The organism is Streptomyces sp. NPDC025784, from assembly GCF_055558435.1.
In genome coordinates this window covers 57,672-112,615 of sequence record NZ_JBVHMN010000003.1, presented here as the reverse complement: position 1 = coordinate 112,615, position 54,944 = coordinate 57,672, and the positions used below count along the sequence as shown (strand labels likewise).

54 protein-coding genes, 5 tRNA genes, 1 other RNA gene and 1 pseudogene (2 of these 61 cut by a window edge) are annotated in these 54,944 nt (G+C 70.6%); 30 read left to right on the top strand and 31 right to left on the bottom strand.

The genetic code is table 11. The annotated features are described in order from the left end of the window. Together ACZ4IF_RS10055 and ACZ4IF_RS10050 are read left to right on the top strand one after the other, a co-directional pair. Positions 1–616 (top strand): annotated as a pseudogene (locus ACZ4IF_RS10055) (MFS transporter); its annotated part reaches 104 nt to the left of the window's first position; the annotation flags it as partial. 154 nt (positions 617–770) lie between these two features. Continuing rightward, positions 771–1,544, top strand: a complete 774-nt coding sequence (locus tag ACZ4IF_RS10050; protein ID WP_467561283.1) for a TetR/AcrR family transcriptional regulator — start codon at positions 771–773, stop codon at positions 1,542–1,544. 332 nt (positions 1,545–1,876) lie between these two features. Here ACZ4IF_RS10050 and ACZ4IF_RS10045 read toward each other — a convergent pair whose 3' ends face one another. Beyond that, a complete protein-coding gene (locus ACZ4IF_RS10045; protein ID WP_467561281.1) occupies positions 1,877–2,344 on the bottom strand; it encodes a PPOX class F420-dependent oxidoreductase in 468 nt (155 codons plus the stop codon). Between the two features lie 155 nt (positions 2,345–2,499). On the opposite strand from ACZ4IF_RS10045, the gene ACZ4IF_RS10040 reads away from it, so the two are divergent. Further along, positions 2,500–3,222 carry a GAF and ANTAR domain-containing protein gene (locus ACZ4IF_RS10040; RefSeq protein WP_467561279.1) on the top strand — a complete coding sequence of 241 codons (723 nt, stop codon included), beginning with the start codon at positions 2,500–2,502 and terminating at the stop codon, positions 3,220–3,222. 15 nt (positions 3,223–3,237) lie between these two features. Here ACZ4IF_RS10040 and ACZ4IF_RS10035 read toward each other — a convergent pair whose 3' ends face one another. The 3 genes from ACZ4IF_RS10035 to ACZ4IF_RS10025 form a co-directional block, all read right to left on the bottom strand. Further along, positions 3,238–4,059 carry a YceI family protein gene (locus tag ACZ4IF_RS10035; protein WP_467561277.1) on the bottom strand — a complete coding sequence of 274 codons (822 nt, stop codon included), beginning with the start codon at positions 4,057–4,059 and terminating at the stop codon, positions 3,238–3,240. Between the two features lie 91 nt (positions 4,060–4,150). Continuing rightward, entirely contained in the window at positions 4,151–6,622 is a 2,472-nt protein-coding gene (locus tag ACZ4IF_RS10030; RefSeq protein ID WP_467561768.1) for an MFS transporter, read from the bottom strand. Positions 6,623–6,715: 93 nt separating this feature from the next. Beyond that, complete coding sequence (locus tag ACZ4IF_RS10025; RefSeq protein ID WP_028804494.1) at positions 6,716–7,213, bottom strand: MarR family winged helix-turn-helix transcriptional regulator; 498 nt, start codon at positions 7,211–7,213, stop codon at positions 6,716–6,718. Positions 7,214–7,514: 301 nt separating this feature from the next. On the opposite strand from ACZ4IF_RS10025, the gene ACZ4IF_RS10020 reads away from it, so the two are divergent. After that, positions 7,515–7,712: a hypothetical protein gene (locus tag ACZ4IF_RS10020; protein WP_028804495.1), complete on the top strand. Its 198-nt coding sequence runs from the start codon at positions 7,515–7,517 to the stop codon at positions 7,710–7,712. A 100-nt stretch (positions 7,713–7,812) separates the two neighbouring features. On the opposite strand, the gene ACZ4IF_RS10015 is transcribed toward ACZ4IF_RS10020, so the two are convergent. The 9 genes from ACZ4IF_RS10015 to ACZ4IF_RS09975 form a co-directional block, all read right to left on the bottom strand. Next, a complete protein-coding gene (locus tag ACZ4IF_RS10015) occupies positions 7,813–8,589 on the bottom strand; it encodes a hypothetical protein (protein WP_467561275.1) in 777 nt (258 codons plus the stop codon). Positions 8,590–8,639: 50 nt separating this feature from the next. Further along, positions 8,640–9,527, bottom strand: a complete 888-nt coding sequence (locus ACZ4IF_RS10010) for an RNA polymerase sigma factor SigF (RefSeq protein WP_467561273.1) — start codon at positions 9,525–9,527, stop codon at positions 8,640–8,642. Between the two features lie 244 nt (positions 9,528–9,771). Then, on the bottom strand, positions 9,772–10,677 hold the full coding sequence (locus tag ACZ4IF_RS10005; RefSeq protein ID WP_467561271.1) for an RNA polymerase sigma factor SigF: 906 nt from the start codon (positions 10,675–10,677) through the stop codon (positions 9,772–9,774). A 185-nt stretch (positions 10,678–10,862) separates the two neighbouring features. Continuing rightward, on the bottom strand, positions 10,863–11,156 hold the full coding sequence (locus ACZ4IF_RS10000; RefSeq protein ID WP_095935328.1) for a Dabb family protein: 294 nt from the start codon (positions 11,154–11,156) through the stop codon (positions 10,863–10,865). Between the two features lie 52 nt (positions 11,157–11,208). Then, positions 11,209–11,388 (bottom strand): hypothetical protein, encoded by a 180-nt coding sequence (locus ACZ4IF_RS09995; RefSeq protein WP_028804500.1) that lies wholly within the window; start codon positions 11,386–11,388, stop codon positions 11,209–11,211. A gap of 497 nt (positions 11,389–11,885) precedes the next feature. Continuing rightward, positions 11,886–11,970, bottom strand: a tRNA-Ser gene (locus tag ACZ4IF_RS09990). A 67-nt stretch (positions 11,971–12,037) separates the two neighbouring features. Then, positions 12,038–12,469: a tRNA adenosine(34) deaminase TadA gene (gene tadA / locus ACZ4IF_RS09985; RefSeq protein ID WP_359495016.1), complete on the bottom strand. Its 432-nt coding sequence runs from the start codon at positions 12,467–12,469 to the stop codon at positions 12,038–12,040. Positions 12,470–12,539: 70 nt separating this feature from the next. Further along, a complete protein-coding gene (locus tag ACZ4IF_RS09980) occupies positions 12,540–13,073 on the bottom strand; it encodes a tRNA adenosine deaminase-associated protein (RefSeq protein WP_467561765.1) in 534 nt (177 codons plus the stop codon). Between the two features lie 260 nt (positions 13,074–13,333). Further along, positions 13,334–13,516 (bottom strand): hypothetical protein, encoded by a 183-nt coding sequence (locus ACZ4IF_RS09975; protein ID WP_095935326.1) that lies wholly within the window; start codon positions 13,514–13,516, stop codon positions 13,334–13,336. A 138-nt stretch (positions 13,517–13,654) separates the two neighbouring features. Between ACZ4IF_RS09975 and upp the strand changes: the two genes are divergently transcribed. Continuing rightward, positions 13,655–14,290 carry a uracil phosphoribosyltransferase gene (gene upp, locus ACZ4IF_RS09970; RefSeq protein WP_028804504.1) on the top strand — a complete coding sequence of 212 codons (636 nt, stop codon included), beginning with the start codon at positions 13,655–13,657 and terminating at the stop codon, positions 14,288–14,290. Between the two features lie 54 nt (positions 14,291–14,344). Here the strand turns inward: upp and ACZ4IF_RS09965 are convergent, their stop codons facing one another. Together ACZ4IF_RS09965 and ACZ4IF_RS09960 are read right to left on the bottom strand one after the other, a co-directional pair. Continuing rightward, positions 14,345–14,989, bottom strand: coding sequence for a LytR C-terminal domain-containing protein (locus ACZ4IF_RS09965; protein WP_095935325.1), 645 nt, complete (start codon positions 14,987–14,989; stop codon positions 14,345–14,347). A gap of 287 nt (positions 14,990–15,276) precedes the next feature. Beyond that, positions 15,277–15,573, bottom strand: a complete 297-nt coding sequence (locus ACZ4IF_RS09960; RefSeq protein WP_003999914.1) for a type II toxin-antitoxin system VapB family antitoxin — start codon at positions 15,571–15,573, stop codon at positions 15,277–15,279. 105 nt (positions 15,574–15,678) lie between these two features. Here ACZ4IF_RS09960 and ACZ4IF_RS09955 point away from each other — a divergent pair, with 105 nt between their 5' ends. Continuing rightward, the gene (locus ACZ4IF_RS09955) at positions 15,679–17,376 is read left to right on the top strand and encodes a helicase HerA-like domain-containing protein (RefSeq protein ID WP_467561268.1); all 1,698 of its coding nucleotides are present in this window, start codon (positions 15,679–15,681) and stop codon (positions 17,374–17,376) included. 36 nt (positions 17,377–17,412) lie between these two features. Here ACZ4IF_RS09955 and ACZ4IF_RS09950 read toward each other — a convergent pair whose 3' ends face one another. From ACZ4IF_RS09950 to ACZ4IF_RS09940, 3 genes are all read right to left on the bottom strand, one after another. Then, positions 17,413–17,565 carry a hypothetical protein gene (locus ACZ4IF_RS09950; RefSeq protein ID WP_179332488.1) on the bottom strand — a complete coding sequence of 51 codons (153 nt, stop codon included), beginning with the start codon at positions 17,563–17,565 and terminating at the stop codon, positions 17,413–17,415. Positions 17,566–17,635: 70 nt separating this feature from the next. Next, positions 17,636–18,010, bottom strand: coding sequence for a hypothetical protein (locus ACZ4IF_RS09945; protein WP_467561266.1), 375 nt, complete (start codon positions 18,008–18,010; stop codon positions 17,636–17,638). 388 nt (positions 18,011–18,398) lie between these two features. Beyond that, positions 18,399–18,992, bottom strand: a complete 594-nt coding sequence (locus ACZ4IF_RS09940; RefSeq protein ID WP_467561264.1) for an HhH-GPD-type base excision DNA repair protein — start codon at positions 18,990–18,992, stop codon at positions 18,399–18,401. Between the two features lie 130 nt (positions 18,993–19,122). On the opposite strand from ACZ4IF_RS09940, the gene ACZ4IF_RS09935 reads away from it, so the two are divergent. The 3 genes from ACZ4IF_RS09935 to ACZ4IF_RS09925 all read left to right on the top strand — a co-directional run bounded on the left by ACZ4IF_RS09935 (position 19,123) and on the right by ACZ4IF_RS09925 (position 23,866). Next, positions 19,123–21,258: a penicillin acylase family protein gene (locus ACZ4IF_RS09935; RefSeq protein WP_467561262.1), complete on the top strand. Its 2,136-nt coding sequence runs from the start codon at positions 19,123–19,125 to the stop codon at positions 21,256–21,258. After that, positions 21,251–21,880, top strand: coding sequence for a GNAT family N-acetyltransferase (locus tag ACZ4IF_RS09930; RefSeq protein ID WP_467561260.1), 630 nt, complete (start codon positions 21,251–21,253; stop codon positions 21,878–21,880). Before ACZ4IF_RS09935 ends, ACZ4IF_RS09930 begins: the two co-directional genes overlap by 8 nt. Positions 21,881–21,943: 63 nt before the next feature. Continuing rightward, positions 21,944–23,866, top strand: coding sequence for a copper resistance CopC family protein (locus ACZ4IF_RS09925; RefSeq protein WP_467561259.1), 1,923 nt, complete (start codon positions 21,944–21,946; stop codon positions 23,864–23,866). A 567-nt stretch (positions 23,867–24,433) separates the two neighbouring features. Here ACZ4IF_RS09925 and ACZ4IF_RS09920 read toward each other — a convergent pair. After that, positions 24,434–24,976, bottom strand: coding sequence for a DUF4231 domain-containing protein (locus ACZ4IF_RS09920; protein WP_467561257.1), 543 nt, complete (start codon positions 24,974–24,976; stop codon positions 24,434–24,436). A gap of 783 nt (positions 24,977–25,759) precedes the next feature. On the opposite strand from ACZ4IF_RS09920, the gene ACZ4IF_RS09915 reads away from it, so the two are divergent. Continuing rightward, the gene (locus ACZ4IF_RS09915; protein ID WP_467561255.1) at positions 25,760–27,166 is read left to right on the top strand and encodes a hypothetical protein; all 1,407 of its coding nucleotides are present in this window, start codon (positions 25,760–25,762) and stop codon (positions 27,164–27,166) included. Positions 27,167–27,257: 91 nt separating this feature from the next. Here the strand turns inward: ACZ4IF_RS09915 and ACZ4IF_RS09910 are convergent, their stop codons facing one another. Together ACZ4IF_RS09910 and ACZ4IF_RS09905 are read right to left on the bottom strand one after the other, a co-directional pair. Next, positions 27,258–27,908, bottom strand: coding sequence for a GNAT family N-acetyltransferase (locus ACZ4IF_RS09910; protein WP_467561253.1), 651 nt, complete (start codon positions 27,906–27,908; stop codon positions 27,258–27,260). Continuing rightward, positions 27,889–28,647: a GntR family transcriptional regulator gene (locus ACZ4IF_RS09905; protein WP_467561251.1), complete on the bottom strand. Its 759-nt coding sequence runs from the start codon at positions 28,645–28,647 to the stop codon at positions 27,889–27,891. Before ACZ4IF_RS09905 ends, ACZ4IF_RS09910 begins: the two co-directional genes overlap by 20 nt. 475 nt (positions 28,648–29,122) lie before the next feature. Here ACZ4IF_RS09905 and ACZ4IF_RS09900 point away from each other — a divergent pair, with 475 nt between their 5' ends. From ACZ4IF_RS09900 to ACZ4IF_RS09860, 9 genes are all read left to right on the top strand, one after another. Then, the gene (locus ACZ4IF_RS09900) at positions 29,123–29,386 is read left to right on the top strand and encodes a DUF6284 family protein (protein WP_467561249.1); all 264 of its coding nucleotides are present in this window, start codon (positions 29,123–29,125) and stop codon (positions 29,384–29,386) included. Beyond that, positions 29,383–30,285, top strand: a complete 903-nt coding sequence (locus tag ACZ4IF_RS09895) for a DUF2637 domain-containing protein (RefSeq protein ID WP_467561247.1) — start codon at positions 29,383–29,385, stop codon at positions 30,283–30,285. Before ACZ4IF_RS09900 ends, ACZ4IF_RS09895 begins: the two co-directional genes overlap by 4 nt. Next, complete coding sequence (locus ACZ4IF_RS09890; RefSeq protein ID WP_467561245.1) at positions 30,285–30,671, top strand: RRQRL motif-containing zinc-binding protein; 387 nt, start codon at positions 30,285–30,287, stop codon at positions 30,669–30,671. The genes ACZ4IF_RS09895 and ACZ4IF_RS09890 overlap by 1 nt, the downstream gene beginning before the upstream one ends. Before the next feature lie 29 nt (positions 30,672–30,700). Continuing rightward, positions 30,701–30,913, top strand: a complete 213-nt coding sequence (locus ACZ4IF_RS09885) for a hypothetical protein (protein ID WP_467561243.1) — start codon at positions 30,701–30,703, stop codon at positions 30,911–30,913. 11 nt (positions 30,914–30,924) lie between these two features. Beyond that, positions 30,925–31,239, top strand: a complete 315-nt coding sequence (locus ACZ4IF_RS09880) for a hypothetical protein (protein ID WP_467561241.1) — start codon at positions 30,925–30,927, stop codon at positions 31,237–31,239. 83 nt (positions 31,240–31,322) lie between these two features. Then, positions 31,323–33,437 (top strand): FtsK/SpoIIIE domain-containing protein, encoded by a 2,115-nt coding sequence (locus ACZ4IF_RS09875; RefSeq protein WP_467561240.1) that lies wholly within the window; start codon positions 31,323–31,325, stop codon positions 33,435–33,437. 204 nt (positions 33,438–33,641) lie between these two features. After that, positions 33,642–34,106 carry a hypothetical protein gene (locus ACZ4IF_RS09870; RefSeq protein ID WP_467561238.1) on the top strand — a complete coding sequence of 155 codons (465 nt, stop codon included), beginning with the start codon at positions 33,642–33,644 and terminating at the stop codon, positions 34,104–34,106. Positions 34,107–34,194: 88 nt separating this feature from the next. Next, positions 34,195–35,064, top strand: a complete 870-nt coding sequence (locus ACZ4IF_RS09865) for a bifunctional DNA primase/polymerase (RefSeq protein WP_467561236.1) — start codon at positions 34,195–34,197, stop codon at positions 35,062–35,064. Then, complete coding sequence (locus ACZ4IF_RS09860; protein ID WP_467561234.1) at positions 35,057–36,538, top strand: ATP-binding protein; 1,482 nt, start codon at positions 35,057–35,059, stop codon at positions 36,536–36,538. The genes ACZ4IF_RS09865 and ACZ4IF_RS09860 overlap by 8 nt, the downstream gene beginning before the upstream one ends. A gap of 244 nt (positions 36,539–36,782) precedes the next feature. On the opposite strand, the gene ACZ4IF_RS09855 is transcribed toward ACZ4IF_RS09860, so the two are convergent. Next, entirely contained in the window at positions 36,783–37,016 is a 234-nt protein-coding gene (locus tag ACZ4IF_RS09855; RefSeq protein WP_467561232.1) for a YozE family protein, read from the bottom strand. 587 nt (positions 37,017–37,603) lie between these two features. Between ACZ4IF_RS09855 and ACZ4IF_RS09850 the strand changes: the two genes are divergently transcribed. After that, the gene (locus ACZ4IF_RS09850; RefSeq protein WP_205069121.1) at positions 37,604–37,822 is read left to right on the top strand and encodes an excisionase family DNA-binding protein; all 219 of its coding nucleotides are present in this window, start codon (positions 37,604–37,606) and stop codon (positions 37,820–37,822) included. Between the two features lie 78 nt (positions 37,823–37,900). Continuing rightward, positions 37,901–39,178: a tyrosine-type recombinase/integrase gene (locus ACZ4IF_RS09845; protein WP_467561230.1), complete on the top strand. Its 1,278-nt coding sequence runs from the start codon at positions 37,901–37,903 to the stop codon at positions 39,176–39,178. 62 nt (positions 39,179–39,240) lie between these two features. Here ACZ4IF_RS09845 and ACZ4IF_RS09840 read toward each other — a convergent pair. After that, positions 39,241–39,328: transfer RNA gene (locus ACZ4IF_RS09840), tRNA-Ser, on the bottom strand. A 71-nt stretch (positions 39,329–39,399) separates the two neighbouring features. Between ACZ4IF_RS09840 and ffs the strand changes: the two genes are divergently transcribed. The 6 genes from ffs to ACZ4IF_RS09810 all read left to right on the top strand — a co-directional run bounded on the left by ffs (position 39,400) and on the right by ACZ4IF_RS09810 (position 48,542). Next, an RNA gene (ffs, locus tag ACZ4IF_RS09835) (signal recognition particle sRNA small type) lies at positions 39,400–39,498 on the top strand. A gap of 226 nt (positions 39,499–39,724) precedes the next feature. Beyond that, positions 39,725–41,953, top strand: a complete 2,229-nt coding sequence (locus ACZ4IF_RS09830) for a DNA polymerase III subunit gamma and tau (RefSeq protein WP_467561228.1) — start codon at positions 39,725–39,727, stop codon at positions 41,951–41,953. A gap of 115 nt (positions 41,954–42,068) precedes the next feature. Beyond that, the gene (gene purD / locus ACZ4IF_RS09825) at positions 42,069–43,322 is read left to right on the top strand and encodes a phosphoribosylamine--glycine ligase (RefSeq protein ID WP_467561226.1); all 1,254 of its coding nucleotides are present in this window, start codon (positions 42,069–42,071) and stop codon (positions 43,320–43,322) included. A gap of 378 nt (positions 43,323–43,700) precedes the next feature. Continuing rightward, positions 43,701–45,533, top strand: coding sequence for a hypothetical protein (locus tag ACZ4IF_RS09820; RefSeq protein ID WP_467561763.1), 1,833 nt, complete (start codon positions 43,701–43,703; stop codon positions 45,531–45,533). A 462-nt stretch (positions 45,534–45,995) separates the two neighbouring features. Then, entirely contained in the window at positions 45,996–47,531 is a 1,536-nt protein-coding gene (locus ACZ4IF_RS09815) for a N,N-dimethylformamidase beta subunit family domain-containing protein (RefSeq protein ID WP_467561224.1), read from the top strand. A 111-nt stretch (positions 47,532–47,642) separates the two neighbouring features. Continuing rightward, positions 47,643–48,542: a phosphoribosylaminoimidazolesuccinocarboxamide synthase gene (locus tag ACZ4IF_RS09810; RefSeq protein ID WP_467561222.1), complete on the top strand. Its 900-nt coding sequence runs from the start codon at positions 47,643–47,645 to the stop codon at positions 48,540–48,542. A 209-nt stretch (positions 48,543–48,751) separates the two neighbouring features. Here the strand turns inward: ACZ4IF_RS09810 and ACZ4IF_RS09805 are convergent. From ACZ4IF_RS09805 to ACZ4IF_RS09770, 8 genes are all read right to left on the bottom strand, one after another. Beyond that, positions 48,752–48,824 (bottom strand) — tRNA-Gly (locus tag ACZ4IF_RS09805). A gap of 23 nt (positions 48,825–48,847) precedes the next feature. Beyond that, a complete protein-coding gene (locus ACZ4IF_RS09800; protein WP_359494817.1) occupies positions 48,848–49,504 on the bottom strand; it encodes a response regulator transcription factor in 657 nt (218 codons plus the stop codon). After that, complete coding sequence (locus tag ACZ4IF_RS09795) at positions 49,501–50,796, bottom strand: sensor histidine kinase (protein WP_467561220.1); 1,296 nt, start codon at positions 50,794–50,796, stop codon at positions 49,501–49,503. The genes ACZ4IF_RS09800 and ACZ4IF_RS09795 overlap by 4 nt, the downstream gene beginning before the upstream one ends. A gap of 112 nt (positions 50,797–50,908) precedes the next feature. After that, the gene (locus ACZ4IF_RS09790; RefSeq protein ID WP_467561218.1) at positions 50,909–51,712 is read right to left on the bottom strand and encodes an ABC transporter permease; all 804 of its coding nucleotides are present in this window, start codon (positions 51,710–51,712) and stop codon (positions 50,909–50,911) included. After that, positions 51,709–52,695 (bottom strand): ABC transporter ATP-binding protein, encoded by a 987-nt coding sequence (locus tag ACZ4IF_RS09785; protein WP_467561216.1) that lies wholly within the window; start codon positions 52,693–52,695, stop codon positions 51,709–51,711. Before ACZ4IF_RS09785 ends, ACZ4IF_RS09790 begins: the two co-directional genes overlap by 4 nt. 128 nt (positions 52,696–52,823) lie before the next feature. Continuing rightward, positions 52,824–52,899, bottom strand: a tRNA-Gly gene (locus ACZ4IF_RS09780). A gap of 79 nt (positions 52,900–52,978) precedes the next feature. Next, positions 52,979–53,050: transfer RNA gene (locus tag ACZ4IF_RS09775), tRNA-Gly, on the bottom strand. 141 nt (positions 53,051–53,191) lie between these two features. Then, positions 53,192–53,509 carry a histone-like nucleoid-structuring protein Lsr2 gene (locus ACZ4IF_RS09770; protein WP_467561214.1) on the bottom strand — a complete coding sequence of 106 codons (318 nt, stop codon included), beginning with the start codon at positions 53,507–53,509 and terminating at the stop codon, positions 53,192–53,194. Positions 53,510–53,870: 361 nt separating this feature from the next. Here ACZ4IF_RS09770 and purS point away from each other — a divergent pair, with 361 nt between their 5' ends. The 3 genes in view from purS to purL are tightly spaced (each overlapping or abutting the next) and all read left to right on the top strand, a layout consistent with a single transcriptional unit that may run on beyond the window. Then, positions 53,871–54,137 (top strand): phosphoribosylformylglycinamidine synthase subunit PurS, encoded by a 267-nt coding sequence (gene purS, locus ACZ4IF_RS09765; protein WP_028804522.1) that lies wholly within the window; start codon positions 53,871–53,873, stop codon positions 54,135–54,137. Then, complete coding sequence (gene purQ / locus ACZ4IF_RS09760) at positions 54,134–54,814, top strand: phosphoribosylformylglycinamidine synthase subunit PurQ (RefSeq protein ID WP_345657460.1); 681 nt, start codon at positions 54,134–54,136, stop codon at positions 54,812–54,814. Before purS ends, purQ begins: the two co-directional genes overlap by 4 nt. Next, positions 54,811–54,944, top strand: partial view of a phosphoribosylformylglycinamidine synthase subunit PurL gene (gene purL / locus ACZ4IF_RS09755; protein ID WP_345657457.1) — the 5' end (the start) only. It continues 2,125 nt past the right edge of the window; only the first 134 of its 2,259 coding nucleotides appear in the window; it begins with the start codon at positions 54,811–54,813; the stop codon falls past the right edge of the window. The genes purQ and purL overlap by 4 nt, the downstream gene beginning before the upstream one ends.

Here is a 54,944-nt window from a genome sequence, read left to right as displayed (position 1 = left end):
GCAGCACCTCCAGTTCGTCCTCGGGTACGGGCCGTTGGAGGCCGGACTGCGGACGGCTCCGCTCGCGCTGTCCGTCGTCGCGCTGAACTTCACCGGGCTCTCCGCGAAGTGGACGGCCCGGCTCGGCACGCCCCTGTCCATCGCGCTCGGCATGGTGCTGATGTCGGGCGGACTCGTGTCCATCGCGACGCTCGCCGGGCACGGCTACGGCGGCACGCTGCTCGGGCTGCTGCTCATCGGCGCGGGCTGTGCGGTGGCCAACCCCGCCATGGCGCACGCGATCATGAGCGCGATCCCGCGGGAGAAGGCGGGCGTCGGCGCCGGGATCAACGGCACGCTCGCCGAGTTCGGCAACGGGCTGGGGGTGGCGGTGCTCGGCGCGATCCTCAACTCGCGGTTCGCGGCGCTGATTCCGGTCGCGGCCACGTCGCTGCCGGCCGCGCTGGCCTCGGCGGGCTCGGGGGACGAGCGGGAGCGGATCACGGACGCGTTCTCGTCGGGTCTGGAGACCAGCCAGTTGGTCGGTGCGGTGGCGGTGCTTCTCGGCGGACTCCTCGCGGCCGCGTTGCTGCGGCGGGCGGAGAGGGCAGACTCCGCGGTGGCGGTCTCCGCGTAGCGTCTTCACGCGCTGCTGTTCGCGAGGTGCTCTTCGCGTGGCGCTGCCCGGTCTCCGTAGCGGTTTCTCCGAAACACGCGCTTAGCATCATGTGGGAGGGCGGACCGGGGAATTCCGGACCGTCCCGCGGTACGAGCTCCGAGGAAGGTGCGCCATGGTGAGGGCAGCCGACCGGGCCAAGCGTCCGGCGCGGACCAGTGTCTGGCTGGAGGGCAAGGCGTCCCGGGGCGGGTCGGCCCGCGGCGGTGGCCAGCCGTCGGGGCTCGACCGGCAGCGGATCACCGAGGCCACGGTGCGGCTGCTGGACGCGGAGGGGCTGGCGAAGTTCTCCATGCGGCGGCTGGCGGCGGAGCTGAACGTCACCGCGATGTCCGTGTACTGGTACGTCGACACCAAGGACGACCTGCTCGAACTCGCCCTCGACGCCGTCTTCGGTGAACTGGGGCTGCCGGACCCGGAGTCGGGCGAGGACTGGCGGGAGCAACTGCGCGCGCTCGCGGTCGGGTACCGGGCGCTGCTGGTACGCCATCCCTGGGTGTCGCCGCTCATCGGAAACTTCCTGAACATCGGGCCGTGCTCGATGTCCTTCTCGCTCTGTGTGCAGCAGGTGGTCCGCAACACCGGGCTGCCGCCGCACGGGCAGATGGGGGCGCTCTCGGCCGTCTTCCAGTTCGTCTACGGCTTCGGCACGATCGAGGGGCACTTCGTCCAGCGCTGCGCCTCGGCGGGGATGTCGCAGGACGAGTACTTCCGGCAGGCCATGAGCACGATCAGCGAACAGCCGCAGTTCGCCGCCAACCTCGCGAGCGCCGCCGATCTCATGGAGGCGCGGGGCGGTGACACGGTCGAGGAGATGCGCGAGCGGGACTTCACGTTCGCGCTGGAGATGCTGGTCGCCGGGATCGAGACGATGGTCGCCCGGGGCTGACCGGGTCGTTGCGCTGTCCGTCCGGTGGGTGGGTCGGGTCCGTGCCGGTGATCCGCCCGTTGCAGCCCCTGTGCGGAGCGGCGCTGGTAGGACCTCGGTGGGTGCGTGGCGTCGTCCGCAACGGGCATGTGATTCACCGGCACGGACCCTTCGGTGGGACAGCGGCTGCGGGTGCGTTCGTCGCGGGTTCCCGCACACCTCCGGGGCCGGGGGGCACTGTTCAGCCCGTCCGGCGTTTGAGGACGAGGCCGTTCCGGCCGATCGGGGGTCCGGGGGCGGAGCCCCCGGGGTGCTGGGTCGGGTAGGGGCGGAGGGGGCGAAGGAACCCGGGGTCAGTCCTGGGACAGGCGTGCGGGGAAACCGCCCGTCGCCACCGGCCCCCAGCGCGTGGGGGTGACGCGAATGATCGACTTGCCCTGCTTCCGCATCGCCGCGCGGTACTCGTCCCAGTCCGGATGCTCCCCCGCGATGTTGCGGTAGTACTCGACGAGAGGCTCGACGGAGTCGGGGGAGTCGATCACCTCGGCCGTACCGTCGACCTGGACCCAGGGACCGTTCCAGTCGTCGCTCAGAATGATCAGGCTGACGCGCTCGTCGCGCTTGGCGTTGCGGGTCTTGGCCCGCTCCGGGTAGGTCGACACGACGATACGGCCCGAGTCGTCGACACCACAGGTCAGCGGCGAGCCCTGCGGGCTTCCGTCGGCACGGCGGGTGAGCAGGATGGCGCGGTGCCGGGGACGCACGAAGTCCAGCAAGTCGTCCCGGGAGACAGCGGTGTTCGTCGCGATGTTGGGAGCCATGCGGACAGCCTACGGCGCGGACGCGGACGGCGGCCGTGGCGGCCTCCCGGCGGGTCGCGCCCAGCCGCGTCGGAACGGCTAAAGTGCTGCTCGTCCTGTGCTCGCAGTCAGGAATGTGCTGCGGAGCTCTCCTGCGCACGGCCGTTCGGCCGTGCATGCCGAAGAGGTTCGTGGTGACTGCGTCCGAGTTTTCTGAATTGTCCCGTTTTGCGGCGGGTGTTGAGCTGGCCGAAGCCCTGACGGCGGCCGCTCAGCGACTGCACGAGACGCCGAGCCCCCACGGCACCCTGCGCACCGCGGCCCGGCTCGCCGTGCACCTGCTGCCCGGCGCCGAGCACGCCGGGATCTCGGTCATCGAACGCGACACGCACCGGACCCTCGTGTGGACCGACGAGGTCGTGCGTCTGGCCGACTCCCTGAACACGGGCCGGCAGGACCATCCGTACTGGAGCCGACTGTGGACCGCGCCCGTCGCCAGCATCGAGGACAGCGCGTCCGCGGACGGCGAGCTCGGGCTGTCCGGTCTCGGGCTGCGCTCGGTGCTGTCGCTGCGGCTGCGCGCCGACCGGCGCCGGATCACCGTACTGACGGCGTACGCGCGCAAGCCGCGGGCCTTCGACGACTCGGCCACCCGGATCGGCCGGCTGTTCACCGCACACGTCAGCATCGCCCTGGAGTCGGCGACGGTGCGCGAACAGCTCACCGAGGCCATGCGTACCCGCGACCTGATCGGGCAGGCCACGGGCATCCTCATGGAGCGCCTCGACACCGACGCGGCGGAGGCCTTCGACAGTCTGGTGCGGATATCCCAGCGGGAGAACGTCAAGCTGCGCGAACTGGCCCGGCGGATCGTCGACGCGGGCCGGGGCGACGCGTGAGCCGGGCCCGGCGGCTCACGCGGCCGGCAGCGACTCGCCCTGGACCGCCTGGATGTCCAGCTCCACCTTGAGCGTCGTACCGATCGCCGAGATGCCCGCCTGGACCACCTGGTTGTAGTTCATGGCGAAGTCCTCCCGGTGGAGCTCGGCGGTGGCCCGGAAGGCGGCGCGTGTGCCGCCCCACGGGTCGGCTCCCGTTCCGAGGTAGGCGAGGTCGAGGTCGACCGGGCGGACGACGCCGTGCATGGTGAGCCGGCCGTGCACCGTCCAGTGGTCGGAGCCGGCGGGGCTCACCCCCACCGACCGGTAGGTGATCACCGGGTACTGCTCGACGTCGAGGAAGTCCGGCGACCTGAGGTGCCCGTCGCGCATGCCGTTGCCGGTGTCGATCGAGGCGGCGGAGATCGTCGCCTCGACCCGGGACTTGGCCACGTGGTCGGGCGCGATCTCGATCGTTCCGGAGAAGTCGGTGAAGCGGCCGTGGACGCTGGAGATCCCGAGGTGCTGGGCCACCGCGCCGACGGAGGAGTGGGCCGGGTCGATGGTCCAGGGGCCGGGCGGCGGGAGTTCGGTGCCGCCCTGCCGGGCGAGGGTGACCTGACCGATCTCGGCACGGCCGCTCGCCGTGACGATGGCGCTGGACGCGGCGGGCGCGTATCCGACCGCGGTGACGATCACCGTGTAGGCGCCGGGGGCCAGGGCGGTGGTGTCCTGAACGGCCCCGTCCGCGTCGGCCTCGGCCCGCACCACCTGGCTGCCCGTCGTGTCGGTCACCGTGACGACCGCGTGCGACACGGCCCATCCGTCCCGCGTACGGATCTTCGCGGTCAGTCCCATGGTCAAACTCCTTGCGATGCAGCAATGAGACCGGCCCGTGGGGGCGCACCTCCGCTCAGAGTGCGCGCGTCCCCACGGGCCGGGGTTCGAACTACTCGCCGGGGTGGGCGAGTTCGATGGTGTGGTCGTCGACGCCGGAGCCGTTGACGGTCAGCGCCGTGGCCACCGGCGGGTAGCCCGTGGCGATGACGGTGTACTCGCCGCCGTCCAGGTCGGTGAAGGCGTACGCGCCGTCCGCACCGGTCCTGGCCGTGCCGACCACGTTGCCCGCCGCGTCCACCAGGGTCACGCGGGCGTCCGCGAGGGGACCGAACGGCGCCCGTACGACGCCCTGGACCTGGGCACCCGCGCTGAGCTCGACCTCGACCCGGGTGACCCCGGTGCCGCCGACCTCGACGGGCAGGGCCTGCGGACGGTGGCCCGCCGCGTTCACCGCGATGGTCACCGGACCCGGGACCAGCTCGGCGAAGGTGAACTCGCCCTGCTGACCGGTGGTGCCGGTGGCCAGCACGTCACCGCGCACGTCGGTCACGATGACCATGGCGTCCTTGACCGGGGTGCCGCTGTCGGCGGCCCGCACGACACCGCTCAGCCCGCTCGTGCCGCTCAGCAGGATGTCGTAGGCGACCGGCTCGTCGTTCACGACGACCGTCGAGGCCTGCGGCTGGAAGCCGTCGGCGGACGCGATCAGGACGTAGGAGCCGACACCGGGGGCGTCGAGCGCGTAGGAGCCGTCGAGCTGTGCGACCGAGCGGCCCAGCTGGCGTCCCGCGAGCGAGATCAGCGTGACGGCGGCCTGCGGGACGGGCGAGCTCTCCGCGCCGCGGACGTAGCCGCGGACCGGGATGCCGCCGGACGCGGGCAGCGGGGTGGACCCCTGCGTCGCGGTGGCGACGGCGGCGAGCCGCTGGGTGCCCTCGGGGGCGGTCTCCGCATCCGACCCGGCGACGGCCGCCGCCCAGCTCGGGATCTTCTCTGCGGGGGCCTCCGCGGCGGGCGCCGCAGCGGCGGCCGGGGCCTCGGAGGCCGGGGTGCCGGTCTGCTCGGCCGCGGCCTGGGCCAGTGCGCCCGAGGTCCGCAGCGGGACCTCCTTGATGAACAGCACGATCAGGAAGGCGATCAGCGCCATGCCCGCGGCGATCATGAAGACGTCCGCGATGCCGTGGCCGTACGCGCTCTCCATCACGGTGCGCAGCGGCCGGGGCAGCTTGTCCATGTCCGGGATGCTCGCGTCGGAGCCGGAACCGGCCAGGGAGGCGTACTTCGGGCCGAGGTCGGTCAGGCCGTCCTTGACGTAGTCGGTGATCCGGTGGGCCATGATCGCGCCGAGCGCGGACACGCCGATCGCACCGCCGAGGGAACGGAAGAACGTCACCGTGGAGCTGGCCGCGCCGAGGTCGGCCGGCGTCACCTGGTTCTGCGTGGACAGCACCAGGTTCTGCATCATCATGCCGATGCCGAGACCCAGCAGCGCCATGAAGATCGCGATGTGCCAGTAGGTCGTGTCGTAGCGGATGGTGCCGAGCAGGCCGAGGCCCGCCGTGACCAGGAGGCCGCCGGAGACCAGCCAGACCTTCCACTTGCCGGTCTTGGTGATGATCTGGCCGGAGACCGTGGAGGAGACGAACAGGCCGCCGATCATCGGGATGGTCATGACGCCCGACATCGTCGGGGACTTGTCGCGGGCCAGCTGGAAGTACTGGCTGAAGAAGACCGTGCCGGTGAACATCGCGACACCCACGAAGAGGGACGCGAGGGAGGACAGGGTGATGGTGCGGTTGCGGAACAGCCGCAGCGGGATGATCGGCTCGCTGGCCTTCGACTCGACCAGGATGAACAGCAGGCCGAGGACGACCGCGCCGCCGACCATCGCGTAGGTCTGCCACGAGATCCAGTCGTACTTGTCACCGGCGAAGGTGACCCAGACCAGCAGCAGCGAGACCGCGGCGGAGATGAAGAACGCGCCGCTCCAGTCGACCTTGACCTCGCGCTTCACGACGGGCAGGTGCAGGGTCTTCTGGAGCACGATCAGCGCGATGACGGCGAAGGGCACACCGACGTAGAAGCACCAGCGCCAGCCGAGCCAGCTGGTGTCGGTGATGACACCGCCCAGCAGCGGGCCGCCGACGGTTGCGACGGCGAACGTGGCGCCGAGGTAGCCGGAGTAGCGGCCGCGCTCACGCGGGGAGATCATCGCGGCCATCACGATCTGCGCGAGGGCGGACAGACCGCCGACGCCGATGCCCTGGACGACACGGCAGGCGATGAGCATGCCGGCGTTCTGGGAGAGACCGGCCGCGGCCGAGCCCAGCACGTAGATGATCAGCGCTATCTGGACGAGCGCCTTCTTGCTGTACAGGTCGGCGAGCTTGCCCCACAGGGGTGTCGCCGCGGTCATGGACAGCAGGGCGGCCGTGACGACCCAGGTGTAGGCGGACTGGCCGCCGCCCAGGTCACCGATGATCTCGGGGAGTGCGTTGGAGACGATCGTCGACGACAGGATCGCGACGAACATGCCGAGCAGCAGCCCGGAGAGCGCCTCCATGATCTGCCGGTGCGTCATCGGAGCGCCGTCCGCGGCGCCTCCGTGCTTGGCGTGAGAGCCCCGCACACCGGTTGGTGTGGTCGTTGCCATGGGCTTCCTTTTCTTACGTACTTATGCGGGTGTACGGGTGGTCAGTTCTGTTGCGTCTGTCGCATGCGGGTGCGGAGGCCGCGGGGTGGCCCGGCAGTCGCCGAAGCTCTCGCGCAGCCGGCCCATGAGCTCGATGAGCAGTCCGACCTCGTGGTCGGACCAGTCGCTCAGCCGGTCGGCGAGGAGTCGCGACGTGCGCAGGGACAGCTCGTCGAGCTGCTCCTGGCCCGCGACGGTGAGGCGCAGGATGCGTGAGCGCTTGTCGGCCGGGTCGGGGAACCGTTCGATCCAGCCCCGGTCGGCGACGTGCGCGACATGGCGGCTGGTCACCGACATGTCCACGGAGAGAAGCTCCGCGAGCCGGCTCATCCGCATCTCGCCGTAACGCCCGAGCAGGGTGAGCACGGCGGCGGACCCCCCTGGGCAGTCGGGCGGCAGGATGCGGCCCATGTCCCTTTTCACGGCACCGATGGCGCTGAGCTGACGAGCCAACTCCTCGTACTGCTCCTGCTCGGCCATCGCACCTCCCGTATTCGTTGCTTAGGGCAACCATAAGAAGGTTGGTTGCCGCAGGCAAACTAAATCGGGGTCGCCGGGATAAAAACTTGGCAAAGGCAAGTATTGGCGAACGTAAACCCGCAGGTGGGGCCGGGTGCCCTCCTTCGGCCCCGCTGTGAGCCCCACCGGCGGCCCGCCGGGCCGTTCCGGCGGAACAGGGGCGGACGGGGCGGGCGGCAGCCGGGCCGGGAAGCACGTCACGCGCCATGAAGGGGAACCCGGCACTTGGGCGGGCCCCGCGTATTCGCTAGGGTCCTGGCTCATGGCTAACACCCAGGGCCCCGAGGGCAACTACGACCCCGCGGGCAGCACCCAGATGTTCCGCGCCTTCGTCGACGAGGCCCCCCAGGGCCGGCAGCAGCAGGCGGCCGCTCCGGCGGGTCCCCGCGTCGGTCTGATCGTCGGCGTCGTCCTCGCCGTGGTGGTCGTGGCCGCCGTGGCCTGGCTCGCGCTCAAGTAGTCCGGCCGACAGCCGTCCCGGGCCGGACGGACGGCCCGGGGAGGGCCGCGCAACGGCCCGGGTGCGCCCTCGCGTCCCTGACGGCCGGGCCCGCCTCGGCCTACTTCCAGTGGACGGACACGTCCTGCGTCTCGATGTGCATGCCCAGGGGCACGCGCCAGGCGTCGACGCACACCGTCCACGTCTTGTCCTTCTTCGTGCCGGCGGCGATCGGCGCGGGGAGGTCCTCGGACGACTCGATCGTCGCCCAGTCGATCCCGAGTGCCCCGATGATGTGCGTACCGAAGGTCACCGTGCCCGAACGCACCGCTGTCCCACCGGTGTTGCGGAAGGAGACGGTCACCTTCTCGCACCACCGCTGATCGGTGGCCTCGCGCCTGGGAGCGCCCACGGCGAGCGCCGCGGGCCCGGCGGGCGTCGCGGACGATCCGGACGGGGGCGTGGCGGGCGATGACGGGCCGTGGCTCGCAGTCCCGCCCGAACCCGTGCCCGTACGGCCGGATCCGCCGGTCCCGGACGACGGGGCCGAGGTGCTCCCGGAGTCACCGGGGTCGGCGGCGGGGTCCGGAAGCGTGCCGGACGAGCCCGAGCCCGGGGCCGATGCCGTGGCGTCCGCTCCCCCGGACTCCGCACTCTGCTTGCGGCCGGGAGTCCCGGAATCCCCGGCCGCGCCGTCCAGCGGCATCAGCGACACGTCTCCCGTGGGGGCCGCGACGGCCCCGGACGCACCGGGCGTCCCCCCGGCGGCCCCTACGGCGACATATCCGTCACCGTCCCCGCCGCTCCCGCAGGCGGCCAGGACGGCACCCAGGCAGACCACGGTCGCCGAGGCGGCCACAAGGGCACCACGGCGACCGCGTATCGACTCTCGACGCATCGCGCCAGTGTGGCTGACGATCCGTCAATTATGAACCCTCGGTAGGTCGTTCAGTCCGAGATGAGGCCTTCGCGCAGCTGCGCCAGGGTCCTGGTCAGCAGTCGTGAGACGTGCATCTGCGAGATGCCGACCTCCTCGCCGATCTGCGACTGCGTCATGTTGGCGAAGAAGCGCAGCATGATGATCCGGCGCTCGCGGGGCGGCAGCTTGGCCAGCAGCGGCTTGAGCGACTCGCGGTACTCCACGCCCTCCAGAGCCGTGTCCTCGTAGCCGAGGCGGTCCGCGAGGGAGCCCTCGCCGCCGTCGTCCTCGGGGGCCGGCGAGTCGAGGGAGGAGGCGGTGTACGCGTTGCCGACGGCGAGGCCGTCGACCACGTCCTCCTCGGACACGCCCAGCACGGAGGCGAGTTCGGTGACGGTCGGGGAGCGGTCGAGCTTCTGCGACAGCTCGTCGCTGGCCTTGGTGAGGGCCAGGCGCAGCTCCTGGAGGCGGCGCGGGACGCGGACCGACCATGACGTGTCGCGGAAGAACCGCTTGATCTCGCCGACCACCGTGGGCATCGCGAACGTCGGGAACTCCACGCCGCGTTCGCAGTCGAAGCGGTCGATCGCCTTGATCAGGCCGATGGTGCCGACCTGGACGATGTCCTCCATCGGCTCGTTGCGGGAGCGGAAGCGGGCTGCCGCGTACCGCACGAGCGGGAGGTTGAGCTCGATGAGGGTGTCGCGGACGTAGGCGCGCTCGGGGCTGTTCTCGTCGAGCGCGGTCAGCCGCAGGAACAGGGAGCGGGACAGGGTGCGGGTGTCGATGGCTTCCGGGGCCGGGAGTGCCGTGACGGCTTCCGGGGCCTCGGCGGCAGGGACGTCGTGAAGCGCGTCGTGCGCTGCCTCGCTCTTCGTGAGCGTGAGCACCTTCGAGCTGCCCTGGTCTGCGGACATGCCACCCCCTTTGGGTCGCGGACGGTCGCGGCAGTCGCTCCCGTCGGAGGAACGCAGCCTCCACCTGAATACCGGAGGCGGGGCCGCGGCAAACGCGCTTCCGGCAGAATGTCACATGTCGGCAACACGCTGTAGTGACATGTCGACATGGGGAGGGTGAATAGGCCCTGGAAAGAGGGGGTCTGACGGTTTTTCAGCACGCAACCGTCGGGAAAGACGCCGTTGAGCGATTCGCTCCTGTCGGTTACGCCTCGATCCTGTTTGCGGATCGAAGACGCGCGAAGCTGCGGGCGAGCAGCCTTGACACATGCATCTGCGAGACACCCAGTTCGGCGCTGATCTGGGACTGGGTGAGGTTGCTGTAATAGCGCAGCAGCAGGATCCGCTGCTCGCGTTCGGGCAGTTGTACGAGCAGATGCCGTACGAGGTCGCGGTGTTCGACTCCGTCGAGCGCCGGGTCCTCGTAGCCGAGCCGGTCGAGCAGGCCCGGCATTCCGTCGCCCTCCTGGGCCGCTTCGAGGGAGGTGGCGTGGTACGAGCGCCCCGCCTCGATGCAGGAGAGCACCTCGTCCTCGGTGATGCGCAGCCGCTCCGCGATCTCGGCGGTCGTCGGCGAGCGGCCGAAGGCGGTCGTCAGGTCCTCCGTCGCGCTGTTCACCTGCACCCACAGCTCGTGCAGGCGGCGCGGTACGTGGACGGTGCGGACGTTGTCGCGGAAGTACCGCTTGATCTCGCCGACGACCGTCGGCATCGCGAAGGTCGGGAACTGCACGCCCCGGTCGGGGTCGAAGCGGTCGATCGCGTTGATCAGCCCGATGGTGCCGACCTGGACGACGTCCTCCATCGGCTCGTTGCGGGAGCGGAAACGGGCGGCCGCGTACCGCACGAGCGGGAGGTTCGCCTCGATGAGCGCGCCGCGTACGCGGTTGTGCTCCGGCGTACCCGGTTCCAGGGTCTTCAGCTGGCCGAAGAGGACCTGAGTGAGGGCGCGGGTGTCGGCGCCGCGGCGCCGTTCCGGCGTGACGTCCTGGGGTGGCGCCTGGGCCGGAGCCGAGGCCCCCTCCTGGGGCGGCGCAGTACTGGCCGACACAGTCAACGCCACCTCTTCATCCGTCAACTCATCCGTCAACTCTCCGTCAAAAGCGGTCATAGCATCACAAGACATGTGCACTGTGTGCAAGCACCGCATAACACCGTGTTGAGGGTGAGTTGAGGCGCGGTACGCGAAAGGCCCCCCGCCCGTTGCGGCGAGGGGCCGACGAGGTGGCGAGGGGGCCGAGGAGGAGGTGGAACGTGGGCGGAGCGCGGCCGGGGAGCCGTGGCCGCCGGGAGGGCTCAGAAGGGGTAGTCGGCGATCACCCAGGTCGCGAACTCACGCCACAGAGTGACACCCGCCTGGTGGGCAGGGTGCTCCAGGTAGCGCTTCAGGGCGTCGGTGTCCTCGACGGCGGAGTTGATCGCGAAGTCGTACGCGATGGGCCGGTCGGTGATGTTCCAGTCGCATTCCCAGAACCGGAGCTCGGGGATCTGGTCGCCGAGCGCGCGGAAAGCGGCGACACCCTCGACGACGCGCGGGTCGTCGCGCTCGACGCCCTCGTTGAGCTTGAAGAGGACCAGATGGCGGATCACGGGCACTCCCTGGTGGTGCGGTTCTGTGCGCCGCCCGCCGGACCGGTTCTTCTCAGTTCTTCGCCCCGTCGGCGATCCACGTCATGAAGTCGCCGATGGCCTGAGCGGCACTCGATATGCCCTCGAACCCTATCTGCACGTAGTCCGCGGCCTTGGCCGGATCGGTGATGATCACGTACAGGATGAAGACCACGAGCACATAGATGGCGATCTTCTTCGAGTTCACCGCCATCGCGGCCTCCCTGTGACTTCTGCGCCCGGTGGGCCCCCTGTTGCCGGCGGTGAGTGTAACCTTCACGCCGCTTTTAAGGACCAACGGCCCGCTGGTCCAGGTCTTTTGCCGGGCCCGTCCGGACACGCCGCGGCCCACGATGGAAGGACCCCGGCGGCTCGACCAGGAGTCCGCGGGGCCGGGACGGACTCCACTGCGGGGTCCCCGCCGCCGCTTCCCCGATGGCGCGGCGTGGACTTGCGGGTCCTCTCCGTCGGGGGAAGCGGCTTGTCCCCCCGATGCCGCTTCCCCCGTTCTCCTCGGGCGAGGGAAAAAGAGCCCCGGCGACTGAGCGGCGCCGGGGCTCTTCCCGTACGGACGGCCCGGGCGCGCGGACACGGCGGTGCGAGGGCGAGGGCACGACGGCCCGGGGCGTGACGGCCCGGCGTGCGCGGCCGGACGCCGAAGGGATGCGGGACGCACGAAGGGCCCCGTCTCTCGACGAGGCCCTTCTCAAGCGGTAGCGGAGGGATTTGAACCCTCGGTGACTTGCGCCACACTCGCTTTCGAGGCGAGCTCCTTCGGCCGCTCGGACACGCTACCGAGGGAGACCCTACCCCAAGGTGGGCCATGGTCTGAAATCCGTTTGAGGGGCCTCGGCGATCGGCGGTCAGCGGTCGCGGAAGAAGTCGGTGAGCAGCCGGGAGCACTCGTCCGCGAGGACGCCCTCGATCACCTCGGGGCGGTGGTTGAGCCGGCGGTCGCGCACGAGGTCCCAGAGGGAGCCGGCCGCGCCCGCCTTCTCGTCGCGGGCGCCGTACACGACCCGGTCCACCCGGGACTGCACGAGCGCGCCCGCGCACATCGTGCACGGTTCCAGGGTGACGACGAGCGTGCACCCGGACAGCCGCCACTCGCCGACCTCGGCGGCGGCACGGCGCAGCGCGAGGATCTCGGCGTGCGCCGTCGGGTCGTGGGTGACCTCGCGCTCGTTGTGTCCGGTCGCGAGCACCGTCGTACCGTCCGCGGACAGCACGACGGCGCCGACGGGAACGTCCCCGCCCCGGACGGCCCGGTGGGCCTCGTCCAGGGCGAGCCGCATCGCGGCCCGCCAGCGGTCGCGCACGGGATCGGGTCGGGGTGCCTGATGAGTGGTGCTCACCCGGGCGAACCTAGCGGACGGTCTCCAGGACCTCGGCCGCTCCCAGGGCGTCGGCGATCGTGCTGAGCGCGTCGCCTTCGTCCAGGGCGAGCAGTTCCTTCTCGCTCACTCCGAGGTCCGCGAGGATGTCGCGGTCCCCGACGGGGCTGTGCGACACGGCGTCGCCGGCCTCGGTCTCGTCGTCCCCGTCGTCGGAGGACTCGGGTTCGCCGTCCTCCGTGCCGTCGAGGTCGAGGGAGTCCAGGTCGGCGTCGTCGTCGCCGGGCTCCCGTCCTAGTAGTTCGTCCGTGAGCAGGATCTCGCCGTACGAGCTGCGAGACGCGGCGGCGGCGTCCGAGACGTAGATACGAGGGTCCTCCTCGCCGTCCACGCGGACGACGCCGAACCAGGCGTCCTCCTGCTCGATCAGCACGAGAACCGTGTCCTCGTCCGAGGCCTCACGGGCCAGGTCGGTCAGATCCGACAGGGTTTCCACATCGTCGAGCTCTGTGTCGCTCGCTTCCCACCCGTCTTCGGTGCGCGCGAGCAGTGCGGCGAAGTACACCGTGACTCTCCCACTGGTCATAGGCGTGCCGGTTGGGGGTCCCCCCGGCGGAGGCTGTGGGCGGGGCGTGCAGCTCCGAGCCCCACCCACTCGGAATCGTGGCAGAAACAGAGCGTTCAGGGGACGTCTTCGGCCTGCTGTGTCTGCCTCTTTTGATCGCTAACAGCGGATCGTACGCGGCCCTCGGTGTCGTGCGGGCACCTCTTCGCCCGGACACGAGGTCACACGGCGTGGGCGGGACGCCGGTTCGGAGCGGTCGGCTACCAGCGGAAGGTGCGCATGCGCATGGCGTGGCGCAGGCGTGCGGCCTTGGCGCGGCGCGGCTGGACACGGTCGCGCAACTCGCGTGCCTCGGCCAGGTCGCGGAGGAACTGGGCGCGCCGCCTCCTGCGCTCGGCGTCGGTCTCGGGCTGCTCGGCGGGCTCCTCGTCCCGGTTCCGCATGGACACACCACCCCAGGTCAGTCCCTCCCACTTTCCCTCCGGTGGGCGGTTTGATGCCGGCATCCGGGCGAACGTACGGGCGGGGCCTTGCCGGGCTGGGCAGTGGCGGGGTGCCGGACCCCGGCTACTGTTGTCGACATGCGTCTCCACGTCGTCGACCACCCCCTGGTCGCCCATAAGCTCACCACCCTGCGCGACCGGCGCACCGATTCCGCGACCTTCCGGCGGCTCGCCGACGAGCTGGTCACCCTGCTCGCCTACGAGGCCACCCGCGACGTGCGCACGGAGCAGGTCGACATCACGACCCCGGTCGCCTCGACCACGGGCGTCAAGCTCTCCTACCCGCGCCCGCTCGTCGTGCCGATCCTGCGGGCGGGCCTCGGCATGCTCGACGGCATGGTGCGGCTGCTGCCGACGGCCGAGGTGGGCTTCCTGGGCATGGTGCGCAACGAGGAGACGCTCCAGGCCTCCACGTACGCCACCCGTATGCCGGACGACCTGTCCGGCCGTCAGGTGTACGTCCTCGACCCGATGCTGGCCACCGGCGGCACGCTCGTCGCGGCGATCCAGGAGCTGATCAAGCGCGGTGCGGACGACGTCACCGCCGTGGTCCTGCTCGCCGCTCCCGAGGGCGTCGAGGTCATGGAGCGCGAGCTCGCGGGCACGCCGGTGACGGTCGTGACCGCGTCGGTCGACGAACGGCTCAACGAGCACGGCTACATCGTGCCGGGGCTGGGCGACGCGGGTGACCGGATGTACGGCGCCGCGGAGTAGGCAGCGGTTTCCCGGAGCCGCCGCGGGCCCTCGGGCCGGCGGCGGCTCCTCGCGTCAGCAGCTCTTCTTGGAGGCGGAGGGCGCCGGTGTCGGCTGGGCCAGGACGGCCAGGGCCTTGTCGGCGTCCGCCTTCTTCGTCAGCGACGTGAAGGCGGTACCGATGATGAGGTCGACCTCGGTGGCCTTCGCGCGTCCGTCGGTCTTCAGCTCGGCGCCGGAGAGCTGGGTGCCGAGGACGGGGAGCACGGTCGCGTAGGCGGCCTTCGAGCCGAGCAGCAGCCCGGGGCCCTTGACCTTCTTGTCGTACGCGGCCGTCGCGTTGCCCACGTCGCCGATCTTGAAGCCGCGCTTCTTCAGCTCGTCCGCGGTCTTCTTGGCGAGCCCGCTGCGGGGCGTGGCGTTGAGGACGTTCACGGTGATCCGGCCGGGCTCGGGCACGGCTCCGGCGGCGGCGGACGTCGTGGACGTCCGGGCGGCCGGGGACGCCTCGGCCGCGGCGCCGGTCTTCTTCGTGCAGCCCGCGGAACTCGCCGAGGCCTTGTCGCCGCCCGTGAAGACGTCGATGAGCTGCAGGGTCCCCCACCCGATCAGCCCGAGTGCGGTGACGGAGGCGACGACGAGGAAGGCGAGCCTGCGGCGCCCTCGGGGTCGGCGCATCCGCGGGTACTTGTCCCCCGTGATCCGGTACTGGCCGCCCATGCCAGGGGGAGTCAGCATGCTCATGGGCGCAGCGTAGTGCGCCCGGACCATGATGCCTACTAAACGATCATCATACGGAGCTCAGTCCAACCCAAAAGGGTCAATGTCGGGAGCGGCGCCAGGTCGACGCGGGGTTTCCCGCGGCCGTACGGGCGCATCCGAATCCGCGGCCGTGTCGCTCCGGGCGGCCGGAGCGGCCGGGGGATGCGGGCGGCCGGGGGATGAGGACGGCCGTCGGCTGCTGCGGTCCGCGGGGCGAGTCGCTCCCACCGGACCGGCCGGTCGCGTCAGTCGAGTTCGAGCACGCGCGCGTGGAGCACCTGGCGCTGCTGGAGTGCCGCGCGGACGGCGCGGTGCAGGCCGTCCTCCAGATACAGGTCGCCCTGCCATTTCACGACGTGCGCGAAGAGGTCGCCGTAGAAGGTGGAGTCCTCGGCGAGGAGGGTCTCCAGATCGAGCTGGCCCTTGGTCGTCACGAGCTGATCGAGGCGGACCGGGCGCGGCGCGACGTCCGCCCACTGCCGGGTGCTTTCCCGGCCGTGGTCGGGGTACGGCCGGCCGTTTCCGATGCGCTTGAAGATCACACGGAAAGCCTACCGGCCAAGAGCTTCCGGGCGCAGCCATGGCGACGGAGTGCGACGCTGGAAAAGGTGCCGTAAATCCATGCAAATGGGGAACAGGGGTCCGATATGAGTGACAGCGAGACCGTGCCCGCGGCCACCGGACCCCGGACGGATCCCGCCACGGCCGCTCCGACGACGGGCGGCGCCCCGGACGCCGCTCCCCGGACTGCGGGCACCACCCCCGAGGGACACCCGGAGACGACCGGTGGCGCACCCGCGCTCCCCGAGGAGGCCCTGAAGATCGCCTCGGGATACGCGTTCTCCGGTCCCGCTCTCGATCTGGGCGCCCTGATCTGGGACGGCCGGTGCCTGCCCGACGCGCAGATCCGCGTCCCGCTGCCGATGCTCAACCGGCACGGCCTCGTCGCGGGCGCCACCGGCACCGGCAAGACCAAGACCCTCCAGCTGATCGCGGAACAGCTGTCGGCCCAGGGCGTGCCCGTCTTCCTCGCCGACGTCAAGGGCGACGTCTCCGGCGTCTCGGCCCCCGGCCTGCCCGGCGCGAAGGTCCAGGAGCGTGCGGGCGAGGTCCACCAGGAGTGGGCGCCGGCCGGCTGTCCCGCCGAGTTCTACGCGCTCGGCGGCATGGGCCACGGCATCCCGCTGCGCGCCACGATCACCAGCTTCGGCCCGGTGCTGCTGTCCAAGGTGCTCCAGCTCAACCGGACGCAGGAGCAGTCGCTCGGCCTGATCTTCCACTACGCGGACCAGAAGGGCCTGGAGCTCGTCGACCTCAAGGATCTGCGCGCGGTCGTCGCCTTCCTGACGTCGGACGAGGGCAAGCAGGAGCTGAAGGGCATCGGCGGGTTGTCGACCGCGACCGCGGGAGTGATCCTCCGGTCCCTCACGGCGTTCGAGGCGCAGGGTATGAGCCCGTTCTTCGGGGAGCCCGAGTTCGACACGAGCGAGCTGCTGCGCACGGCGTCCGAGGGGCGCGGCGTCGTGTCCGTGCTCGAACTCCCCGCGGTCCAGGACAAGCCGCAGCTCTTCTCGACCTTCCTGATGTGGCTGCTCGCCGACCTCTTCCACGATCTGCCTGAGGTCGGCGACGCGGACAAGCCGAAGCTCGTCTTCTTCTTCGACGAGGCCCACCTGCTCTTCAACGACGCCTCGAAGGCCTTCCTGGACTCCATCACGCAGACCGTGCGCCTGATCCGTTCCAAGGGGGTCGGTGTGTTCTTCGTGACGCAGACTCCGAAGGACGTCCCCGGCGACGTCCTCGCCCAGCTCGGCAACCGCGTCCAGCACGCGCTGCGGGCGTTCACGCCGGACGACCAGAAGGCGCTGAAGGCCACCGTGAAGACCTTCCCGGACTCCGCGTACGACCTGGAGGAGGTCCTCACCGGTCTCGGTACCGGCGAGACGGTCGTCACCGTGCTCAGCGAGAAGGGCGCGCCGACGCCCGTGGCGGTGACCCGGCTGCGGGCGCCGCAGTCCCTGATGGGGCCGGTCGATGCGGGGACGCTGGACCAGGCGGTGCAGGGGTCGCCGCTGTACGGGCGGTACGCGCAGGCGGTGGACCGGGAGTCGGCGTACGAGAAGCTCACGGCGGCGCAGGCCGCGCAGGCGGCGGAGCGGGACACCGGCCGGGATGCGCCGCAGGCCGCGCGGTCCGCCGGCGGGCGGCGTCCGAAGGAGGAGGCCTCGGTCGTCGAACAGGTCGTCGGCAGCGGTCTGTTCAAGTCGCTGGCCCGGTCGGTGGGGACGCAGATCGGGCGCGAGATCACCCGGTCGATCTTCGGGACGGCCCGGCGCCGTAGGTAGGGCGGTCGCCCCGGGCAGGGGCGACCGCCGGCTCCGTCAGTCGCCGCCCTGTTCCTTCGGGGGTGTGTGCGGGGGTGGCCCGTCCGGCAGTTGGGCGTCCGGCTCGGTCCGGGGTTCCGGCTTCGGTGCGTTGCGTACGGCCTCCGCGCGCAGCAGGGCGCGCAGCACCGCGTAGGGGTCGCTGGGCATGGCTGTGTCCTGAGTCCTTCGTGTGTGTGCTTGTTCGCGCTGGTGGGCGACCGGTCGAGGGCCGGGACCGTCAGCAGCGCAGCACCACGCAGCGGAGGGACCGCAGGGCGGGGGAGTGCGAGGCGGGCGCGGGGGCCCGGACGAGGACGAGCCGGTGCTCCGGCTCCGGGAGTCCCGCGGCCACGGGTACGCGCAGCGGGGAGAGCGTGCCGTGGCCCTGGCGGACCGGCGGACGCAGGGCCGTGTCGAGTACGTCGTGCTCGGCGGCGCCGGATTCCGCGGTGATGCTGGGCGCGGAGGCGGCGAGGGCCTCGGGATGAGGGCCGGCCGCGAGCATCGCGACGACCAGCAGGACGAGGAGTCGTGCGCAGCGGCGGGCCCGAGTCCCTTCCCGCGCCCGCGCGCACCGGCGCAGCGGGTGCGGGGGGCGCGGGAAGGGACTCATGAGAGGTCATGTCCCCCTCGGACCCCGTCGCCGCACCGGTCCGGGCGGCAGATCCGCCCTGTTGGCGTACCTGAGGGTCCCCGCGGCCGCCGTCTCTCCGCATCCGGGCTGCGGACCCGCACGCCCGGGACGCCCGGGATCGGGGTGCGGACGGCAGCGGGTCGGCCCGGGTGCCGAGGGCATCCTGGGGCCACCGGCGGCCCGGCCACGGCGGCCCGGCCCGCAAGGCCGGGTTCAGCTGCCGGGGACCACACGGTCCGGCTCAGCTGCCGGGGCCGTGAGCCGGGCTCAGCCGGCAGGGCCACGCGGTCGGGTCCGGCGCCGGGGGCCGTGAAGCGGGCTCAGCTGCCAGGGGCCGCGCGGTCGGGCCCGGGGGCACAGGGCCTGCTCAGTTGCCGGAGGCCTTCGCGGCCTTGGCGGCGGCCTTCATCTCCTGCTTGTGCGCGCGCACCCTGGCGAGCGACTCGGGTCCGGTGATGTCGGCCACGGAGCGGTAGGACTTCGCTTCGCCGTAGGCGCCGGCGGCCTCGCGCCAGCCCTTGGGGCGCACCCCGAGCTGCTTCCCGAGGAGGGCGAGGAAGATCTGCGCCTTCTGGGGCCCGTAGCCGGGGAGGTCCTTGAGGCGCCGGAGCAGTTCGTCCCCGGTGGCGACGTCCTTCCACAGCGCCGTGGGGTCGCCGTCGTAGTGCTCCACGAGGTACTGGCACAGCTGCTGGATGCGCTTGGCCATGGAGCCGGGGTACCGGTGCACGGCGGGCTTGGCGGACAGCAGCGCGGTGAACTCCTCCGGGCCGTACGCGGCGATCTCGTGCGCGTCGAGGTCGTCCGCCCCCATCCGCCGGGCGATGGTGTACGGCCCCGCGAAGGCCCACTCCATGGGCACCTGCTGGTCCAGCAGCATGCCGACGAGGGCGGCGAGCGGGCTGCGGCCGAGGAGTTCGTCGGCCTCGGGTTGCTGGGCGAGGTGAAGGGTGACGTCCATGGACCGATGATCCCGCGTACGCGGTGGCGCCGCGCGGTCGTGGCCCGGTGCACGGACTCCTCACCCCGCACGTACGCTCCCGGAGCGAGTGAGTAAGGTTAGCCTAACCTGAGGAAAGTGGGGATGGTACGTGACCGTCGAGATCCGTCGTGACGCCTGGGGCATCCCCCATCTGCGCGCCACCGGCGTGCGAGAACTCGCCCATGCGCAGGGCCGCGTCACCGCCGTGGACCGGGCCTGGCAGCTGGAGGTCGAACGCCACCGCTCGCAGGGCACCTCGGCCGCGTTCCTCGGCGCCGAGGCCGTCGCATGGGACCGCCTCGCCCGGCAGGCCCGCCTCGACGACACCGCGCGACGCTGCTTCGCGGCCCTGGAGAAGAACGACCCGGAGACCGCCGACTGGATCCGCGCGTACGTCGACGGGGTCAACGAAGGGCTCACCGAAGGGGCCCGCAGGGCACCGGAGTTCACCGCGACGGGGCTCGCCCCCGGCCGCTGGGAACCGTGGAGCCCGCTCGGCGTCTGGCTGGGGACGCACATCCTGTTCGCAGGATTCCCCGCGAAACTGTGGCGCGAGCACGTCGTACGGCGGCTGGGCGCCGACGCGGTCGCCCTGTTCGCCACGGACGGGCCCGGCACGTCCGGGAGCAACGGGTGGCTGGTGAGCGGCGCACGCACGGTCACCGGGCACGCGGTCATCGCCGGTGACCCCCACCGCTTCATCGAGGCCCCGGGCGTCTACCAGCAGATCCATCTGGCCTGCCCCGAGTTCGACGTCGTCGGTCTCGCCGTCCCCGGTGTGCCCGGCATCGCCCACTTCGGCCACACCGGAACGGTCGCCTGGGCCATCACGAACGCGATGGCCGACTACCAGGACCTGTACCGCGAACGTCTGCGCCGGGCGCCCGGCGGTCCGGCCGACGGGGGTGCGGAGTCCGGCACCGGTCCCCGCGGGACCGTCGAGGCGCTGGGCCCGGACGGCGCGTGGCGGGCCGTGGCACGGCACGTGGAGACCGTCGAGGTGGCCGGCGGCGAGCCCGTCGAGGTCGAGGTGATCGAGACGGAGCGTGGGCCCGTGGTCGTGGGCGGGATCGGCGCGGAGGAGACCATCAGCCTGCGCTGCCCGTCCCGGGTCACGGAGGACCTCGGCTTCGGCGCGCTCCTCCCCCTGCTGCGCGCCCGCCGGGTCGCGGACGTGGACCGGGCGTTCGAGCGGTGGGCCGAGCCCGTGAACGTCGTACAGGCCGCCGACACCGAGGGCGGTCTTCTGCACCGGGTCGCGGGACGCGTCCCGGTCCGCGGTGAGGGCAACCGCACACGGGTCGTGCCCGCCTGGGAGGCCGGACACGAGTGGCACGGCTGGCACGAGATGCCGTACGGCCCGGTCGAGGACGGCCTCGCCGTGATGGCGAACCAGCGCGGCCCGGCCACCCCGCTGGGCGTGGAGTTCGCCCCGCCGCACCGCGCCCGTCGCATCCGGCAGCTCCTCGACGGGGCACGGACATGGTCCGCACCGGACATGCCCGCCGTGCACATGGACACCCGTCTCGCCTCCGCCGCGGCCCTGTTGGACCGCCTGCCCGGCCTCGGGGAGAACCTCGGCGCCGACGCGGCCGCGCTGCGCGAGCGGCTCCTGGGCTGGGACCGGCACATGGACGCCGGCAGCGCCGACGCGGCGGCCTTCGCGGCGCTGCGTGACGCGGTCGTACGGCGCCTCGCCGCGCACCCCGCGCTGGCCGTCCTCGCCGACCCGCCCGCGTACCCGGAGGTCTTCCTCCCCTGGCTCGCCCTCACCCCGCGTGTCGGCTTCGCCCTCGAAAACCTGCTGCGGGCACCGGAGTTGTACGGCATCGACCGCGACGCCGTGGTCCGCGAGGCCCTGGAGGAGGTGGCCGCCCGGCGGACGTCCCGCATCTGGGGGGACACCCACCGGCTCGCGCCCTGGCGTGCCGTCCCCGGTACCCCGTACGACGAGCCGGGGCTCTCCGGGGACCACGACTGCGTGCTGTGCACGTCGGCGGTGCCCGGCGTCACCGACCTGAGCGCCCGGGGCCCCGCCGCCCGGTACGTGTGGGACCTCGCCGACCGGGACGACAGCCTCTGGGTGGTGCCGTTCGGCGCCGACGGTGTGCCCGGCTCGGACCACCACCGCGACCAGCTCCCCCTGTGGGCCGCGGGAGAACTCGCCCGCGTGTGCACGGACTGGGACCGGCTCGCGGCGGACGGCGGCGCGCCCCTGCAGAACACGGAGGACCACGATGACTGACCGGTACGGCGACGACCGCGAGCCCGTGCACGAGCAACTGGTCGACGGCTTCGGCACGCTGCGGGTCCTGCGCCTCGACCCGCGCGCCGACCTCGACGTCGTCCACCACTGGGTCACGCACGAGCGGGCCGTCCACTGGGGGATGAACGGGCTCACCGAGGAGCAGGTCCTGGAGACCTATCTGCACCTGGACTCCCTCGACACCCATCACGCCTTCCTCATGGTCAAGGACGGTGTTCCGGCGGCCCTCTTCCAGACCTACGAACCCGAGGCTGACCGCGTCAGCGAGTGCTACGAGGTGCGGCCCGGCGACATCGGCGTCCACCTGCTGATCGGGCCCGCGGGACCCGGCGGCGGCCGACCGGGCTGGTCGGCCGCCCTGCTGGACGCGTTCACGACGTACGCGCTGATCGGCCTCGACCGGCAGCGGATCGTGGTCGAACCCGACGCCCGCAACACCAAGGCGATCGCCCGCCTGACCCGGCAGGGCTTCGTCCCCGCCGGAGAGATCGTGCTTCCCGAAATCGACCTCCCCGAGGTCTACTTGCCGGAGAAACGCGCCCGACTCGCCTTCCTGACACGGGCGGCGGCCTTCGGAGAGGGTTCCCCGGCGCCGCGGTGAGCACCGCACCGCGCGCGTCCGTATCTGTCCGAGAGCCTGTGAACGCGGATACGGAGACGGCGTGTGAGCGGACAGCGAGACCGGCGGCGGCACCTCGTCCGGGGCCTGGCGCTGCTGGGCGGCGTCCTGTTGCTGGTCCTCTTCGGCGGCGTGGGCGGCGCGTCCGCGCACGCAGCGCTGACCGGCACCGACCCGCGCGACGGCAGCGTCCTGAAGACGGCGCCCCGTCAGCTGACCCTGACGTTCAGCGAGTCCGTCGGTCTGCTCGACGACTCCTTCCGCGTGCTCAGCCCCGACAACCGGCGCCTGCACACGGGCAGGACCGGGCACGCGGACGGACGGTCCGACACCGCCCGGGTGACCCTGCCGCGCGGCCTGGGCACCGGCACGTTCACCGTGGTCTGGCGGGTGGTCTCCGCCGACAGCCACCCCGTCTCCGGCGCCTTCACCTTCTCCGTCGGCAATCCCTCCGAGACCGCCGCCGCGCTGCCGCCCACCGAGAACCCCGCCTCCAAGACCCTCTACGACATCGCCCGCTACGCCGCGTACACCGGCCTGGCCCTGCTCATCGGCGCGACGGCCTTCACGCTGGGGTGCGGCTACCCGGGCGACGTACGGCGCCTGCTGCTGACCGGCTGGTGGACCCTGCTGACGGCCACGCTGGCGCTGCTCCTGCTGCGCGGCCCGTACGAACGCGGCACCGGCCCGGCCGCCGCCCTCGACCCGGACGTGCTGCGCGCGACGCTCACCGGCCGACCCGGTGTGGCGCTGGTGGTCCGGCTGGTGCTGCTCGGCGCGGCGGCCTTCCTCCCCGTCCGAGCGGTCCTGCGCGGCGCCGCGGCGGACGCCCCGGACCCCGGTGACGCCGGGGACGCGGGGCCGGGCGGCGCACGGCCTCCCGCGCCGGGATCCGCGCCCGGACGGGAACGGGCCGTCGTCGTCCTCGGCGGGCTGCTCACCCTCGGCCTCGCCGTCACCTGGGCCGTCGCCGAACACGCGTCCGCCGGCATCCAGGTGCCCGCCGCGATGGTGTCCTCCGTGCTGCACCTGCTCGCCATGGCCGTGTGGCTCGGTGGACTGACCGCCCTGCTCCTCGCGCTCCACCGGCCCGCCGAGCACCTCCCCCGGGCCGTCGTCGCCCGCTTCTCCCGGCTCGCCCTCGCCTCGGTCGCGGTCCTCGCCGCGACCGGCCTCTACCAGTCGTGGCGCGGCCTCGGCTCCTGGGACGCCCTGACGTCGACGTCGTACGGCCGTCTCCTCGTCGTGAAGCTGGGCGCGGTCCTGCTCCTGCTGGCGGGAGCGGCGTACTCGCGGCGGTGGACGCGACGGTGGGCGCTCGCGGCCGGCCAGGAGACGGCGGCGGGGCAGCGCGTCTCCACCGGGGCGAAGGCCACGGTCCCGGCCGCCCGGGTGCCGGAGCCGGTCGGCGGCCCGCCCCTCACGGACGCCACGACCGTCCCGGACGCCCCGGACGGGACCGACGCCGGCGACCGGACGGCCGAGTACCGCCGCGGACTGCGGCGCTCGGTCCTCGCCGAGGTCACCGTCGCCGTCCTCGTCCTGGTGGTCACGACCGTGCTGACGGGCACGCAGCCGGGCCGGGCGGCCACCGAGACGGCGGCCGCGACCGTCGCCGCGGACCGCCCGACGTCGTCCACGACCCTCGTGCCCTTCGACGTCGGCACGCCGGGCGGGCACGGCAAGGTGCAGATCGAGATGAGTCCCGCCGGGGTCGGCGAGAACACGGTGCAGGCCGTCGTCCTCGGCCCCGACGGAGGCATCTCGACCGTCCCCGAGCTGCGCCTCACCTTCACCCTCGCCGCGCAGAAGGTCGGCCCCATCGACGCGGAACTCACCGACAAGGGCGGCTACTGGGGAACCGACGGTGTCACCCTCCCGATCGCCGGCACCTGGACGATGAAGGTCACCGTGCGCACCACCGACATCGACCAGGTCACGGTCGAGAAGTCCGTGAAGATCGGCTGAGCCGCGCGAAGGTGTGACACGCCTCACGGGGACGGCCGACATCGAGGAGCCCCGACGGCGTGCGGCCGTGTGTGCCGGAGTCCGTCGCGACGGTGCTGGTCACCGCCACGCCCGCCCGACTCGGCAGAGCCGCTCGTCCCGTGCAGTGCGTCCGCCCTGTCCGCCGCCATCACCGCGGACAACGTCGAAGGGCCCCACCTTGCGGTGGGGCCCTTCGACAACGTGCCCGGTGAGGCACTGGCGGAGGATACGAGATTCGAACTCGTGAGGGGTTGCCCCCAACACGCTTTCCAACTGTGCGCGCGGCCGTCCGGGGGCGTTCGCTGGGGGTTCGCTTGGGAGGTCAGACGGGGTGCTCGTACGTCCATGAACGGTGGTGGTCGTGGGTGCACTGGACAAAGACCAGGACAACGAGCCGACCGACACTTGCTTTAGGAGCGAGGTCGGGCGGCTGCTGGCGCGACCTGCGGGTTCTCTGCCTTCAGCGATGTCCGGCTGCTGTGCCTGGGCGTACCACGATTCCCCTTGAGCCCCCGCCTGTTCTGGCACATGAGTGGCACGCCCGGTCTACTGAAGCTCTCGTCGGGCACCTGGGATGCCGGGTGGCGTCTGAACGTCGGCGCTTACCTGGCCGCCCAAGGTCATCACGTTGAGGGTCGCAGAGTTCTCGTTGGCGATCGCGCTCTCTACACGGGCCACCAAGGTCGTAAAGGCTTCATTCTCCGAGAGCCCTGAGTAGGGTCCTACCTTGGTCTCGAAGTAGATCCGTTCATGCCCAAGGAGTTGTTCGGTCGACCTGTAGTTCTTCCACTGCTCGCGGTAGCGGTACACGCTCTCCAAGGAGACGGAGCCGACAACGATCAAGCTCAGCACCGTGGCCGTGAGTTTCGCGAATGACAGGTCGAGGTTGACTAACACGGGGACCAAGGCTCCTCCGACGACGGATATCGTCCTCATCCGGAGATGCATCGCTTTGGTCTTGACAGCCTTCTTGTCGTACCACTTCTGGTACTGAGTCAGCCTCCCCTCCACGTAGTCCTGCGCCGCAACCACGGGGCGCAGGACGGCGGGGTGAGCTTCGAGTGACTGCCCGTCATCCGTTCCTGACATGCGTGGAAGTACAACGGTTGGCGGATGAAGCAGTCAACCCGGAGCGCCAGGTTGGAAGGTCGCGTAACTGCATCTGCGCTGAGCTGGCTAAGGGGTGACCTGCGGGTTCCCGTGGGTCACCCCGCGGTTCCCTGCCGTGCCCCCGTGCGGGCACGGCAGAGGCACGCCCGTTGGCGCGGTTAGGAGTAGCAGCAACACGACTGCGAGTCCCGTTAGGGACTGGCAGCCGGGGCCTGATGAGCTGGGGAAGTCCGTACCGGCTAGGAGCGCAGCGGTTTTCAAGACCGCCTAGCTGGCGCGGCGCAGATCGCCTTCGACCTGCTGTTTCCTCGACGACGTGTGCTTGACAGAGGCTGGCCTGGCCACAGGATGGCCGCGAGGTTGGCCATCAGGTCAGCCCCCACCCGGGCGACTCCCGTGCAGGAGGATCCGCATCCACGCGGTGAGTCGATGAATCAAGGACTCCGCGCGCTGAAGCCCGTGAGCCCCAAAGAACGGGAGCAGTAGCACGGAGGGGAGCACCGCAGCAGTGAGAAGCAGCAAGGGGATGATTCCGATGATCAAGAGGAATACCCTCTGCGTGCTTCGAACGTGCGCGATCACGTAGGCCAGGTTGTCCATGCGGGTTTGAGGCTCCTCAATGCGAGACAGTTTGTCGTTGCCGAGAGCTTGAGCGGGAGACAGGGGGTTGCGGTACGCCGCAACGCTTGCCACCTTCTTGACACGCACTCACTCAGCCGGGGGGGCTAACGAATGTCTGAAGTCGCCAGGTCAGGACGCCGCTTGAGCGAATTCGAGTTGAGCCACGTTCCGGAAGTTGCTGCGCTCGCAACGGCGTTGACAACCCTGTTCAACGGACTTGAGATCCCTCAGCAGCGGTACGCCGCACGCGTGATCATGGACAAGAGCACCGTGTCCCGCTATCTGAACGGTCGGCGCGTGGCTACGCAGGACTTCGTCGATCGCCTGCTCTCCGAACTGGAGCGCCACAGAAGGAGTCCGATCACAGAAGAAACTCGGACACGCATTCGGAAACTCCGCTTGTCGGCCCTTCGGGCCACAGATCCACAAGCCTTCGAACTTGAGGATCTGCGAGACAAGATCGATAGCTCGCAGCGCATAATCCGGCAGTATCAACGACAACAAGAGGCGCTGGAATTACTTCTCGACCAGAAGGAAGCGGCTGCCCACGATGCAAGTAAGCAATTGGAGCAGTTGCGTACCGACTGGGTGGCCGAACGGATTCAAAGCGAAGCTTCGCTTCTTGAGCTAACTGGCCAGAACATGCGGCAAGAGGACGAGCGGGAGAAACTACGAGAAGAGATAGACCAGCTAAAAATCCAACTCGCCCAAATCTCCGACTTGCGACACAAGGCGGAAGAGCGATGTGTCGACCTTGAGGAGAAGCTAGCGCGAGCAGAGATAATATTGGCAGAAGAAATGGAGAGCACGCGAGAGTATAATTACCCATTCACTCCGAAGGAAGTGGCCACTCAAGTAGCTGCCTGCTATAAGGAACAACGCTTCAATGATGCTGCTCGAATTCTATCTATAGCCGCCGCGCACTTCTCAGACGAGGATATCGTCTCGCTCTGGAAGCAAGTTACGCAGCTTCGCAGAAGATCCCTGGATTCAGTTCGGCTGCTAGACGATGCTATCCGTTTCGCATCCATGGAAGAAGCGGCGAAAATTTCCGAGGCAGTCCTGAGGGAAAACTCGGGCGACCGTTGGACCAATTTGACAGAACTATTGGCAACCAGTATCGCCAACTCCAAGTCAACTGCCGATCTGATGAGGCTACACGCGCGTTGGGGAAATGGCGGTCCAGTTTACGGGATCCTCAGATTCACCCTCGTATATTGGAGCGAAAGCGCGTCACCTCGGGACGTTTTCAAGTTCCTGCAACTTCTCCGATCGGAAGGCGATACAACAATCGTTGTTCGCATCTTGCACGCGTACGGAACAAGAGGACTGGAAGACGTCGTAGCACTGGCTGGAATGCATATCGCGACGAACCAAAAAGAGGATGCCCAGCTTCTCGCGAAGCGCTGGTACAGCGGGGTGCCCGGCTGGCAGGCCAGCGCTAGAAGGACGGAATGGCGAGAGAGGGCGATGCTTCTACCGAATGGACCTGCGGTTGCCTCAATGTTTTCAGACAGATGGTTCAGGTTCAATGCGGTGCAAACCTAGCGGCGCTTCATAGAGGGGCTCAAAACGGGATCTCACCCCGCCCGACGCGTGACCACTGGGGAAACCGCAGGGCGGGGTGAAATATGAAAGCCTAAGACGGAGCTGCGTCACTCTTGCCGGCCTCCCGACTCCTTTGAAGCGGCATTTCAAGGCTCGTGACTGCATCCCCACGCTCTCCTACGCGCGGAGTGACAGGCAGAAGGTCGTCAGGCATGACAAGCTCACCTGCGGGCCGCTGCGCGAGCCACCCCGAACGTCTGTGGGGTGGTTCCTCAGTGCGGACATGCTCGAAGCCCAACCGCTCGTAGAAGGAGTGCAGCCCCGAGTTCGTGCGCCAGGTGTCAATGCGCACCCATGTTCGTCCTTCCAGCGCTGCGAGGCGGGACATCCAGTCGATAACCCGCGTACCAAGCTGCCGGCCGGACGCTTGCCGGGCGACGATCAGCTTGTACAGGTAGAGAGCTGTTTCAGGGTGGTCGGCGTCCGTCCAGAAATCTCGGTCGACTGGGCCGCGACTGACGGTGGCCAGCACCTGATCGTGCTCGCCAACGACGACCCACGCACGCCCTTCATCTATGCTGGCGCGCCATTTTGCGATGGCTCGTTCCCCAGTTTCTGGGTCGCTCCACTGGTCCGTGCCTTTGTTGCGTAGCCATCCCTCTGCTTCCGTTCGCAGAGCCAATAGGGCAGGTACATCCTCCGCCGCTGCAGGGCGGAGGTATTCAGTCCGTGCTGACTTCATAGAGGATCTTGTGCCTGTCTCCGGGGAGGATGGTAACCATGCAGCGCAGGGGGCGATTGTCCTCGTCGTAGCCCGTTCGGGTGTGTTCTGCGACGGGTGTCGCCGCAGGGAGGACAAGTAGCGCAGCCTCTTCGCGAGTCGGCATGCGTACAGCGATTTCGTCCACGTACTTGGCTTGCACGAGCCCCACAGAGGCCAGGATGCCGCCGGGCGCTGAGACGTCTCGGGGCTCCATCAAAGGCGTGCCGGTTACGAGTTCCTGAGGAAAGTACGAGTCGGCGAGCGCGTAAGGCCGATTGTCTATGAACCGGACGCGCTTGCGCGCCACAGCCAAACCATCTGCGGGGAGTTCGAGGCGCTCGCGCACGTGAGGCGGAGGCTCGACGATCGACACCGTGATGTCTTGGCGGGGGGCGTTCCCATTCTCCGCGATCACACTCGCCCACTGGTCGCCGGCGGTTCGCCCTTCGACGGCGTTGGCGTGGCGACTCCGACTCTCCAGCGTTGTCCAGTTCCACACGACAGGCGGGTAGTCCTCACGGACGTACTTTCCCTGGCCCTGTCCGGTTACGACGAGTCCTTCTTCCACCAGGAGACGAACTCCAGCGCGGACGGTCTCGCGGCTGTAGCCGTACTGGTTCATCATCTTCGACTCGCTGGGGAGTGCCTCACCCCCCGCTAGCGCGCCGGACAGGATCTGTTCGCGCAGGTCAAAGGCAATTTCCTGCGACTTCGTCATGCCGCGTCGAACCACGTAGGCATCCCCTCTCCTCCGACTCCTCCGTACAAGCTAGACCAGAGGGCTTGACTCTCCAAGCCCGACTCGTGCAGTCTCTTGCCAAGGCACTCCTCCAGACAAGTCGGATGAGGTGTCACGTACAGCACTGCCGTACAGGTGCGCCCAGAGGAAAGCCCGCAGGGGTCAGTACGAAGGAAGCGTCCGTTGCTTGAAAACTCAACAGTGCGCTTGAGGGAGACCGCCTCACCTCTGCAAGCAAGAGGGCGGCGTGCGCGGGTTCTGGTCCCGCGTATGAGTACAGCGCGACTCGACCCCTCCGCAGCTCAACGCTGCGGGCCGGTTGCCTCCGCTGCTCGTCTCGCACGAGCAGCGCTGAGGGGAGCCGGATGTTCCGACTTCAACGGCGCGCGCCCCCGGAGCGGCAACTCCGGGGGCGCTGTTCGGGCCGTTCACCTGACAAGGGAGAACACGACCCATGAGCCCCATCGTGACTGTTCAGGAAGCTGTTACCGCGTTCGCCGACTGGATCGAACCGACGGACGCGGAGCTGGACGCCATCGATCGGGAGATGCCCGCGATCGCGGCTGACATCGACCTGTTGGACGCACAGATCATCACCCTTGACCGCACCCCCACCGAGCTGGACCAGCGCCGCATCCGCCGCGCCCACCGCCGCGTGCTCACCGCCCGCCGCGAGCTGGCCAACCAGTCCACCGGACGGGCCGGCGGTGCCGCATGAACCTGCACCGCAAAGGACGCGCGGCCCTCGTGCTGGCCCTGGTCGCCGTGGTCGCCATGGCGTTCCGCGTCTCATGGAACGCCCTGCGCGACATCGCCAACGCGGTCGGCGCAGACGACACGGCCGCGACGCTCTACCCGTTCGTGGTCGACGGCCTGATGGCCCTCGCCCTGATCGCCACTCTCGTGCTCGCGGGGCGGGATCGGACGTTTGCGCTGCGGGTGCTGGGCACCTACACGCTCGCCTCGCTGGTCCTCAACTACGTGCACGGCCTCGTGCCCAAGCTGCACGATGCTCAACTCGACTGGACGCGGCTCGCTGATTGGGACCCGGCGAATTGGGCCCTGGTTCTGCTGGCGACGTCGCTTCCGGTCGGGTCGATCTACTTCGGCTCCGACCTCGTGGCGAAGGTGCTCCACTACCGTCCCGACCCGATCTCGGCGCCGGACGCAAATGCGGAGGAATCTACCGAGACTATCAGTAATCGGTCTATGGCTGACCTGCCGGTATCGACCTCTCAGCCCGTGGTCACGATGACGCGGTTGGTCGTGCCGGATCCGGTCGCGGTCGACGCGGGCAAGTCGATTCCGCCCGTCAAGCCGATCCCGACCACGGCCCCGGCCCCGGTCGCTTCGATCGACCGGGGATCGGTGGCGGCAGAGTCGCCGCGTCCGCGTGGGGCGACCGGTCGGGTGCCCGACGCGGCCCGATCACCGCGGCCGAAGCGCACCCCCGATCAGTTGCTCGATGAGGCGCGTACCGCGACCGCCGATTGGCCGCTGGCCGATCTGACGGCAGAGGGCATCCGCCGCACGATCCACACCTCGCCCGCGAACGCCCGCATGCTGCGGGACACGCTTCGTGCGGAGCGCGCGACTGCGTCCGGGGCGACGGCCTGATGTCCGGCACCTTAGGCACCTGCTACGACCCGGACGGCGCGATACACGGCATCCCCACCTACCCGTGGCATCTGGCCCCCGATGGGCTCGCGACACGTCGCCAGCTGCGCGCGCGGGGGTTGCGCCCCGGAGGTCAGGAGATTGCCGCGCAGCTCATGCGGGTCAACCGGCGTCGCGGCAACGTCCGCGTCGCCTACCTGTACCGCATCGACGACGCGAAGCCCGTGCGTCCGATGACGTCGCGGAAGTGGGGTGCGCTCGCGCTGGCGATGCTCGCGCGGCGCACCTGCCCGCTCTGCCAGCTCGATGTCGGCTACTGCATCCCTCCATCGCTCGGCATGTGCGGCCTCTGCCACGCCAACGACGCCGACCAGCACACCGCCTGAACTCACCCCACACACCCTGGAGTTCCGCTGTGACCAGCACGAATACCACTCTGCTCACCTACGCGTGGGACGCGTGGGTGAGCGTGCCCGGCAAGGGTCGCGCGTTCGCGCACGGCACCGTCACCGTCCCCGCCGATTTCTGCTGGACGCGCGTTCAGCGCGAGGTGGGCGCATGGCTTGGCGCGCAGGGCGCGACCGGTCGGCTCGCCGACATCCATCTCCAGCTCACCCCGCAGGCCTGAAGGGATTGACCATGGGCAAGCCCGACACCCGCCGCATCGACCGCGCGATCCGCGAGACGAACCGCAAGCTCGAAGCGGTCCGCCGGGGCGAGCTGTGGCCGCTCACCGGCTCCGAGCGCCGCCAGATGCTCGCCGCGCTCGCGGGCGGCACCTACCGAATCGCCCGAGGCAAGAGCACCGCCCGCGCAGACAGCCGGGTCGACTCCGTCTCCACTGGCGCGGAGACGCGGCTCATCGCGGAGATCACCGCGTTGCAGATCGAGCGGCAGCGGTTGGTGACCGAGGCAGCGCAGGCCAAGGCCGCGAAGAAGTCCCGTTGGTGGTGACGCGCCCGTCCGGCGCCCCGTCCCGCGCAGCGCTTTCCCCTCACCTTCACCCCGATCCGGGGCAGTCAGGAGTGTCCTTCACCATGAGTGAGAACGTCGTTCACCTGCACAAGAGCACCGAATCGACCGAGCCCGCCACCGTGACCGCGTTGACCGTGGTCCCCGACCCCGCACCGGCCGCGCCCGTTCCGTTGTGGGTGCGCTCCGGACGCGCGGTCAAGACCGTGGTCACCCACGACACCACGAAGACCACCGTGCGTGCCGTCGCCCGGCACACCCTGTACGTCGCCGGCGGGGCGAGGATCGCAGCGAAGCGGACGTGGGACGGGCGGACCGCTTCCCGCTATGAGCGGATGCTCCGCGCGGCGGAAGCCGCCGGGAACTACGAGGTCGCCGCGGAGTGGGAGGAGCGCGGGCAGCACTTCCGCGAGGCACGCCACCGCCGCCGCATGGACCTGCTGCACTCCCCGATCGACGCCGCCAAGGGCGTGGCAGTCACCGCAGGCATGGGCGTCGGTTCGCTGGTCGCGCTCGGGGTCGTCATGGCGATAGCGACCAAGGACGTCTCTGACGTGGTCACGCCGCTGATGGCGGTGGTCGACTTCATCAACCTGCTGATCACCATCGTTCAGGTGGTGTGGGGACCGACCCTCACGATCGGCCCGTTCCTCGCCCTGCTCGCCCTGTGGGCCATCGGCAAGCGGCAGCAGGCCGCACCCGCGTGGGCGCTCCCCGACAACGTTCGCAACGACGAGGGTGAGCCGATCACCCCGTCGATCGTGGTCAAGGCACTGCGCGACCTCGGAGTACCGGCGCTGCGCAACGCCATCAAGGAGATGGGCGACGCCGGGGCGTCGATGCTCGGTCCGATCCGGATCGCTGGATGCGGTGTCGAGGTCGACGTCACCCTGCCTTCCGGGGTGTCGACGATCGAGGTGCAGAACCGGCGCCGCAAGCTCGCGGAGAACCTGACCCGGCACGAGCACGAGGTGTTCATCACGATCCCGCAGGCCGCGCGCACGGTCCGGCTGTGGGTGGCCGACTCGGGGGCGCTCGATGAGCCGATCGGCCCGTCCCCGCTGGTCACCGACGAGACACTGACCGCCGACTACGCCAAGGGCCGCGCCCCCTGGGGGCAGGACCTGCGCGGAGATGCCGCCGCGCTGTCCCTGTATCAGCGCCACCTACTCATCACGGGCCTGTCGAACCAGGGAAAGACCGTCGCCCTGCGCTCCCTCGCACTGTGGCTCGCACTGGACAAGTCGGTCCAGTTCCTCATGGGCGACCTCAAAGGTGTGGGCGACTGGGCCATGTTCGACGGCCTCGCCACCACCCTGATCCAGGGCCCGACGGATGAGCACGTGATTCAGGTGACCGAGATGGTCGAAGGCGCCGTTGCCGAGATGAACCGCCGCCTGATGGCCCCGCCCGGAACGCAGTTCCCCGCGCTGATCGTGCTGGTCGACGAGGCGCAGGTCGCGTTCATGTGCCCGCTCAAGGACAAGGAGGGCCGCTTCTACGGCGGCTCCAAGGCCACGTCCCGGTACTTCATGGCCGTCCGGAAGATCCACAACCAGGGCCGCGCGGTGAACGTGCTGATGTGGCAGGGCACGCAGGACCCCACCGACCAGAACCTTCCCAAGCTGGTCCGCGAGGGCGCCCACACCCGCGCATCGCTCGCCCTCGGCACCGAATCGCAGGCTCGCATGGCGCTCGGTGACAAGGCCGTTGACGGTGGCGCCGCTCCGAACCTGCTGCGTCCGGGCCTGGACCAGGGCACCCTCGTGGTCGCGTCGTCCGGCATCGACATCCCCAAGGGCCAGTCGTCCATCACCGTGCGCACGCACTACGTCGACGACGACGCAGCCGAAGCCATCACCGACCGCGCCAAGGCCCTGCGCGACGGGGTCACCACCCTCACCGTGATCGAGCGCGGGGAAGAGCGTGACCCGCTCGCCGACATCGCCTCCGTCGTCGGGGACACGTCGCGGGTGCGCACGAAGGATGTCCTCAAGCGGCTCGCCACGCTGAACGAGGCCGCCTACGGCGGCTGGTCGTTCCTGGACCTCAAGCGCGTCCTGGACGACGCCGGCGCGGAGCCCCACAAGTCCGACGGCGTCATGGTCGTCAGCCGCGACCGCGTCACCCGCGCGCTCGCCAACCGCGACAACGAGGGTTCCGCTTCCGCCGACGGATGACAGGGAGCCGACCCCCGACGGGTCAGGGAGGCAGGGAGAACTCCCTGAACCCCTCCCTGCCCCACCTCCCTGCCCCTGAGCTGCACGAATGATCCATCAGGGAGTCAGGGAGGCACCCCAGGTCAGACCCCGAAAACCCCCTCCACAGCCCACCTCCAAGGGTGTGCCTCCGCCTCCCTGACCGAGCACCGGAAGGGATTCCGCATGTACCCCGAACACCCCACCAGCCACCGCGCCGATGCGGCCGTCGAAGTCCAACGACCCACCCCGATACAGCCCGCCGTTAGGACGCCGGCGCCCCTCATCCCCATGCAGCCGGGCGCCATCCCGGCGGTCGCGAGCGTCGTCCTGCCCGACGGGCGAGTCGTCACCGGCTACGCCATCAACCCCGCCCAGCCCGAACCCCTCACGGCCAAGCCCGCCGTATCGCGTACGGCGGTGAACATCGCGCTCGGGGGCGTGGGGTTCGGGGCGGTGTGCGGCGGGCTGCTGCTCCTGACGACGTTCGTCGCCGCACTCACGGCGCTCATCACGCAACTGATCACCCTCGCCGCCGTGATCTTCGGCGGATGGATCGCCGTGCAGATCTTCAGTGCTGGTGGCTCCAAGAGCGGCACGACGGTCAACATCCGCAAGGCCGTGATTAAGCGCAACCACTTCCACGGCTAGCTACGCCAAGGGCGGCCCCCGCATCTCGCCAAAGAACGGGGCCGCCCTTGCTGTCCAGCAACTCATCAAGGAACTGGAGACATCCAGCATGACGCAACCGACCGACAGTCGGGGAGAGCACGTGCGTGCCGCTCTCTCCCTGGCAGCTTCAGGGGTGCCCGTACTGCCGTTACGAGCGGGGAAGGTGCCGTTCGGGAACTGCCCGACCTGCGCCAAGAACGCATGCGGTGGCCGGCCGAACATGAAGACCCCGGGTCCCTGCGCCTGCCCGCACCCGTGCCACGGCTGGGCCGCCGCCACCACTGACCCCCGCGCGATCAACTCGCCGAAATGGGCGCGGGCGTGGCGGGAAGCGGCGGGCGTGGCCTACCACCCCGGCGGCGCCGGCCTCACGGTTGTGGACCTCGACAACGCGGAAGCCATCGCGTGGGCCCGCGCGAGCCTGCCCACCACGCGGACCGTGCCGACGACTCGCGGTGAGCACTGGATCTACCGGGGCGCCATGCAGTCTGCCAACGCGGTCCGGCCCGGTGTCGACGTCAAGTCCCTTATGGCATACGCCCGTTGGCTCGGAACCGGTATGGGCGGTATGGCCGTTCTCCCGGACGCTGTGCGCGCCCTGGCAGTAAAGGAGCCGTCCACGGCTCGCAGGGCGCCACAGGCGCTCTCAGTGCCCCTGGGTGGCCAGCGGGAGAAGTGTCCGCACCGCACGCCGGCCTACCTCGAACGCGGCATTGCCATGGCGGAGCAGCGCATCACCGGGGCCCGCGAGGCGGTGCACGCCACCGTCTACCGCACCTTCCTCGCGGTGCTGTCCATGCACGGCCGGTGCGGCTGCCTCACCAAGGCGCACACCGCGCGGCTGTTCACCGCCGCGCAGGCCAAGGGCGAATCGTCCCGGCACTGCGCGGACGCGTGGACCAACGCCCTGACCACGTTGGGACTGAGCCATGTCTGAGGACGAGAAGAATCCAGCCCGCGAGGTCATCGCGGATTACGCGCAGGCCCACTTTCGGTACTTCCGTACCGCGGACGGGACCGTGTATGCGCAGCGCAACGGCCATCCGGTGGCACGCCCGATGCGCTCGCAGGGCACGACGGGCAGCCACCGCCAAGAACTCATCGTCGGCATGTACCGGGACGGGATCGGCGTGTTCAACGGGACCGCGCTCAAGGAGGCGTTGGACTTGATCGAAGCACTCGCGCTGTACGAGGACACGCACGCCGTGAACATCCGCGTGGCCCCGGGCTTCGACGGGGCGACGTGGCTGGACCTGGGGCGCGATGACGGGCAGTCCGTCCGCATCCACCCCAGCGGCTGGGACATCCTCACCCCCGACCCGCGGGAGGTGTGTTGGCGGCGCACGCAGCTCACCGGAGAACTCCCGCTGCCTGCCAAGGACACCGACGGCAAGGGCATCGACCTGCTGATGCGGCTGTGCAACTTCGCCAACGCCGAAACCGAGTGCCTGGCCATCGCATGGCTCATCGGCTGCCTCGGCCCGTCCGTGCCGGTCCCGGCGCCGTTCCTCACCGGACCGCAGGGAGCGGGCAAGTCCACCGGGGGCCGGATGCTCACCAGGATCATCGAGGGCATGAGCGGCGACCTGCGCAGGGCACCGAAGGACGAAGAAAACCTGATCGCGGCCGTGGCCGCAGGATGGATCACCGCCCTGGACAACCTCTCCCACATGACGCCGGACCTCTCCGACGCGATGTGCTGCATCGTCACCGGAGCCGAGAGCGTCAAGCGCGCTCTGTTCACCGACGGGGACGTGTTTCGCGTCGGCTACCGGCGGCCCCTCCTCCTGACCGGGATCGACGTGGGCGTTATCCGCCCCGACCTCGCGGAACGGCTCCTGCCCCTGCGGTTGGAACGCCCCCGCGTCCGGCGCACCGAGGCCGAACTGTGGGCGGACTACGCGGAAGTGCTACCCGTGGTCCTCGGCTCGCTCCTGGACCTCACGGTCAAGGTACGCGCCGTGGAGGCGGAGACGCCCACCGACCTGCGGATGGCGGACTTCGCTCATCTGTGTGCGCAGTTCGACGCGGCGACCGGACTCGGGGCTCTGCCCGCGTACCGGGCCAGTCTGGACGATCTGAACGACGACGTGATCGAGGGCGATCTCCTCGCACAGACCGTCCTCCGGCACGCCGAGACCATCGAGCCGGAGGGCGCGCAGCAGATGACGTCCACCGAGTGGTTGTCATGCCTCAGCCTCCTCTACAGCGGCGACGAATGCCGTCCCCTGCCCAAGGGGTGGCCGACCACCGGCAAAGTCCTCTCTGACCGCCTCAAGCGCCTCCAACCGACGCTGGCCGCCCGGGACGTCCTCATCGACTCGGGCCGCACCAAGACGGGCCGCTACCTCGAAATGACCCGCACGGTCGCCCTGGCCCTGCCTCCGCATGAGCAGACGCGGGCGTTCTGACCCGCGATCCGCACGCTCAAGCGAACAGCAAGAGGAGCACGGCCTACTCCTTCTTGCCCTGGGTTTCGACCGCCCGTATTTTGGCCCTGATCAGCGGGGCGCGCACCGCAACTGACCCGCGTCTAGTCGGTTGTTGGTGGTCGTTGTCTGTCGTTGCTTGTTGACCTCGAAGGTTCCAGTCAGGTTCCGGGCTCTGGCGCGCCCATGATCTACGGCGGATGAAGCCATCCGCGTTCCTGACCGCTCAGGTATCTGTCTGAGCAGCCCGGTATGCCTCGTACTGAGTCCAGGCACGTTCGAGCGTCTCGATAGCTGCGCCAATGGCGCCGCACTCTTCGAGATAGTCAAGCTGGCCCTGTCTTCCCTTGTGTGAGGGCCAGTCGGGGTCAGTGGAGACGTCCCGCGCGAGATCCCCAATGGCATTGCGCTGATCAGCATGGGTCTTCAACCATGTGGTGAAGCTCATCGGCTTAGGCATGTCAGCATCCTTCCGCCGCCGCGTCCGGGCTTACCCACGGGCCTGGTCCGCTTGTCGCTTGTCTTGTCGCTTGTCGGCTCGCAGGTCAGAGCCTATATCGGGTTAACCCCGCAGTGCGGCCCCGTCTTGTCACGACAAGCGACAAGGGCTAATCGGGCGGGATGGCGCCGGGAGGGACGGTGCTCCTCTTGCTGTTCGGCGGGACGCCGCCCCAAGGGGCGCGCCGCGCAGCGGCTCCTTCTTCGATCTGTAAGGCCGTGCCTACTACAGGCAACCCCTTCTTTGTCCTAAGTAGGAAGACGCTGCGTCACCTGCGTCACCCGGGCCGGAAAACGGCCGCTGACCTGCGCCAACAGCGATGACGCAGGCGGCTTGCTCTGCGTCATCCCGCGTCACCCGCGTCACCCGGTGACGCAGCCGATGACGCACCGGTGACGCAGCCCCGATCCGCCGCGTCACCCAAAACCACAGGTCAGAGCCTCAAATGACGCAGGTGACGCGGTGACGCAGAAATCCGCACCTCGGACAGACGCGGACTAGAAGGTCCGCGATACCAGCCGCACCCCACTCGAAGGAGTGCCCCACCCATGGACACGCCTCAGTTCCGTGAGGTCGATGACCCCACATTGGTGTTGTTGACCGTCGAAGAGGCCGCACGGCGCCTCCGCATCGGCCGGACCACCTGCTACCGACTCATTCGTAACGGCGAGCTGGAATCCGTCCCGGTAGGCAGCCTGCGCCGGATTCCTGCCGAGGCCCCCGGCGAGTACGTGGCTCGCCTTCGGGCCCAGCGGCGAGCTGCCTGACCCTCTCTCTTTTCGGAGCGTCACCCGATGTCGGGTGACGCTCCGACCTGCATCTACGCACTTTGAAGGAGCCCGCTCGTGGCAGAGGACAAGAAGCGCACGCGCCGCGCGAACGGCGAATCGGCCATCTACTTCGGCAAGGACGATCGTTGGCACGCTCGCGTGCCCATGGGCTACAAGGAGGATGGGGCGCCCTACCGGCGGCACCTGACCCGGCCGACGCGCAAGGAACTCGTGGACGAGGTCCGGCGACTTGAGAAGCAGCGCGACGAGGGTTCGGCACGTCAGCCCGGAAAGCCGTGGACGGTAGAGAAGTGGCTCTTGCATTGGGTGGAGAACATCGCCAAGCCCGTCATCAGTGAGAACACGTACGACGGCTACGAGGTGGCAGTTCGCGTGCACCTGGTGCCAGGGCTCGGCAAGCACCGCATCGACCGCTTGGAGCCAGAGCACCTGGAAAGCCTGTATCGCCGGATGCAACAGAGCGGGAGCAAGGCCGGCACGGCGCACCAGGCACACCGCACCATCCGAACCGCCCTCGGCGAAGCAGCACGGCGCGGTCACGTGGCGAAGAACGCCGCTGCGCTGGCGAAGCCACCACGGATGGAAGATGCGGAAGACGAGGTAGAGCCCTACTCACTGGAAGAAGTACAGCGGCTGCTACTCGAAGTGAACAAGCGCCGGAACAGCGCACGGTGGATGCTGGCACTCGCGCTCGGCTTACGGCAGGGCGAAACACTCGGACTGCGCTGGTCTGACGTCGACCTGGACAACGAGTACCTGAAGCTTCGCCGGAACCGTCTGCGCCCCAGGTACGAGCACGGATGCTCGGACGCCTCACCGTGCGGCCGCAAGCCGGGGTACTGCCCGGACCGGCTTCAGGTCCGCCGGGAGACCAAGAACACCAAATCCCGGGCGGGGCGTCGCGCGGTACCGCTGCCCGGCCCGCTGGTCGCCATGCTCCGATTGCACGCGGAGGCCCAAGCGCGAGAGTGCAAGGGCGCTGGTGATCTGTGGATCGAGTCGGACTACGTGTTCACCAAGGCCTTAGGCGGGCCGCTGAGCCCGAACACGGACTACCACGACTGGAAGCGACTCCTGGCGGACGCGCGGGTGCGGGATGGCCGGCTGCACGACGCCCGGCACACGACCGCGACGGTGCTCATGCTGCTCGGAGTCCCGGCCCGGGTCATCGACCAGATCATGGGTTGGGAGCCGGGTACGTCCGCCCGCATGCGGGCGCGGTACCTCCACGTGCCGGACGCGATGCTGAAGGACGTCGCCAAGAAGATTGCCGATGCCATCTGGGGACCCTCGGCACCCGCTGTGGACAAAAACCAGGACAACGAGGGCTGAGCAACGTCGAAGGGCCCCGCTGCAAGCAGCGGGGCCCTTCGACATCGTGCCCGGTGAGGCACTGGCGGAGGATACGAGATTCGAACTCGTGAGGGGTTGCCCCCAACACGCTTTCCAAGCGTGCGCCCTAGGCCTCTAGGCGAATCCTCCGCGGCAAACAATACAAGACGTTGAGGAGTGCTCGCGAACTCGTTCCCCCGGTCAGGATCCTGTACCCTGTGCGGAGCCCCTCACGTGGCGCTATCTGACTGAACTCCCCCAGGGCCGGAAGGCAGCAAGGGTAGGTCGGCTCTGGCGGGTGCGTGGGGGGCGCTTGCGTTTGCGGGGCGGGGCCGGGCGCGTGCCGCGGAGGCCGAGGGGCCGGCAGGGATGCTGCCGGGCCGGGCTGCGTGCGGCGGGGACGCCGGGGGCCGGTGGAGGCCGTGGGCCCGGTGCGGGGGCCGGGCAGGTGTTCCGGCCGGTGGTCGTGGCGGGTGGCCGGGCCGTCGTCCGGGGATGCGCTCGGGGCGGTCCGCGTTGTCGGTGGGCGCCTATAACCTCGTATGCGTGTCGTCTCTCGCGCTGTACCGCCGCTATCGCCCGGAGTCGTTCGCCGAGGTCATCGGGCAGGAGCATGTCACCGACCCGTTGCAGCAGGCGCTGCGGAACAACCGGGTCAACCACGCGTACCTGTTCAGTGGTCCGCGCGGGTGCGGCAAGACGACCAGCGCGCGCATCCTGGCCCGCTGCCTCAACTGCGAGCAGGGCCCCACGCCCACCCCGTGCGGCGAGTGCCAGTCCTGCCGTGACCTGGCACGCAACGGCCCGGGATCCATCGACGTCATCGAGATCGACGCCGCCTCGCACGGTGGTGTGGACGACGCCCGTGACCTGCGGGAGAAGGCCTTCTTCGGACCCGCGAGCAGCCGGTACAAGATCTACATCATCGATGAGGCCCACATGGTCACGTCGGCCGGTTTCAACGCGCTGCTGAAGGTCGTCGAGGAGCCGCCGGAGCACCTCAAGTTCATCTTCGCCACCACCGAGCCCGAGAAGGTCATCGGGACCATCCGGTCGCGGACCCACCACTACCCGTTCCGGCTGGTCCCGCCGGGCACCCTGCGCGAGTACCTCGGCGAGGTCTGCGGCCGCGAGGGCATTCCCGTCGAGGACGGGGTGCTCCCGCTCGTCGTGCGCGCCGGCGCGGGCTCCGTGCGTGACTCCATGTCCGTCATGGACCAGCTGCTCGCGGGTGCGGGCGACGCCGGTGTGACGTACGCCATGGCGACCTCCCTGCTCGGTTACACGGAGGGGTCGCTGCTCGACTCGGTGGTCGAGGCGTTCGCCTCGGGTGACGGCGCGGCGGCCTTCGAGGTCGTGGACCGCGTCATCGAGGGGGGCAACGACCCGCGGCGGTTCGTCGCCGACCTGCTGGAGCGGCTGCGCGACCTGGTGATCCTCGCGGCCGTGCCGGACGCCGCCGAGAAGGGGCTCGTCGACGCCCCGGTCGACGTCGTGGAGCGCATGCAGGCCCAGGCCGGTGTCTTCGGCGCCGCCGAGCTGAGCCGCGCCGCCGACCTCGTCAACGAAGGACTGACGGAGATGCGCGGCGCCACCTCGCCCCGCCTCCAGCTGGAACTGATCTGCGCGCGTGTGCTGCTGCCCGCCGCGTACGGGGACGAGCGGTCCGTGATGGCCCGGCTGGACCGCGTCGAGCGCGGTGTGAGCCTCTCGGCCGGTGCGGGCGCGCCCGCGATGGGCTACGTGCCCGGACCCGAGGCGCACGGGGCGGCACCGGTCGCCCCCGTGGCCGCGGTTCCCCCGGGCGGCGGTCCGGCGGCGGCCCGAGCCGCGGTCCGCGGGGCGGGACCCGCCGACGCCCCGCAGGGCGCCGCACCGGCCCCCGAGACCGTCGCGCCCGCGGCACCTGCGGCGCCCGCGGTGAGCGCGCCTCCTGCCGCGCCCGCGGCCCCGCCCGCTGCCGCCCCGTCGCCGCCCCCGGCCGTCGCGCCCGCCGCGAGTGCTCCCTCGGCCGGTGCCCCCGGTGCCTGGCCCGCCGCCACGGCCGCCGGCGGCGGCCGGCGCCCCGGCGGGTGGCCGACGGCGGCCCCCGCGGGCGGCGGGCAGCCTCAGCCGCCGTCGGCTCCGGCCGCCGCCGAGTCCCCCGCGCAGGCCCCGGCCGCACCCGCACCCGCCCCGGCCGCCGGCGGCATCGACCCCCGCCAGCTGTGGCCGAACATCCTGGAGGCGGTGAAGAACCGCCGACGCTTCACCTGGATCCTGCTCAGCCAGAACGCGGCCGTGACCGGCTTCGACGGCACCACCCTGCAGATCGGCTTCGTGAACGCGGGCGCGCGGGACAACTTCGCGAGCAGCGGCAGCGAGGACGTGCTGCGCCAGGCGCTGTCCGAGCAGTTCAACATCCAGTGGAAGATCGAGGCGATCGTCGACGCCTCGGGCGGCTCGGCGCCGTCGGCCCCCGCGAACCCGGGCTTCGGCGGTGGCGGCGGGTACGGCGGGGCTCCGGCCGCTCCGCGCCCGGCCGTCCAGCAGCCCTCCGCCCCGGCCCCCCGCCCCACGGGCCCGCAGGGCGGCCCGTCCGCGGGCCATGCCCCGGCCGTGGCTCCCGCTCCCGCTCCGACGCCGCCTCCGGCCCCGGAGCCGCCCCCCGTCTCCATCGAGGACGACATCCCCGAGGACGACGACCCCGACCTCGACGAGTCGGCCCTCTCCGGCCACGACCTGATCGTCCGCGAACTGGGGGCGACCGTGGTGGAGGAGTTCTCGAACGAGTGACGGTGGTCCGCGCCGCGTCCGCACCCCTTCTTCTGGAGGATCCCACCAACGCCCGAGGCCCTTCGCTTCGGAAGCCCCCACAAAGGCATCGGCCCCCGGCGGTTAGGCTGACCCCGTGAAGGTCCTCGTCATCGGTAGCGGCGCCCGCGAACACGCCCTGTGCCGTTCCCTGTCCCTCGACCCCGACGTCACCGCCCTGCACTGCGCCCCCGGGAACGCAGGCATCGCGGAGGTGGCCGAGCTGCACGCGGTCGACGCCCTCGACGGTGCCGCCGCCGCCGCGCTGGCCACGGAGCTCGGCGCCGAGCTGGTGGTGGTGGGCCCGGAGGCCCCGCTCGTCGCGGGTGTCGCCGACGCCGTGCGTGAGGCGGGCATCCCCTGCTTCGGTCCCTCGAAGGAGGCCGCGCAGCTGGAGGGCTCCAAGGCCTTCGCCAAGGACGTGATGGCGGAGGCGGACGTGCCCACAGCCCGCTCCTACGTGTGCACGACGCCGGAGGAGGTCGAGGAGGCGCTCGACGCCTTCGGAGCCCCGTACGTCGTGAAGGACGACGGACTCGCGGCCGGCAAGGGCGTCGTCGTGACCGCCGACCTGGAGCAGGCCAGGGCGCACGCCAACGCGTGCGACCGCGTGGTCATCGAGGAGTTCCTCGACGGCCCCGAGGTCTCCCTGTTCGCGATCACGGACGGCGAGGCGGTCGTCCCGCTCCAGCCCGCCCAGGACTTCAAGCGCGCCCTGGACGGCGACGAGGGCCCGAACACCGGCGGCATGGGCGCGTACTCGCCGCTGCCCTGGGCGGACCCGAAGCTCGTCGAGGAGGTCGTGCAGACCGTCCTCCAGCCGACCGTCGACGAACTCCGCCGCCGCGGCACGCCCTTCTCGGGTCTTCTCTACGCCGGTCTGGCGATCACCAGCCGCGGCGTCCGGGTCATCGAGTTCAACGCCCGTTTCGGCGACCCGGAGACCCAGGTGGTCCTCGCCCGCCTGAAGACCCCCCTCGCGGGTGTGCTGCGGGCCGCGGCCGAGGGCACCCTCGCCGACCTGGCACCGCTGCGCTGGAGCGACGACGCGGCCGTGACCGTGGTCGTGGCCTCGCACAACTACCCGGACACTCCGCGCACCGGTGACCCGATCACCGGACTCGACGAGGTCGCCGCCCAGGACGCCCCGCACGCGTACGTCCTGCACGCCGGCACGAAGCGCGACGGCGACGCCGTGGTCAGCGCGGGCGGCCGGGTGCTGTCCGTCACGGCCACCGGCACCGACCTCACCGAGGCCCGTGCGCGTGCCTACGCGGCGGTCGCCCGGATCGGCCTCGACGGTTCGCAGCACCGTACGGACATCGCGGCGAAGGCCGCCGCGGAGGCCTGACCCCCGGTCGCCTCCGGTCGTCCCGGGCCGTCTCTGCCGGCCCGGGCACCCCGCTCCGCTCGTGCGGTCCGCCGCCGTCGTGCCAGGCCCAGGGCCCCGGACTCCGCGAGGAATCCGGGGCCTGATCATTGCCCACTGTCATTCACCTTTCCCCAAAGCCATTCCATCGAGTGACCGATGTTCTATCCGGCTGACGGGGGCCGGGGCCCCAACTAGGGTGCGGCGAAAGCGTTCCGGCACTTGGCCCACCGGCATTGCGATGTCCGTGGCGGGTGCCACAGTGGGGGAGTGAGCAACGCCAGGACATCCGTCGGCACGGGCTGTGCGACAGCCTGTGCCGGACGGACACGTAGGGGGTGACGTCCGGTCGTGACCGGTATGGGTGTGGAGGTGGGCGCGCAGGCAGCGCGCTCCCGGGCTCTCGCCGTGCTGCGCATCCGCAGCAGAGCGCTGGCCGTCGCCCTGCTGCCCGCGGCCGTCGCCGTCGTGCTGCTCGTCGGCGGCTCCACCGGCCACATCGTCGGCGGGCACTGGGGCGTCACGCGCTGGGTCGTGACGGTCCTGGCCGTCGTCGTCCTCCTCGCGGCCGCGGGCATCGCCCTCGTCGTCGCCCGGGCCCGGCCCGCCGTCAGCCCCACGGTCCCGATCGCCGAGGAATCCGCCCCGGACCTGTATCGCATGGTCCGCGACCTGGCCGACCGCCTCGACGTGCCGGCCCCCTCCGCGATAGCGCTCACCCCCGACTGCGACAGCTGGCTGGAGGACCGTACGCATCCGGCGCACGGCCCGCCCCCCGCGGAGCGGGACGAGAAGGACGGCCTGGACGCACTGCGCGGCATACGCGGAGCCCACGGAGTACGGGGCCTGTCCGCACGGTCCCGCCGCTCCCCCTCGGCCCCCGTCCTCGTCATCGGCTCCCCCTTCCTGTGGTGGATGCGGGTCGGCGAGCTGCGCGCGGTCCTCGCCCCGGTGGTCGCCGGGACGGGCCCGTCCGCGCAACCCGACATAGCCGCGGCCCGCCGGTTCGTACGGGGCCTGGACGCGGCGGTGGCCGTGACCGCGGCGCCCACCGGCGGCTCCCTGCCCCGGACGGTCCGCGCGGGCGTCGGCTGGGTGACCCGTCTGCTGCTGCGCAGCTGCCGCGGCCACGCGGCCGAGATGGAGCGCGGTGTGGCGGCCGCTGCGGCCGAGCGTGCACAGGCCGTGGACTACGGCCTGCGGATCGTCGCCCAGGAACAGGTGGGCCTGGCGTACGCGGGCTGGGACCGGCTGCTGACCCGCGTCGCGCTGCCCGCCTGGCGGATGGGCCGCTGGCCGTCCCGGCTGGACGCCGGCGTGGTCGCGGCCCTCACCGAACTGTCCCGCCGCGACCGTCTGGCCGAGGGATTCGCCTCCCGGCTCGGTGAGCGCCCCGCCTGCGACCTGCTCGAAGAGCCCGGTGCGATCGACGAGGCGACCTCCCTCCTCGCCGCCCGCCTCTTCCACGGCGGCCCCGCCGAACCAGGTCCCGACTGGGCGCCGGTGGACTGGCAGGAGTATCCGGACGAGGTCGTCGACCGCAAATGGCGCACCGACGCGGCCCGCCTCCACCGGGTGCTGGACGCACTGGGCATCCGGCCGTCGGCCGACCCGGCGGCACCCGACCCGGAGGGCCCGACGCTGGCGAGGGTGATGGACCACCTCTCCGTGCCGCCGGAGGACCGGCCCGCGGCAGGCCCGGACGCCGATGACGGCGCGGGCGGAGGCCCGGCGGCGTACGCGGGGATGGGGATGGACGAGGACGAGCTCGGCCTCGGGAGCGAGCGTTCGGCCGCGCTGGCGGCCGGGCTCACCGCGGAGCTCGCCCGTGAGGAGACGGCGGCTCCGGCCGCGGCGCCCGCACCGGGCGGGGGCGCGGAGCAGCAGGACCCGGACCGGGCGCTGTGGGACGACGGGACGCTTCCCCTCTTTCCTCTCCAGCCGCCCAGGACCGGCCGGGAACTGCTGGCCGACCACGTCACGGCGATGGTGTGCTGTTCCGCGATGGACACGGTGGGGGCGGCGCCCGGTCTCGACTGGCTGGACGGGCCCTCCCTGCTCGTCGACGGCGAGCGGGCCGGAGACCTCGGACCACGTGTCCGCACCCTCGTCGAGACGGGGGATCCCGACCCTCTGCGGGAGTGGCTCTCGCACCTCGGTGTCCGGCCCGAGAAGCCGGTACGCCTCGTCTGACCCGAGGACGCCGGCCGGCTCGACGTCTGCCGGCTCGACGGCGCCGGTTGCCGGCACGGGCGCGGTGGCGCCCGCCGACCCGACGGTTCCCGACCGTTCTCACCCGTCCGAGTCGCGCGGCACGCCCGGGGCTCTCTCGTCCGCGGCGCGCGGCTCGCCCGGGACGGCGGCCGGCGTCGGCGATTTTTCGCCCCGTGTGTCCCCGTCCGCCAGACTCCCGCCGGCTCGGCCCGCACCCTCGGTCCGGGCGGGACGGCCTCGTCGTGGCGCACCCAACGGGCGCGAACGAGGCGACGGGACGGGCCCGCGACCCGCACGTACGGGCGGAGCCCAGGGTTCCACTCGCGTCAATTCGCGACGAACGGTGACGGAGTGCGTGCGTAATGTGATGTGCTGGGACCGATCGCGCACAGGGCAAGGGCTTACAGACAGACGACGGGGGCACGAGGGAGGGGAGCAGGCATGGGGTCGGAGCAGATTCGCCGCTGGGAGTCGGGCGCGCTCGCGCACGCCGTGACGGATCCTTTCGGCCAGGGTCCCGTTCCGTGGCTCCGCGGCGACGAGCACTACTTCGACGACACCGGTCACGTCGTCCCCTGGTACATCGACCACATCGACCCGTCCCAGGGCGCCACCCTCGTGCGTGACCCCCGCGACGAGCGGGACGCCAAGGCGCGAGCCGTGCGGGCCATCCCGCACCCCCGGGCCGGCGGCCCCCGCTCCGCCGACGACGTCCACCGCCAGATCAAGGGCTTCACCTCCACCGGCGCGGCGGCGCCCGGCGAGGCCATCGACTTCCACATCACCGTCGACCCGCCGCAGGAATTCAGCGTCGACATCTACCGGATCGGGCACTACGCAGGCGACGGCGCCAGCAAGATCACCACCAGCCCACGGCTGTCCGGCATCGTCCAGCCCCCGCCGCTCACCGCCGACCGGACCGTCTCCTGCCACCACTGGTGGCTGTCCTGGCGCCTCCAGATCCCGTCGTACTGGAGCATCGGCGCCTATGTCGCGGTGCTCACCACCCTCGACGGCTATCGCTCCCACGTGCCGTTCACCATCCGCGACAACCACCCCGCTGACCTGCTGCTCCTGCTCCCGGACGTCACCTGGCAGGCGTACAACCTGTACCCGGAGGACGGTCACACGGGCGCCAGCCTGTACCACGCGTGGGACGAGGCCGGCCGGCTGCTCGGCGAGGCGGACGCCGCGACGACGGTCTCCTTCGACCGGCCGTACGCGGGCGCGGGCCTGCCCCTGCACGTCGGCCACGCCTACGACTTCATCCGCTGGGCCGAGCGGTACGGCTACGACCTCGCGTACGCCGACGCCCGCGACCTGCACGCCGGCCGCGTCGACCCCTCGCGCTACCGCGGCCTGGTCTTCCCGGGGCACGACGAGTACTGGTCCGCGCACATGCGCCGCACCGTGGAACTCGCCCGCGAGCACGGCACCTCGCTCGTCTTCCTCTCCGCCAACACCATGTACTGGCAGGTGGAGTTGGGGCCCTCCCCGTCGGGTGTCGCCGACCGGCTGCTGACCTGCCGCAAGCGCCGCGGCCCCGGAAGGCCGGCCCTGTGGCGGGAGATCGACCGCCCGGAGCAGCAGATCATCGGCATCCAGTACGCGGGACGGGTCCCCGAGCCCCACCCCTTGGTCGTCCGCAACGCGGACCACTGGCTGTGGGAGGCGACCGGCGCGCACGAGGGCGACGAACTGGAGGGCATGGTCGCCGGCGAGGCCGACCGGTACTTCCCGCGCACCCCGCTCCCCGAGCACCAGGGCCGGATCCTGCTCGCCCACTCCCCTTACGAGGACAGTGAGGGAACGGTCCGGCACCAGGAGACCTCCCTGTACCGGGCCCCGTCCGGCGCCCTCGTCTTCGCATCCGGAACGTTCGCATGGTCCCCGGCGCTCGACCGTCCCGGGCACGTGGACACCCGTATCCAGCGAGCCACGGCCAACCTCCTCGACCGCATCTGCAAACGCGACTGACCGGGCGCCGGACGCCGGGGGCGCCGCGCGCCGTCCGGCACCCCCGTGGCCGGAGCCGCTCCCGGCATACGGGAGAATCGAGCCACTTGGACAGAACCACGGGGAGGAACCGTGTCCGGATTCGTCGAAAAGCCCGAGCCCCTTCAGGTGCCGGGTCTGGTGCATCTGCACACCGGCAAGGTGCGCGACCTGTACCAGAACGAGGCGGGCGACCTCGTGATGGTCGCCAGCGACCGTATCTCCGCCTACGACTGGGTGCTGCCCACGGAGATCCCCGACAAGGGCCGCACCCTCACCCAGCTCTCCCTGTGGTGGTTCGACCAGCTCGCCGAGCTGGCGCCCCACCACGTGCTGAGCGCCGAGCTCCCGCCGGGCGCCCCCGCCGACTGGGAGGGCCGGACCCTGATCTGCAAGTCGCTGCGGATGGTCCCGGTGGAGTGCGTCGCGCGCGGCTATCTCACCGGTTCCGGCCTCGCCGAGTACCAGGAGTCCCGGACCGTGTGCGGCCTCGCCCTCCCCGAAGGCCTCGTCGACGGCTCGGAGCTGCCCTCGCCGATCTTCACCCCGGCCACCAAGGCCGAGGTCGGTGAGCACGACGAGAACGTGTCGTACGAGGAGGTGGCCCGGCAGGTGGGTGCCGACACGGCGGCCCAGCTGCGCCAGACGACCCTCGCCGTCTACGGCCGTGCCCGCGACATCGCCCGCGAGCGGGGCATCGTCCTCGCGGACACCAAGTTCGAGTTCGGCTTCGAAGGGGAGACGCTCGTGCTGGCCGACGAGGTGCTGACCCCGGACTCCTCCCGCTTCTGGCCCGCCGACGAGTGGGAGCCGGGCCACGCCCAGCCGTCCTTCGACAAGCAGTTCGTCCGCGACTGGCTGACCTCCGGCGAGTCCGGCTGGGACCGCAGGAGCGAGCAGCCGCCGCCCGCGCTGCCGCCGCAGGTGGTGGAGGCGACCCGCGCCAAGTACATCGAGGCGTACGAGCGTCTGACGGGCACCAGCTGGTCGTAGCCCCCCCGGCGCGACTCCCGACGGGACCCGGCGACGAGCCGGGTTCCGTCGCACGTGCGGCGGCGCTCCGGTTCGTGGCGTGCTGGGGGCCGGGTCCAGGCCCCCAGGCTTCCCGGCGCAGGCGCACCCGCGGCCCGCCGCAGGCACACCCGGCTCCCGGACATACGACGAAGCCCCCGACCTGAGACAGATCGGGGGCTTCTCACCGGAGCGGACGACGAGGCTCGAACTCGCGACCTCAACCTTGGCAAGGTTGCGCTCTACCAACTGAGCTACGTCCGCATTGCGCCGTGGCGCGACAGCCACTATACCCAACCTCGCTCACGTGCGAGACGCACCGCCGCGTGCCGGTTCTCCGCTCCCAGCTTGGATGCGGCGGACGACAGATAGTTGCGCACGGTTCCCTGGGACAGCGCGGCCCGCTCCGCGATCTCCGCGACGGGCGCCCCGTCGGCGGCGAATTCGAGCACCTCGGCCTCGCGAGGCGTCAGTGGCGAGTCCCCGGCGGAGATCGCGTCGGCGGCCAACTCGGGGTCCACGTAGCGGTTTCCGGCGTGCACCGTCCGGATGATCTCGGCGAGCCGCTGTGCGCTGACCGTCTTCGGGACGAACCCGCGCACACCCGCCTCAAGCGCTCGCTTCAGATGCCCCGGCCGTCCGTGACTCGTCACGATCAGCACCTGGCAGCCGGGCAGTTCGGCCCGCAGGGATGTGGCCACCCTCACACCGTCCGCCCCCGGCATCTGAAGATCCAGGACGGCGACATCGGGTTCGTGGGCCCGCGCCATCGCCAGCGCCTCGGGCCCGGTCGCCGCCTCGGCGACGACGACCAGGTCGTCCTCCAGGGCGAGCAGCGCGGCGAGCGCTCCCCGGATGAGGTGTTCGTCGTCGGCGAGCAGCAGCCGTACGGGCCGAACGGATGGGGCCGGTGTGACGGGTGTGGTGGGCGGTACGGATGTCATGGGGTGACCTCACTGACGTGTCGCGGAACGGAGGACGGCGAGGCCCGTCGGTCCGGGACCGGCGGGAGGGGCACCTCGGCCGTGAGCCGGAACACCCCGTCACCGGCGGGCCCGGCCCGCAGCACCCCGTCCACCGCCCTCAGCCGCTCCCGCAGCCCGGCGAGCCCGGATCCCGGCCGGGGCGGGGAACCGCCGCCCCGCCGTCCGGAGTCCGTGACAGCCGGGGCCCCGTCGTTCTCGACGGTGAGTGTCACCCGGCCCTCCGCCAGGCGCAGCGAGACGGTGCACCGCCCGGCGTCGCCGTGTCCCAGCACGTTGGTGGTCGCCTCCCGTACGACCCAGCCGAGCGCCGACTGGACCTGCGCGGGCAGTCCGGCCGCCGAGCCGGTCACCTCGCAGTCGATGCCGGCGGCCGACAGTACGCCCTGGGCGCCCGCGAGTTCGGCGCCCAGGTCGGCGTCGCGGTAGCCGCGGACGACCTCGCGCACCTCACGCTGGGAGTCGCGGGCGATCCGCTGCACCTCGACCATCTGCTCCACGGCCTCGGGCCGGCCGCGTCGCGTCAGTTGCACGGCGAGCTCGCTCTTGAGCGCGATCACCGCGAGGTTGCGGCCCATCACGTCGTGCAGGTCGCGTCCGAACCGCAGCCGCTCCTCGGCGACGGCGAGACGGGCACGGGTCTCGCGCGCCTCGTCGAGTTCGTAGACGGCGTTGAGCAGCCAGACCGAGAACGCGGCGGTGAAGGTGAGGAACCCCGCGGCGAGCAGCACCACCCCGGCCGTGACGAGCGCGGCGGGGCCGGGGAGGCCGAGAGGGAAGGAGACGGCCCCCGCGCCCACGCCGGCGCCGACCACCACCTGGGTCATCCGGCTCCGGTTGCGGGTGGCGAGCGCGAGGGTGCCGGCACCGAAGGCGATGACGCCGACGAAGAGCGAGGTGCCCACCCGGGCCTCGGCCTCGGTCGCCGGACGCCAGTCGGTACCCTCCAGCGCGAGCGCGACGAGCGCGATCACGAACGTGGCGGCGGCCAGCGCGGCCGAGAGCCGCCGGGGCTGCTCCCGGTTGCCGCGGATCCAGTCCAGCGCCCGGGACGAGGTCGCCGCACACAGCGCGGAGTGGCCGCACACCAGCACGAACAGGAGCCAGGCCGGCGCCGGCGACACGCTCCCGAAGAGGGGGAGACCGAGCGTGACGGCCTCGATCACGGCGAAGGAGTGGAACGACCACCGGGTGTACGTCTCGACCTTCGCGGGTGTGCTCTTCGCCCGCCACCAGCCGTCCGGCCCGCTCATGTGCACCCCCGCAACGGGCCGCGCGGCCCGCTCGTTCCCGTCCCCGCCGTCGGCCGTCCGGCCCGGCTCGTGCCCGCCGGTTCCGCCGCTCGCGCGCCCGGCTCTCTCCCGGTCACCGCCGCGGCTCCCAGCGGAACCACCGTCGTACAGCAAACACCGCGATCGCGGTCCAGGCCACCGCCGTGCCCACGGCGCCCAGGGTGTCGTGCGCGGAGAGGTGCCCGGTCCAGCCGCCGCGGAGCAGGGTGATCACCGGGGTGAGCGGGAGGAGTTCGCAGAACGAGGCCAGCCGGTCGGGCAGGGTCTCCAGCGGGATGAAGGTGCCGGAACCGAGCAGCGAGACCATCATCAGCGGCAGGGCGGCCACCTGGGCACCCTCCACACTCCTGCTGAAGCTCGCGGTGACCGCGGCCAGCGCGGGCCAGGTCACCAGTCCCAACAGCAGGCCCAGCACGACGAGGTGGGGCGATGCCGGTGCCCCGACGCCGAGCGTCACGACGTAGGCGACGGTCAGGACCAGACACTGGGCGAGACCGATCGCCACCGACGGCAGGGCCGCCCCGGCGAGGATCTCCGCGTCGCGCGCCTCCCCGGTGCGCAGTCGTTTGAGGACGAGTTCCTCCCGTCGGGCCGCGTACACGCTCACGAGCGAGCTGTAGACGGCGACGAGGAGGGAGAAGCCGATCGAGGAGGGCAGCAGCACGGAGCCGACCGTGAGCCCGGTGCCCTTCAGGTCCATCCCGTCGACCGTCGAGCGGAACATGAGCGGCATCAGGAGCGGCACGGACACGGCGGTCGCCAGCGTCGCCTTCGTGCGCCCCAGCAGGGTCAGCTCGGCACGTGCGAGCGCGCGGAGCCGCGCCGCGGCCGTGGTCCTCACCGGCAACCGGCCGGGATCCGCCGTCGTTGCGCTCATGCCGCCGTCTCCTTGTCCCGGTGGTCCGTGCCGTGTGCCGCCGCATCCCGGGCGATCCGCAGGAACGCCTCCTCCAGGGAGGCGGAGCGCACGTCGAGCCGGCGCAGTTCGACCTGTGCCCGGTCCGCCCACAGCAGCAGCTCGGTGGCGGTCCGTTGCGGGGTGTCGGTGCGCAGGCGTACGGCGCGGCCGGCCGTCTCGTGGCCGGACACGCCGAGCCGGGTGAGCGGGGGCAGGTCTCCGAGGTGATAGCCGTCGGGCAGTTCGAAGGAGATGCGGGACGGCTGCGCGCCGGTGACCTCGGCGGGTGTGCCGGAGGCGGCGACGCGCCCCTCGTGGAGGATCGCGAGCCGGTCGGCGAGTTCCTCCGCCTCCTCCAGGTAGTGGGTGGTCAGCAGCACCGTCGTGCCGCCGTCGCGCAGTGCGCGCACCAAATCCCAGGTGCTGTGTCGCCCTTCGGTGTCGAGTCCGGTGGTCGGCTCGTCGAGGAAGAGGACCTCGGGGCGGCCGAGGAGGGCGAGGGCCAGGTCCAGGCGGCGCTTCTCGCCCCCGGACAGCTGTTTCACGCGTACGTCCGCCCGCCGGGTGAGGCCGACGAGGTCGAGGGCCTGGGCCGTGGGCCGCGCTCCGCTGGTGCAGCCCGCCCACATCCGCAGGGTCTCCGCGACGGTCAGCTCGGAGGGGAAGCCGCCTTCCTGGAGCATCACGCCGATCCGGGGCCGTACCGCGGCCCGCTCCCGGTAGGGGTCGTGCCCGAGGACCCGTACCCGGCCGCCGGCCGGGGGAGCGAGGCCCTCCAGTACCTCGACGGTGGAGGTCTTGCCCGCGCCGTTGGTGCCGAGGAGGGCGAAGATCTCACCGCGGCCGACGGAGAACGTGACGTGACGCACGGCCTCGAACGCTCCCCGGCCCCGCCCGTCTCCCCCGTACACGCGGCGCAGATCAGTGACCTCGATCACGTCGCCGTGCTCGTTCGTGTTCATGAATTCAGCGTCGCCGCGGACCGGGCGGGTCGGCAGTGCGCGGTGTCATCGCTCCCCATGACAAATGTCAGTCGCCGCGGAAGCGGACACGAGAAAGGCCCCGGTCGATGACCGGGGCCTTTGCTCCGTGGAGCGGACGACGAGGCTCGAACTCGCGACCTCAACCTTGGCAAGGTTGCGCTCTACCAACTGAGCTACGTCCGCATTGCCTCCGACCGGCTCTCACCGATCGGCGCGAGCACCACCCTACCTGATCGACAAGCTCGATCGGTAAGAGGTGCAGAGCGGGTGACAGGAATTGCACACTGCGCCTTCCCCCTGGAAGGGGGATGTTCTGCTACTGAACTACACCCGCACGACTCCTCGGGGTCCGGCCCTTCGGCCTTGCCCCTCGGCGTGCTCCAGACTTTAGCTGATCAGCGGGGGGTCAGCGCAAGTCGGTTGTTCCCAGGGCCCGGTGACGGGTCCTCGCGGGTGCCCCGGAGGACCCGTGCGGTCAGTGCGACTCGGTGAACGCCTCGTAGACCTTCTTGGGGATGCGCCCGCGGGGCGGCACGTCCATCTTGTTGGAGCGGGCCCAGGCGCGGACGGCGGCGGGGTCGGGGGTCAGCGCGGTGTGCGTGTACGCCTTCCCGGACTTCGCCCGCTTGCGGCCGGCCTCGACGTAGGGCGCGAGCGCCTTACGCAGTTTCTTGGCATTGGCTGGATTGAGGTCGATCTCGTACGACTTGCCGTCGAGTCCGAAGGCGATCGTCTCCGCCGCTTCTGAGCCGTCGATGTCGTCAAAGAGAGTGACCACGACACGCTGCGCCACGAATATCGGTCCCTTCGTGCGACACCTCTGCGATCAACGGTCATGACGTGCACAGACGTCACGGAGTTGTCGGGGAGATGTCGACTGTCCGGCTGTTATTGGGCAAAGTATCGGCTATTGCCAATTCCTTTGTACAGTGCCCGGCATTGCATTGTGAAGCCCGACTAAAACCTTGCGCGTGTCCGAAGGCAATGGGCCCCTGCCGTTCTTCTGCGGTTTTTCCCAGGATTTTCCGTGGAGGTCCCCGCGTCGATGCGGGATCGTGATGGGGGTCACGTAGGATTCTACGAATCTACGCGAGTAGAAATTTTGTGCGGGTAGTCTGAAGGGACCTGCTCAGCACCACACACCGGGAGTGCCAGTGGCACGCGTCGTAGTCGACGTCATGCTCAAGCCGGAGATCCTCGACCCCCAGGGCCAGGCGGTGCAGCGTGCACTGCCGCGCCTCGGTTTCGAAGGTGTCTCCGACGTACGTCAGGGAAAGCGATTCGAACTGGAAGTGGACGGACCGGTGGACGACGCCGCGCTCGCCCGCATCCGTGAACTCGCGGAATCCTTCCTCGCCAACACCGTGATCGAGGACTTCACCGTCAAGGTGGAGGACGAGAAGGTGGGGGCCGGAAAGTGACCGCTCGTATTGGAGTCGTCACCTTTCCCGGCAGCCTCGACGACCGCGACACGCAGCGCGCGATCAAGCTCGCCGGTGCCGAACCCGTCGCTCTCTGGCACAAGGACAAGGACCTCAAGCAGGTCGACGCCGTCGTGCTGCCCGGCGGTTTCTCGTACGGCGACTATCTGCGGGCGGGCGCCATCTCGCGCTTCTCGCCCGTGATGGAGACCGTGATCGAGCAGGCGAAGTCCGGAATGCCGGTCCTCGGCATCTGCAACGGCTTCCAGATCCTCACCGAGGCGCACCTCCTCCCGGGAGGGATGCTCGGCAACGACCACCTCCACTTCATCTGCCGCGACCAGAAACTGCGGGTGGAGAACGCGGAGACCTCCTGGACCGCCGACTACACGGCCGGCCAGGAGATCCACATCCCGCTGAAGAACATGGACGGGCGGTACGTCGCCGACGAGCGCACGCTCGACATGCTGGAGGCCGAGGGTCGGGTCGCCTTCCGCTACCTGGACTTCAACCCGAACGGTTCGCTGCGGGACATCGCCGGCATCACCAACGAGGCCGGGAACGTGGTCGGCCTCATGCCGCACCCCGAGCACGCCGTCGAGCCGCTGATCGGTACCGGTCGTACCGACGGCCTCCCCTTCTTCACCTCGATCCTCAAGAAGCTGGTCAACGCATGAGCCGCACGCCTCTGGACACGGTCGAGAACGCGGCCGCGACCCCCGACGTCGAGCTGCCCTGGGCCGAACTCGGTCTGAAGAAGGACGAGTACGAGCGGGTCGTGGAGATCCTCGGCCGCCGCCCGACCGG

Excerpts from the sequence above, each read along its gene's own strand:
- ACZ4IF_RS10050 (WP_467561283.1), top strand. The coding sequence starts at position 771 with ATGGTGAGGGCAGCCGACCGGGCCAAGCGTCCGGCGCGGACCAGTGTC.
- ACZ4IF_RS10045 (WP_467561281.1), bottom strand. The coding sequence starts at position 2,344 with ATGGCTCCCAACATCGCGACGAACACCGCTGTCTCCCGGGACGACTTG.
- ACZ4IF_RS10040 (WP_467561279.1), top strand. The coding sequence starts at position 2,500 with ATGCCGAAGAGGTTCGTGGTGACTGCGTCCGAGTTTTCTGAATTGTCC.
- ACZ4IF_RS10035 (WP_467561277.1), bottom strand. The coding sequence starts at position 4,059 with ATGGGACTGACCGCGAAGATCCGTACGCGGGACGGATGGGCCGTGTCG.
- ACZ4IF_RS10030 (WP_467561768.1), bottom strand. The coding sequence starts at position 6,622 with ATGACGCACCGGCAGATCATGGAGGCGCTCTCCGGGCTGCTGCTCGGC.
- ACZ4IF_RS10025 (WP_028804494.1), bottom strand. The coding sequence starts at position 7,213 with ATGGCCGAGCAGGAGCAGTACGAGGAGTTGGCTCGTCAGCTCAGCGCC.
- ACZ4IF_RS10020 (WP_028804495.1), top strand. The coding sequence starts at position 7,515 with ATGGCTAACACCCAGGGCCCCGAGGGCAACTACGACCCCGCGGGCAGC.
- ACZ4IF_RS10015 (WP_467561275.1), bottom strand. The coding sequence starts at position 8,589 with ATGCGTCGAGAGTCGATACGCGGTCGCCGTGGTGCCCTTGTGGCCGCC.
- ACZ4IF_RS10010 (WP_467561273.1), bottom strand. The coding sequence starts at position 9,527 with ATGTCCGCAGACCAGGGCAGCTCGAAGGTGCTCACGCTCACGAAGAGC.
- ACZ4IF_RS10005 (WP_467561271.1), bottom strand. The coding sequence starts at position 10,677 with ATGACCGCTTTTGACGGAGAGTTGACGGATGAGTTGACGGATGAAGAG.
- ACZ4IF_RS09995 (WP_028804500.1), bottom strand. The coding sequence starts at position 11,388 with ATGGCGGTGAACTCGAAGAAGATCGCCATCTATGTGCTCGTGGTCTTC.
- tadA (WP_359495016.1), bottom strand. The coding sequence starts at position 12,469 with ATGCGGCTCGCCCTGGACGAGGCCCACCGGGCCGTCCGGGGCGGGGAC.
- ACZ4IF_RS09975 (WP_095935326.1), bottom strand. The coding sequence starts at position 13,516 with ATGCGGAACCGGGACGAGGAGCCCGCCGAGCAGCCCGAGACCGACGCC.
- upp (WP_028804504.1), top strand. The coding sequence starts at position 13,655 with ATGCGTCTCCACGTCGTCGACCACCCCCTGGTCGCCCATAAGCTCACC.
- ACZ4IF_RS09965 (WP_095935325.1), bottom strand. The coding sequence starts at position 14,989 with ATGGGCGGCCAGTACCGGATCACGGGGGACAAGTACCCGCGGATGCGC.
- ACZ4IF_RS09955 (WP_467561268.1), top strand. The coding sequence starts at position 15,679 with ATGAGTGACAGCGAGACCGTGCCCGCGGCCACCGGACCCCGGACGGAT.
- ACZ4IF_RS09950 (WP_179332488.1), bottom strand. The coding sequence starts at position 17,565 with ATGCCCAGCGACCCCTACGCGGTGCTGCGCGCCCTGCTGCGCGCGGAG.
- ACZ4IF_RS09945 (WP_467561266.1), bottom strand. The coding sequence starts at position 18,010 with ATGAGTCCCTTCCCGCGCCCCCCGCACCCGCTGCGCCGGTGCGCGCGG.
- ACZ4IF_RS09940 (WP_467561264.1), bottom strand. The coding sequence starts at position 18,992 with ATGGACGTCACCCTTCACCTCGCCCAGCAACCCGAGGCCGACGAACTC.
- ACZ4IF_RS09930 (WP_467561260.1), top strand. The coding sequence starts at position 21,251 with ATGACTGACCGGTACGGCGACGACCGCGAGCCCGTGCACGAGCAACTG.
- ACZ4IF_RS09920 (WP_467561257.1), bottom strand. The coding sequence starts at position 24,976 with ATGTCAGGAACGGATGACGGGCAGTCACTCGAAGCTCACCCCGCCGTC.
- ACZ4IF_RS09910 (WP_467561253.1), bottom strand. The coding sequence starts at position 27,908 with ATGAAGTCAGCACGGACTGAATACCTCCGCCCTGCAGCGGCGGAGGAT.
- ACZ4IF_RS09905 (WP_467561251.1), bottom strand. The coding sequence starts at position 28,647 with ATGACGAAGTCGCAGGAAATTGCCTTTGACCTGCGCGAACAGATCCTG.
- ACZ4IF_RS09900 (WP_467561249.1), top strand. The coding sequence starts at position 29,123 with ATGAGCCCCATCGTGACTGTTCAGGAAGCTGTTACCGCGTTCGCCGAC.
- ACZ4IF_RS09895 (WP_467561247.1), top strand. The coding sequence starts at position 29,383 with ATGAACCTGCACCGCAAAGGACGCGCGGCCCTCGTGCTGGCCCTGGTC.
- ACZ4IF_RS09890 (WP_467561245.1), top strand. The coding sequence starts at position 30,285 with ATGTCCGGCACCTTAGGCACCTGCTACGACCCGGACGGCGCGATACAC.
- ACZ4IF_RS09880 (WP_467561241.1), top strand. The coding sequence starts at position 30,925 with ATGGGCAAGCCCGACACCCGCCGCATCGACCGCGCGATCCGCGAGACG.
- ACZ4IF_RS09875 (WP_467561240.1), top strand. The coding sequence starts at position 31,323 with ATGAGTGAGAACGTCGTTCACCTGCACAAGAGCACCGAATCGACCGAG.
- ACZ4IF_RS09870 (WP_467561238.1), top strand. The coding sequence starts at position 33,642 with ATGTACCCCGAACACCCCACCAGCCACCGCGCCGATGCGGCCGTCGAA.
- ACZ4IF_RS09865 (WP_467561236.1), top strand. The coding sequence starts at position 34,195 with ATGACGCAACCGACCGACAGTCGGGGAGAGCACGTGCGTGCCGCTCTC.
- ACZ4IF_RS09860 (WP_467561234.1), top strand. The coding sequence starts at position 35,057 with ATGTCTGAGGACGAGAAGAATCCAGCCCGCGAGGTCATCGCGGATTAC.
- ACZ4IF_RS09855 (WP_467561232.1), bottom strand. The coding sequence starts at position 37,016 with ATGCCTAAGCCGATGAGCTTCACCACATGGTTGAAGACCCATGCTGAT.
- ACZ4IF_RS09850 (WP_205069121.1), top strand. The coding sequence starts at position 37,604 with ATGGACACGCCTCAGTTCCGTGAGGTCGATGACCCCACATTGGTGTTG.
- ACZ4IF_RS09820 (WP_467561763.1), top strand. The coding sequence starts at position 43,701 with ATGGGTGTGGAGGTGGGCGCGCAGGCAGCGCGCTCCCGGGCTCTCGCC.
- ACZ4IF_RS09815 (WP_467561224.1), top strand. The coding sequence starts at position 45,996 with ATGGGGTCGGAGCAGATTCGCCGCTGGGAGTCGGGCGCGCTCGCGCAC.
- ACZ4IF_RS09800 (WP_359494817.1), bottom strand. The coding sequence starts at position 49,504 with ATGACATCCGTACCGCCCACCACACCCGTCACACCGGCCCCATCCGTT.
- ACZ4IF_RS09795 (WP_467561220.1), bottom strand. The coding sequence starts at position 50,796 with ATGAGCGGGCCGGACGGCTGGTGGCGGGCGAAGAGCACACCCGCGAAG.
- ACZ4IF_RS09790 (WP_467561218.1), bottom strand. The coding sequence starts at position 51,712 with ATGAGCGCAACGACGGCGGATCCCGGCCGGTTGCCGGTGAGGACCACG.
- ACZ4IF_RS09785 (WP_467561216.1), bottom strand. The coding sequence starts at position 52,695 with ATGAACACGAACGAGCACGGCGACGTGATCGAGGTCACTGATCTGCGC.